General features: G+C 32.0%; 63 protein-coding genes, 2 tRNA genes and 1 pseudogene (1 of these 66 running past the window's edge). 35 read left to right on the top strand and 31 right to left on the bottom strand.

Annotated features, from left to right (window positions below; genetic code table 11):
- From ACP5GV_RS03085 to ACP5GV_RS03065, 5 genes are all read left to right on the top strand, one after another.
- Positions 1 to 510 carry the 3' portion of a hypothetical protein gene (locus ACP5GV_RS03085; RefSeq protein ID WP_292320631.1) on the top strand. Its footprint begins 324 nt before the window's first position, so only the last 510 of its 834 coding nucleotides appear in the window; the start codon falls outside the window, past its left edge; its stop codon occupies positions 508 to 510.
- A gap of 100 nt (positions 511 to 610) precedes the next feature.
- Positions 611 to 790 carry a protein translocase SEC61 complex subunit gamma gene (locus ACP5GV_RS03080; protein ID WP_428089730.1) on the top strand — a complete coding sequence of 60 codons (180 nt, stop codon included), beginning with the start codon at positions 611 to 613 and terminating at the stop codon, positions 788 to 790.
- Positions 791 to 801: 11 nt separating this feature from the next.
- A complete protein-coding gene (locus ACP5GV_RS03075; protein ID WP_292320629.1) occupies positions 802 to 1266 on the top strand; it encodes a transcription elongation factor Spt5 in 465 nt (154 codons plus the stop codon).
- A 119-nt stretch (positions 1267 to 1385) separates the two neighbouring features.
- Positions 1386 to 2009, top strand: coding sequence for an archaeal proteasome endopeptidase complex subunit beta (psmB, locus tag ACP5GV_RS03070; protein WP_292320627.1), 624 nt, complete (start codon positions 1386 to 1388; stop codon positions 2007 to 2009).
- 10 nt (positions 2010 to 2019) lie between these two features.
- On the top strand, positions 2020 to 2748 hold the full coding sequence (locus ACP5GV_RS03065; protein ID WP_428102192.1) for an endonuclease V: 729 nt from the start codon (positions 2020 to 2022) through the stop codon (positions 2746 to 2748).
- A gap of 5 nt (positions 2749 to 2753) precedes the next feature.
- Here the strand turns inward: ACP5GV_RS03065 and ACP5GV_RS03060 are convergent, their stop codons facing one another.
- The 3 genes and pseudogenes from ACP5GV_RS03060 to ACP5GV_RS03050 all read right to left on the bottom strand — a co-directional run.
- Entirely contained in the window at positions 2754 to 3014 is a 261-nt protein-coding gene (locus ACP5GV_RS03060; RefSeq protein ID WP_428102190.1) for a hypothetical protein, read from the bottom strand.
- 146 nt (positions 3015 to 3160) lie between these two features.
- Positions 3161 to 4426 (bottom strand): IMP dehydrogenase, encoded by a 1266-nt coding sequence (locus ACP5GV_RS03055; RefSeq protein WP_428070005.1) that lies wholly within the window; start codon positions 4424 to 4426, stop codon positions 3161 to 3163.
- 204 nt (positions 4427 to 4630) lie between these two features.
- Positions 4631 to 4803, bottom strand: a pseudogene (locus ACP5GV_RS03050) (IS200/IS605 family accessory protein TnpB-related protein); the annotation flags it as partial.
- Between the two features lie 203 nt (positions 4804 to 5006).
- Between ACP5GV_RS03050 and ACP5GV_RS03045 the strand changes: the two are divergent.
- The 4 genes from ACP5GV_RS03045 (at position 5007) to guaA (ending at position 9180) form a co-directional block, all read left to right on the top strand.
- Positions 5007 to 5339 carry a hypothetical protein gene (locus tag ACP5GV_RS03045; protein WP_428089736.1) on the top strand — a complete coding sequence of 111 codons (333 nt, stop codon included), beginning with the start codon at positions 5007 to 5009 and terminating at the stop codon, positions 5337 to 5339.
- Between the two features lie 31 nt (positions 5340 to 5370).
- Entirely contained in the window at positions 5371 to 5718 is a 348-nt protein-coding gene (locus ACP5GV_RS03040; RefSeq protein ID WP_428102187.1) for a hypothetical protein, read from the top strand.
- A gap of 242 nt (positions 5719 to 5960) precedes the next feature.
- Entirely contained in the window at positions 5961 to 7469 is a 1509-nt protein-coding gene (locus ACP5GV_RS03035) for a thermopsin family protease (protein ID WP_428102185.1), read from the top strand.
- Between the two features lie 187 nt (positions 7470 to 7656).
- On the top strand, positions 7657 to 9180 hold the full coding sequence (gene guaA, locus ACP5GV_RS03030) for a glutamine-hydrolyzing GMP synthase (RefSeq protein ID WP_428068382.1): 1524 nt from the start codon (positions 7657 to 7659) through the stop codon (positions 9178 to 9180).
- Here the strand turns inward: guaA and ade are convergent.
- The 3 genes from ade to ACP5GV_RS03015 all read right to left on the bottom strand — a co-directional run bounded on the left by ade (position 9164) and on the right by ACP5GV_RS03015 (position 12803).
- A complete protein-coding gene (gene ade, locus ACP5GV_RS03025) occupies positions 9164 to 10957 on the bottom strand; it encodes an adenine deaminase (protein WP_428068380.1) in 1794 nt (597 codons plus the stop codon). The two genes, guaA and ade, sit on opposite strands and share 17 nt — an antisense overlap.
- A 91-nt stretch (positions 10958 to 11048) precedes the next feature.
- Positions 11049 to 12431: an FAD-dependent oxidoreductase gene (locus ACP5GV_RS03020; protein WP_292320612.1), complete on the bottom strand. Its 1383-nt coding sequence runs from the start codon at positions 12429 to 12431 to the stop codon at positions 11049 to 11051.
- Positions 12432 to 12488: 57 nt separating this feature from the next.
- Positions 12489 to 12803, bottom strand: a complete 315-nt coding sequence (locus ACP5GV_RS03015; protein WP_428102181.1) for a hypothetical protein — start codon at positions 12801 to 12803, stop codon at positions 12489 to 12491.
- Positions 12804 to 12907: 104 nt separating this feature from the next.
- On the opposite strand from ACP5GV_RS03015, the gene ACP5GV_RS03010 reads away from it, so the two are divergent.
- Positions 12908 to 13726 carry a D-aminoacyl-tRNA deacylase gene (locus tag ACP5GV_RS03010; RefSeq protein ID WP_428068376.1) on the top strand — a complete coding sequence of 273 codons (819 nt, stop codon included), beginning with the start codon at positions 12908 to 12910 and terminating at the stop codon, positions 13724 to 13726.
- A 2-nt stretch (positions 13727 to 13728) separates the two neighbouring features.
- On the opposite strand, the gene ACP5GV_RS03005 is transcribed toward ACP5GV_RS03010, so the two are convergent.
- Positions 13729 to 13828 (bottom strand) — tRNA-Gln (locus tag ACP5GV_RS03005).
- Between the two features lie 63 nt (positions 13829 to 13891).
- Positions 13892 to 15913, bottom strand: a complete 2022-nt coding sequence (locus tag ACP5GV_RS03000) for a 3-hydroxyacyl-CoA dehydrogenase/enoyl-CoA hydratase family protein (protein ID WP_428102179.1) — start codon at positions 15911 to 15913, stop codon at positions 13892 to 13894.
- Positions 15914 to 16139: 226 nt separating this feature from the next.
- Here ACP5GV_RS03000 and ACP5GV_RS02995 point away from each other — a divergent pair, with 226 nt between their 5' ends.
- Positions 16140 to 16418 carry a hypothetical protein gene (locus ACP5GV_RS02995; RefSeq protein ID WP_292320606.1) on the top strand — a complete coding sequence of 93 codons (279 nt, stop codon included), beginning with the start codon at positions 16140 to 16142 and terminating at the stop codon, positions 16416 to 16418.
- Positions 16419 to 16518: 100 nt separating this feature from the next.
- On the opposite strand, the gene ACP5GV_RS02990 is transcribed toward ACP5GV_RS02995, so the two are convergent.
- Both ACP5GV_RS02990 and ACP5GV_RS02985 read right to left on the bottom strand, forming a co-directional pair.
- Positions 16519 to 16701 (bottom strand): chromatin protein Cren7, encoded by a 183-nt coding sequence (locus ACP5GV_RS02990; RefSeq protein WP_292320604.1) that lies wholly within the window; start codon positions 16699 to 16701, stop codon positions 16519 to 16521.
- Positions 16702 to 16915: 214 nt separating this feature from the next.
- Positions 16916 to 17027: transfer RNA gene (locus tag ACP5GV_RS02985), tRNA-Lys, on the bottom strand.
- Positions 17028 to 17339: 312 nt separating this feature from the next.
- Here ACP5GV_RS02985 and ACP5GV_RS02980 point away from each other — a divergent pair.
- From ACP5GV_RS02980 to ACP5GV_RS02960, 5 genes are all read left to right on the top strand, one after another.
- On the top strand, positions 17340 to 18395 hold the full coding sequence (locus ACP5GV_RS02980; protein WP_428068373.1) for a hydroxymethylglutaryl-CoA synthase: 1056 nt from the start codon (positions 17340 to 17342) through the stop codon (positions 18393 to 18395).
- 10 nt (positions 18396 to 18405) lie between these two features.
- On the top strand, positions 18406 to 19548 hold the full coding sequence (locus tag ACP5GV_RS02975; protein ID WP_428102176.1) for a thiolase family protein: 1143 nt from the start codon (positions 18406 to 18408) through the stop codon (positions 19546 to 19548).
- 3 nt (positions 19549 to 19551) lie between these two features.
- The gene (locus ACP5GV_RS02970) at positions 19552 to 19965 is read left to right on the top strand and encodes a Zn-ribbon domain-containing OB-fold protein (RefSeq protein ID WP_292320598.1); all 414 of its coding nucleotides are present in this window, start codon (positions 19552 to 19554) and stop codon (positions 19963 to 19965) included.
- A complete protein-coding gene (locus ACP5GV_RS02965) occupies positions 19966 to 21195 on the top strand; it encodes a hydroxymethylglutaryl-CoA reductase (protein WP_428068370.1) in 1230 nt (409 codons plus the stop codon).
- A gap of 119 nt (positions 21196 to 21314) precedes the next feature.
- Positions 21315 to 21839: an NUDIX hydrolase gene (locus ACP5GV_RS02960; protein WP_428102173.1), complete on the top strand. Its 525-nt coding sequence runs from the start codon at positions 21315 to 21317 to the stop codon at positions 21837 to 21839.
- Here the strand turns inward: ACP5GV_RS02960 and ACP5GV_RS02955 are convergent, their stop codons facing one another.
- Positions 21840 to 22358, bottom strand: coding sequence for a hypothetical protein (locus tag ACP5GV_RS02955; RefSeq protein ID WP_428102171.1), 519 nt, complete (start codon positions 22356 to 22358; stop codon positions 21840 to 21842).
- 94 nt (positions 22359 to 22452) lie between these two features.
- Between ACP5GV_RS02955 and ACP5GV_RS02950 the strand changes: the two genes are divergently transcribed.
- On the top strand, positions 22453 to 22815 hold the full coding sequence (locus tag ACP5GV_RS02950; protein WP_428068365.1) for a hypothetical protein: 363 nt from the start codon (positions 22453 to 22455) through the stop codon (positions 22813 to 22815).
- Positions 22816 to 22821: 6 nt separating this feature from the next.
- On the opposite strand, the gene ACP5GV_RS02945 is transcribed toward ACP5GV_RS02950, so the two are convergent.
- Together ACP5GV_RS02945 and ACP5GV_RS02940 are read right to left on the bottom strand one after the other, a co-directional pair.
- Positions 22822 to 24054 (bottom strand): acyl-CoA dehydrogenase family protein, encoded by a 1233-nt coding sequence (locus tag ACP5GV_RS02945; protein WP_292320589.1) that lies wholly within the window; start codon positions 24052 to 24054, stop codon positions 22822 to 22824.
- A gap of 43 nt (positions 24055 to 24097) precedes the next feature.
- On the bottom strand, positions 24098 to 24496 hold the full coding sequence (locus ACP5GV_RS02940) for a DUF120 domain-containing protein (protein WP_428102169.1): 399 nt from the start codon (positions 24494 to 24496) through the stop codon (positions 24098 to 24100).
- Positions 24497 to 24565: 69 nt separating this feature from the next.
- On the opposite strand from ACP5GV_RS02940, the gene ACP5GV_RS02935 reads away from it, so the two are divergent.
- Complete coding sequence (locus tag ACP5GV_RS02935) at positions 24566 to 25750, top strand: hypothetical protein (RefSeq protein ID WP_428068361.1); 1185 nt, start codon at positions 24566 to 24568, stop codon at positions 25748 to 25750.
- A gap of 4 nt (positions 25751 to 25754) precedes the next feature.
- Here the strand turns inward: ACP5GV_RS02935 and ACP5GV_RS02930 are convergent, their stop codons facing one another.
- Entirely contained in the window at positions 25755 to 27143 is a 1389-nt protein-coding gene (locus tag ACP5GV_RS02930; protein WP_428102166.1) for an MmgE/PrpD family protein, read from the bottom strand.
- A gap of 78 nt (positions 27144 to 27221) precedes the next feature.
- On the opposite strand from ACP5GV_RS02930, the gene ACP5GV_RS02925 reads away from it, so the two are divergent.
- A complete protein-coding gene (locus ACP5GV_RS02925) occupies positions 27222 to 28232 on the top strand; it encodes a hypothetical protein (protein ID WP_428068360.1) in 1011 nt (336 codons plus the stop codon).
- On the opposite strand, the gene ACP5GV_RS02920 is transcribed toward ACP5GV_RS02925, so the two are convergent.
- The 3 genes from ACP5GV_RS02920 to ACP5GV_RS02910 are packed head-to-tail and all read right to left on the bottom strand — an operon-like array spanning position 28222 to position 30209.
- A complete protein-coding gene (locus ACP5GV_RS02920) occupies positions 28222 to 28788 on the bottom strand; it encodes a tRNA-wybutosine modification methyltransferase TYW3 (RefSeq protein WP_428102163.1) in 567 nt (188 codons plus the stop codon). The genes ACP5GV_RS02925 and ACP5GV_RS02920 overlap by 11 nt on opposite strands.
- A complete protein-coding gene (locus ACP5GV_RS02915) occupies positions 28766 to 29584 on the bottom strand; it encodes a class I SAM-dependent methyltransferase (RefSeq protein ID WP_428068415.1) in 819 nt (272 codons plus the stop codon). The genes ACP5GV_RS02920 and ACP5GV_RS02915 overlap by 23 nt, the downstream gene beginning before the upstream one ends.
- Before the next feature lie 19 nt (positions 29585 to 29603).
- Positions 29604 to 30209, bottom strand: coding sequence for an alpha/beta fold hydrolase (locus ACP5GV_RS02910; RefSeq protein ID WP_428102161.1), 606 nt, complete (start codon positions 30207 to 30209; stop codon positions 29604 to 29606).
- A 245-nt stretch (positions 30210 to 30454) separates the two neighbouring features.
- Between ACP5GV_RS02910 and ACP5GV_RS02905 the strand changes: the two genes are divergently transcribed.
- The 4 genes from ACP5GV_RS02905 to ACP5GV_RS02890 are packed head-to-tail and all read left to right on the top strand — an operon-like array spanning position 30455 to position 33483.
- Positions 30455 to 31027: an RPB7/RPC8 family DNA-directed RNA polymerase subunit gene (locus ACP5GV_RS02905; protein ID WP_428068356.1), complete on the top strand. Its 573-nt coding sequence runs from the start codon at positions 30455 to 30457 to the stop codon at positions 31025 to 31027.
- Between the two features lie 36 nt (positions 31028 to 31063).
- Positions 31064 to 31399, top strand: a complete 336-nt coding sequence (gene metG / locus ACP5GV_RS02900) for a methionine--tRNA ligase subunit beta (protein WP_428068354.1) — start codon at positions 31064 to 31066, stop codon at positions 31397 to 31399.
- Between the two features lie 46 nt (positions 31400 to 31445).
- A complete protein-coding gene (locus ACP5GV_RS02895; RefSeq protein WP_428068352.1) occupies positions 31446 to 31904 on the top strand; it encodes a hypothetical protein in 459 nt (152 codons plus the stop codon).
- Positions 31882 to 33483 (top strand): DEAD/DEAH box helicase, encoded by a 1602-nt coding sequence (locus ACP5GV_RS02890; protein ID WP_428068350.1) that lies wholly within the window; start codon positions 31882 to 31884, stop codon positions 33481 to 33483. The genes ACP5GV_RS02895 and ACP5GV_RS02890 overlap by 23 nt, the downstream gene beginning before the upstream one ends.
- A 46-nt stretch (positions 33484 to 33529) precedes the next feature.
- Here the strand turns inward: ACP5GV_RS02890 and sucD are convergent, their stop codons facing one another.
- Positions 33530 to 34411, bottom strand: coding sequence for a succinate--CoA ligase subunit alpha (gene sucD / locus ACP5GV_RS02885; RefSeq protein ID WP_292320568.1), 882 nt, complete (start codon positions 34409 to 34411; stop codon positions 33530 to 33532).
- A 12-nt stretch (positions 34412 to 34423) separates the two neighbouring features.
- Positions 34424 to 35566 carry an ADP-forming succinate--CoA ligase subunit beta gene (sucC, locus tag ACP5GV_RS02880; RefSeq protein WP_428102159.1) on the bottom strand — a complete coding sequence of 381 codons (1143 nt, stop codon included), beginning with the start codon at positions 35564 to 35566 and terminating at the stop codon, positions 34424 to 34426.
- A gap of 150 nt (positions 35567 to 35716) precedes the next feature.
- Between sucC and ACP5GV_RS02875 the strand changes: the two genes are divergently transcribed.
- The 3 genes from ACP5GV_RS02875 to ACP5GV_RS02865 all read left to right on the top strand — a co-directional run bounded on the left by ACP5GV_RS02875 (position 35717) and on the right by ACP5GV_RS02865 (position 37947).
- Positions 35717 to 36019, top strand: a complete 303-nt coding sequence (locus tag ACP5GV_RS02875; protein WP_292320564.1) for a TRAM domain-containing protein — start codon at positions 35717 to 35719, stop codon at positions 36017 to 36019.
- Entirely contained in the window at positions 36016 to 36588 is a 573-nt protein-coding gene (locus ACP5GV_RS02870) for a hypothetical protein (RefSeq protein WP_428068346.1), read from the top strand. The genes ACP5GV_RS02875 and ACP5GV_RS02870 overlap by 4 nt, the downstream gene beginning before the upstream one ends.
- Positions 36589 to 36717: 129 nt before the next feature.
- Positions 36718 to 37947: a redox-regulated ATPase YchF gene (locus ACP5GV_RS02865; RefSeq protein WP_428102157.1), complete on the top strand. Its 1230-nt coding sequence runs from the start codon at positions 36718 to 36720 to the stop codon at positions 37945 to 37947.
- Here ACP5GV_RS02865 and ACP5GV_RS02860 read toward each other — a convergent pair.
- The 5 genes from ACP5GV_RS02860 to ACP5GV_RS02840 form a co-directional block, all read right to left on the bottom strand.
- Positions 37944 to 38399, bottom strand: a complete 456-nt coding sequence (locus ACP5GV_RS02860) for an Rpp14/Pop5 family protein (RefSeq protein ID WP_428068342.1) — start codon at positions 38397 to 38399, stop codon at positions 37944 to 37946. The genes ACP5GV_RS02865 and ACP5GV_RS02860 overlap by 4 nt on opposite strands.
- A gap of 9 nt (positions 38400 to 38408) precedes the next feature.
- Complete coding sequence (locus ACP5GV_RS02855) at positions 38409 to 38666, bottom strand: 30S ribosomal protein S28e (protein ID WP_367117922.1); 258 nt, start codon at positions 38664 to 38666, stop codon at positions 38409 to 38411.
- A gap of 73 nt (positions 38667 to 38739) precedes the next feature.
- Positions 38740 to 39726 carry a methylmalonyl Co-A mutase-associated GTPase MeaB gene (meaB, locus tag ACP5GV_RS02850; RefSeq protein WP_428102154.1) on the bottom strand — a complete coding sequence of 329 codons (987 nt, stop codon included), beginning with the start codon at positions 39724 to 39726 and terminating at the stop codon, positions 38740 to 38742.
- Between the two features lie 12 nt (positions 39727 to 39738).
- Entirely contained in the window at positions 39739 to 40170 is a 432-nt protein-coding gene (locus ACP5GV_RS02845; RefSeq protein ID WP_428068337.1) for a cobalamin B12-binding domain-containing protein, read from the bottom strand.
- Positions 40148 to 41848, bottom strand: coding sequence for an acyl-CoA mutase large subunit family protein (locus tag ACP5GV_RS02840; protein ID WP_428102151.1), 1701 nt, complete (start codon positions 41846 to 41848; stop codon positions 40148 to 40150). Before ACP5GV_RS02840 ends, ACP5GV_RS02845 begins: the two co-directional genes overlap by 23 nt.
- Positions 41849 to 41998: 150 nt before the next feature.
- Here ACP5GV_RS02840 and ACP5GV_RS02835 point away from each other — a divergent pair, with 150 nt between their 5' ends.
- Positions 41999 to 42823, top strand: a complete 825-nt coding sequence (locus ACP5GV_RS02835; RefSeq protein WP_428068333.1) for an ABC transporter substrate-binding protein — start codon at positions 41999 to 42001, stop codon at positions 42821 to 42823.
- A gap of 133 nt (positions 42824 to 42956) precedes the next feature.
- Here the strand turns inward: ACP5GV_RS02835 and ACP5GV_RS02830 are convergent, their stop codons facing one another.
- Positions 42957 to 44492: a glycosyltransferase gene (locus ACP5GV_RS02830; protein WP_428102149.1), complete on the bottom strand. Its 1536-nt coding sequence runs from the start codon at positions 44490 to 44492 to the stop codon at positions 42957 to 42959.
- A gap of 164 nt (positions 44493 to 44656) precedes the next feature.
- Between ACP5GV_RS02830 and ACP5GV_RS02825 the strand changes: the two genes are divergently transcribed.
- The 5 genes from ACP5GV_RS02825 to ACP5GV_RS02805 all read left to right on the top strand — a co-directional run bounded on the left by ACP5GV_RS02825 (position 44657) and on the right by ACP5GV_RS02805 (position 49735).
- The gene (locus ACP5GV_RS02825) at positions 44657 to 45826 is read left to right on the top strand and encodes a glycosyltransferase family 39 protein (RefSeq protein ID WP_428102147.1); all 1170 of its coding nucleotides are present in this window, start codon (positions 44657 to 44659) and stop codon (positions 45824 to 45826) included.
- Positions 45801 to 46574 carry a carbon-nitrogen hydrolase family protein gene (locus ACP5GV_RS02820; protein ID WP_428102197.1) on the top strand — a complete coding sequence of 258 codons (774 nt, stop codon included), beginning with the start codon at positions 45801 to 45803 and terminating at the stop codon, positions 46572 to 46574. Before ACP5GV_RS02825 ends, ACP5GV_RS02820 begins: the two co-directional genes overlap by 26 nt.
- A 122-nt stretch (positions 46575 to 46696) precedes the next feature.
- A complete protein-coding gene (locus ACP5GV_RS02815; protein WP_428102144.1) occupies positions 46697 to 47557 on the top strand; it encodes a hypothetical protein in 861 nt (286 codons plus the stop codon).
- The gene (locus ACP5GV_RS02810) at positions 47532 to 48446 is read left to right on the top strand and encodes a nucleotidyltransferase domain-containing protein (protein WP_428102142.1); all 915 of its coding nucleotides are present in this window, start codon (positions 47532 to 47534) and stop codon (positions 48444 to 48446) included. Before ACP5GV_RS02815 ends, ACP5GV_RS02810 begins: the two co-directional genes overlap by 26 nt.
- Positions 48447 to 48559: 113 nt before the next feature.
- Positions 48560 to 49735, top strand: coding sequence for a glycosyltransferase (locus tag ACP5GV_RS02805; RefSeq protein WP_428102139.1), 1176 nt, complete (start codon positions 48560 to 48562; stop codon positions 49733 to 49735).
- A gap of 38 nt (positions 49736 to 49773) precedes the next feature.
- On the opposite strand, the gene ACP5GV_RS02800 is transcribed toward ACP5GV_RS02805, so the two are convergent.
- Positions 49774 to 50112: a hypothetical protein gene (locus tag ACP5GV_RS02800; RefSeq protein ID WP_428102137.1), complete on the bottom strand. Its 339-nt coding sequence runs from the start codon at positions 50110 to 50112 to the stop codon at positions 49774 to 49776.
- Between the two features lie 87 nt (positions 50113 to 50199).
- The gene (gene hxlB / locus ACP5GV_RS02795) at positions 50200 to 50781 is read right to left on the bottom strand and encodes a 6-phospho-3-hexuloisomerase (protein ID WP_367117925.1); all 582 of its coding nucleotides are present in this window, start codon (positions 50779 to 50781) and stop codon (positions 50200 to 50202) included.
- A gap of 302 nt (positions 50782 to 51083) precedes the next feature.
- On the opposite strand from hxlB, the gene ACP5GV_RS02790 reads away from it, so the two are divergent.
- Positions 51084 to 51791: an RNA methyltransferase gene (locus tag ACP5GV_RS02790; protein ID WP_292320536.1), complete on the top strand. Its 708-nt coding sequence runs from the start codon at positions 51084 to 51086 to the stop codon at positions 51789 to 51791.
- Between the two features lie 34 nt (positions 51792 to 51825).
- Here the strand turns inward: ACP5GV_RS02790 and ACP5GV_RS02785 are convergent, their stop codons facing one another.
- Positions 51826 to 53637 carry a ribosome biogenesis/translation initiation ATPase RLI gene (locus tag ACP5GV_RS02785; protein WP_428102135.1) on the bottom strand — a complete coding sequence of 604 codons (1812 nt, stop codon included), beginning with the start codon at positions 53635 to 53637 and terminating at the stop codon, positions 51826 to 51828.
- A 66-nt stretch (positions 53638 to 53703) separates the two neighbouring features.
- Positions 53704 to 54390, bottom strand: coding sequence for a metal-dependent hydrolase (locus tag ACP5GV_RS02780; protein ID WP_428068319.1), 687 nt, complete (start codon positions 54388 to 54390; stop codon positions 53704 to 53706).
- 74 nt (positions 54391 to 54464) lie between these two features.
- Here ACP5GV_RS02780 and map point away from each other — a divergent pair, with 74 nt between their 5' ends.
- Positions 54465 to 55379 carry a type II methionyl aminopeptidase gene (map, locus tag ACP5GV_RS02775; protein WP_292320530.1) on the top strand — a complete coding sequence of 305 codons (915 nt, stop codon included), beginning with the start codon at positions 54465 to 54467 and terminating at the stop codon, positions 55377 to 55379.
- Between the two features lie 55 nt (positions 55380 to 55434).
- Here map and ACP5GV_RS02770 read toward each other — a convergent pair whose 3' ends face one another.
- Both ACP5GV_RS02770 and ACP5GV_RS02765 read right to left on the bottom strand, forming a co-directional pair.
- On the bottom strand, positions 55435 to 55740 hold the full coding sequence (locus tag ACP5GV_RS02770) for a hypothetical protein (protein ID WP_428102133.1): 306 nt from the start codon (positions 55738 to 55740) through the stop codon (positions 55435 to 55437).
- Complete coding sequence (locus tag ACP5GV_RS02765) at positions 55737 to 56852, bottom strand: DUF1512 domain-containing protein (protein ID WP_292320528.1); 1116 nt, start codon at positions 56850 to 56852, stop codon at positions 55737 to 55739. The genes ACP5GV_RS02770 and ACP5GV_RS02765 overlap by 4 nt, the downstream gene beginning before the upstream one ends.
- 288 nt (positions 56853 to 57140) lie before the next feature.
- Here ACP5GV_RS02765 and ACP5GV_RS02760 point away from each other — a divergent pair.
- Positions 57141 to 57671, top strand: a 531-nt coding sequence (locus ACP5GV_RS02760; protein ID WP_428102131.1) for an IS607 family transposase, incomplete at its 3' end; no start/stop codon positions are given.

Below are 57671 nucleotides of genomic sequence, written 5' to 3'. Positions count from 1 at the left end.
CAGAATGTAATTAATAACGTAGGACCATATTTATCAAAATTGTTATATAAAGGGAAACCAAGCGATACTGTGGAGTTTGTTGAGGCTTTAGAAGATTTAGGTCTATCAAATTACATAAATTTGTTGGAAAAGGCTAATATTAATAAAGAATACATTGAATATGAAAACATGACCTTAGGAGATATATTTGAGATCTTATCAAAGATAGACGCCGGTTTTATGATAAATATAAAGGACTACAGTAATTTGCTAAAGCTATCTAAATTGATGCTTAACTCTAAAAATGCAGTACAAGCATCTGTAAAATCATATATTTACATAGGAAAAGATTTGTATAAAATAAGCGATTTTTTAGATTTAGACATTAATGATCCAAATATATTAAATAAGCTATTATCTAAAGACAAAGTATTAAAAAGGAATAGAGAAGATTTAAATGCAATATTAGGAGGAGTTTTAATTACTTTATATTTCGCATTAAACTATGAAAATCCGTTAAGGTTGTTTTAAATAATAGTTCTTATTTGTATTTTTCACGTCTAATCAAAATATAAATTCAATATATTAGTATATAAGACCCTGCTCTATTTTATAAAACGGAGGATTAAAGATGGCAGGGCTAGACAAAATAAAAGAATACTTATCATCATGGAAAAGGATATTGCTGCTATCAAGAAAGCCCGACGAAGAAGAGTTTAATTTATTGACAAGGTTGAGTTTATTAGGTTTTGTTATAGTAGGAGCTATAGGATATATAATACATTTGATATATGTATTATTTGTGGCTTAAGGTGATATTATTTGTCTTCTTCAGAAAAGAAAGAATCCAAGATTTATGCAATATCAGTAGTAGGGGGATATGAAGAAAAAATAGCCCTAATTTTCGCAGAAAGAGCGCAAACATTAAAATTAGATGTAAGAAGTATAGTTTATTCCGAAGATTTAAAGGGTACTGTGATAGTTGAAATAGGGGATATAAAAGATCTATTTTATTTAATAAGAGGAATAAAGAATGTAAAAAGAAAAAGGCCTATAGCAATAAATCTTCAAGAAGTTGTTAAGCTCTTAAAGCCATTAACTGTTTTACCATCATTAACTAAAGGTCAGCTAGTAGAAATTATAGGAGGTCCATTTAAAGGGATGAAAGGTCGTGTTGTAGAAATTTATTCAACAAGAGGAGAAGCTGATATAACCTTATTAGAAGGTGACTCAAAGATAGTCGTAACAATACCAACAGAACATATAAAAGTTTCTGAAGAAAAGTAAAATTTTTAATTAATTAAAAATGGTTTTTAACATTAAAAGAAAAAGTTATAGAATGCAGCAAGTATATGCAAAACGCCTTTAAAGGTTTCCGAACAGAAATAAATTGAGGTTGGTAAAAAATGGCAATATCATACGAACAAGGCACTGCTGTAGGGATAAGGGCAAAAGATGGAATTGTTTTAGCAACTGATAAAAGGATGTCTTATGGTAGTTTTATAATGAGCAGAAATGCAAAGAAAGTTTATTTATTTAACAACAAAGCTGGTATAGCTCTAACAGGACTTTATGCTGATGTTAGCGGGTTGATAAGGATAATGAATGCAGAGATAAACTATTATGAGACAACAAACGAAGTTTCTATGAGCTTATATGCCATATCTAAGCTCTTTTCAAACATATTATACTCATATAAAATGCTTCCTTTCCTAATAGAAGCATTAATTGGAGGAATTGATAGAGATGGAAAGCCTAAGATTTATACATTAGATACTCTAGGTTCTATAACAGAAGACAAATATATGGCTGTAGGCAGTGGTGGAACGACAGCGCTTGGTGTATTAGAATCAACTTATAATGAAAATTTATCGGTTGAAGAAGCTGAAAAAATTGCTGTAAATGCATTAAAGACAACTATGGAAAGAGATTCCTCATCTGGAGACGGGATAGATCTGCTTATAATAAAAACAGATGAAAAACCAGTAGAAAAATCATATAAATTAAAAGTGGTTGAAGAAAAACAATAATTTTTATAAAATGAATTCAATGCTTTACAGTGATTGTGAGCAAATTAAAGCTAGCTTTAATAAGGAAATAGCAATTAAGGTTCAAAATATTATAAGCAAAAAAGTCGATTTACGGGATTATGTAGACATAAATGAAATAGAAGGTAAAGTTTTAGTAGGTTTAGACGCTTCGTATCTTAACAATGGTTTAGGTATAGGAGTTGCAGTTGCTATAAAATATCCTCAATATGATATTATAGATTGCGATATAACTATAAGGAAGGTTTGTATTCCTTATATTCCAGGACTTTTAGCTTTTAGAGAGATGTATTTGTTAGTTCCATCATTACTAAACATATTAAAAAAAGTAAAACCCTATGTATTATTTGTAGATGGACATGGATACGCACATCCAAGGTTTGCTGGTATTGCTACTCATATAGGGGTTGTATTTAATACACCTACTATAGGTGTAGCTAAGAAAAGGCTTGTAGGAGAAGAGACAATAAAGAATGGTGATATTTACCTAAAAATAGGAGAAAAACTTGTTTCGAAAATTTTACTAATTAAAAATAAGAAAATTTATATAAGTCCAGGTAATAAGATATCTTTGGAAACAAGTTTTAATATAGCAAAAATAATGTCAGGGAACTCTAAACTACCAATACCTATTTACATAGCAGATAAGATCTCAAAAATAGCAAAGAATCATATTGATCCCAATCTGGATTGTAAAAAATTTATTGATAAAATAAAATAAAAAATTTATTTTGTTAAAGATACTCTTTGTTTTTCCAATAATTTTCTTGCTCCATTAGTGTGTGATTCTATGATTGTATTAGTCCCATCATCCCTTATTATTAAGGTTTCATCTATTATTCTCCTCCCGCATACTGGGCATTTGTAATATCTCGTTATTTTTATTGATTTCCCATTACTGTTTGATTCTTTTTCTGTTTCAGATAGATAATCCATAGGAACTTTACATCTAGGGCACAGTATTTCCAATTTACTTTCTCTTATCATTTTTTCCACCTTTGGCAATATTTAATAGGTTATATACTCTTATCAGATATTAGCTATTTTCTTTTTCTCCGCTTTCTAATTTACGTCCAGCCCTTATAAAATATAAAGGATTTGCTAATATAGAGAAAAACTAATATACAGCCCGCTTAAGTTTCTATATCATGAATTCCTACTTCTTTAGCACCAAGGCTTGTTATTTTTGCAAGTCCAGCATTCCATGCCTCAACAATATTTTTTGCGCCAGCATAGCCTAAAGAGGCTTGGAGTCCCAAGGCCATTTCACTTAGTGCATTGACTACGCTTCCACAATATTCTATAATTCCTTCAACACCTTCTTCTATTGCTTTGCTTGGCTTAGAATATCTATCCTCCGCGTATCTTTTTTCCATGGCTCCTCTACTTGCCATGCCACGGTATTGTTTATATAGCTTATCGCCAATCCTTATTTTAATTCCAGGTGATTCTTCTGTGCATGCCAAATATCTGCCAACCATTACGCTGCTTGCACCAGCTATGATAGCCTTAGCGGCATCTCCGGCATTTTTAATGCCCCCATCAGCAATTATTGGAATTTTTCCGAACAAACCTAATTCCTCTAAGGCCTTTCTCGCGTTAATAGTTGCTGTTAAAGTTGGCACTGATGCTCCTGTAACTTCTCCAGTTAAACAAATGCTACCGCTTGATATTCCCATTCTAAGGCCCGATACGTTTTCAACTTTTGATAAAGTATCTTTAACCCCAACCGAAGTTCCCAAGTTTCCTGCAACTATTTCAGCGCTAACGTTTTTTGAGATCTTTGCTAAGCTGTTTAAAGCGTTTTCATTATGCAAATGAGCTACATCTACTACCAGCACATCAGCTCCTGCTTTATCCAGTATCTTTGCTCTTTCTAAGTCAAAAGGAGAAATACCTGCTCCAACTCTAAGCTTATGGTTTTCATCTAATGTTGGAGAAACGTTTATCATTGACAATAGCTTAGCTAAATAATCTATTTTCTTTGATTGGAGAGAATAATTTGCTCCTATCTTTAATATAATACCTTCAATGCCGTTATTACTTACTATAGCAAAAGAATCTTCACTTCTGGATAAAATATTTTCTATTTTAGAGTCTGGATCTACTTTTGGTATTTCTTCCCATATATCAGGCTTTTGTTCCTTTACTTTTGATACTTGAATTGCTTGTTCTTCTCTTGGCATATTTCTATGTATTATTCCAATAGCACCTAGCCTTGCTAGTGTTGTTGCCATTTTCCAATCCGTTACAGTATCCATTGGGCTAGAAATTACAGGAATCGTTAAAGCAATATTTTTTGTAATTTTTCCTAAAATATTTACCTTTGAAGGTTCAATTGGTGATCTTCCTGGAACTATTACTACATCATTAAACGTTATGAATTCTTCTATGTTCATGTTTACTCCCCTTATTAATTTGGTTTAAAAAATGATAAAAAGCATTTAATATGTATATTGTTGTTTATTAATCGCATAATCTTTTGCTAAATAGCAATTTAATAAAATAGATCAATTTTTCACGTTTTCCTTTTTAATGATCTAGAAGTTTTTAAATTTTAAAAATAATTAATATAATATGTATATTTGGTTTTTAAGATGTGTTTACCCATGGCGTAACTTTTTTTATTTTTAATTACTTCTAATTCCACCACGGGCACCCCTCTTAAGGGATCATACACAGTCACCCTTAGGTCATTGGGGCTAGTCGAGGGAAACACCACTACCCTCCCATCTGGTTTTTCGCTCCCACCCTCGTGAGCAGCGCCCGTCATCAGTTAATAGATCATTAATAGAAAGTACTTTGTAATACTATATAAACGTTACTTAAATCAAAACGATATTTAGAAGTGATTAAAAAATAATCAATAGTTACGTAAATATGTTACAGTCTATCTGCTTAGATTTCTATGTTATATATTTTTCATGAACAATATTTATTATCGTTACCTATTACATTCCATGACGGTGTTAATATTAAATGCATGGCAATTCTGTTGCAAAAATTCCTAAGTGTTTAAGAGAAAGCATAGATAATTCAAAACAAAGAAAAGTTGTTTATGATAAAGGAATTAAAAAACAAATAATAACATTTGATAATCCTAATTATGTCTCAGCTTCCTGCAGGTGTGGTAGTGGTATATATTGTTGCTATTGTAATAGCAAAAGTGTATGTGTTGCAGCCTGTCAGTCAGATCCTAACACATGGGAAGAATTCGAATGTGCAGCAGCTACGGGACAATTAGGATATTGCCCATGCGCTACTGACAGTGATTGCACTACCTGTTGTTGCAATTATTGCCCTGTATGTTAGTAACAGACATAATTAAATTTGGTGATTCTGGATGAGAATCTCTATTAGAATTGCTATTATAATTGGAGTCGTTTTATTAATAATATCTATCTTTGTTGCTTACTACGAGTTTAATAAACCCATTAAAGAAGTAAACGTAACTGGTGTAGTCAAACTATGTAATAATCCATTTGAAATAATATTTTATAACAATAACAGTACATATAGTGCACAGGTTAAAAATTATACATTTAAATTAATTTTACCTAACAATAAGTATTATAATATATCAGTTATTTGCAGAACAGCTACTTTAACAGTTACTTTTAACGATTTTAACAATCCGGTTCACATAGTATCTAATAAGAAAACGTATTTTTTAAATTTGACAAAACCGTAATAGTTTAAATTATAAATATCATAAAATATAGGGAATTATTTTATCTTAAGGAAATGCATGCATATTTCTTCTAGAATTAAGTAAAGTTTTTTATAAATTAAAGATAGATTATTAAATGAAAGCCTCAATAAAATTGATATTCATAAATTTATAAGATAGATTCTTATTTTATTGTTAAACTTTATTGTTAAATGATTAAACCTTTTAACCATTTTATAACTAACAATTTTAAGGGGAATACCTTGTATAATAAAGGCAAAATTATTTTTTTCATAGGGTTATGTCTTATAGTTTTAATTTCATTACCTATTATAGCACCTATTATAGCTAAAAATAACAAGCATAAAAATCAAATAACTAGTATAGTTCTTGATGCAAAAATAATAAATCAACAATACAAATTTAACGGAAGCGTTGGAATAAATGATAATGGATCTGTTCTAATAGGTAATAGTATAATAGATTATGTTTATTCTACAAAAGCACTTTTAGGTTATTTTGCATTTTATGGAGGGAAATTTTATTCTGGTCCTCCAGCAAATCTTGCAGGGTTCAGCTTACAGCTAAATTCTAACTTTAATGTTACAAAAAACATGATATTATGGGCTCAAAATGTTTTTATTATTAAGTATAAGAATAATAACTACTATATTAATGTAGAAGATAATTTATGGAATAGCACAACAATGCTGTCCTCTTTAAATCAGAGTCTTGTTTCTGGTAATGGAGGTTTTTCTGAATCTAATAACAGAGTTTTATATTATAATTATGCATTAACTAACTTTAATATAATTAATTATATTACGAAAGCTCCATTTTATTTATATGCTAAAATGGTAATAAATCAAACTAATAGTGATTATCCTCAAGTTTATATGTATTACAATTTTCGAAATTCTACTTATAATTCAGGCTGGGTTTTGTATGATATAATTACAATCCATGTTAAGTCTAGCAATCCTCAATTTCTAACAGGAATCCAAAGTTCAATAAATTCTTACTATCAGTACAACCCTTTTATTACTCAATGGATAGTAGGTGGATTGAGTTCAGGATCTCAATTAATTGTTTATAAATGGAATGCATTAATGAATCTTTACTATATGTATAACAATAGTTTTTATAGTGTGCCTGATGCGTTAAGTTTACAGCCATCTATTTTTACCGGTGGTATAACAGAAGAAAACGTTAACCAAAATCGTGGAATTAAAGAATATTATAAAAATGGTATTGTTTATCAATTTCAGGGGATAAATAAACAGAAATTTTTATGGGAACCACACCTATATTACGCGTTTCATGGCAATAACTTAACTATTTATCTTACACCTTCTCAAGGAGAATGGAAAATAACTGTTATTGGCAACAATTATTATAACGAGACCTTTGGAAGGCATGCTCCGATTTCATTCATACTAAAGCCTGGTGAATATAGGTTAATCGCTACTCTATATGCTGGTTCTAAACCAATTAGAACTTTTACTTATACGTTGCTTCCTTCAGGTTACATGAACTTCGGTAAAATCATAAATTCTTGTACAAACATAACGTCTCCAGGCTATTATGAACTCATAACAAATCTTTATGGAACCCAAAACACTACATACTATTGTTTAGGTATTTTTACTAAAAATGTTACAATTAATGGAAATTTGTTATTAATGAAAAATAATGAATTTGATATAGGTTTTAATGCCGGAATTTATGTAAATGCAACAAGGGCAAAAATTATTGGTCAAACACTCTATTGATAAACATTATAAATCATGGCCGTCTATGTTTATTGCTACATATTCAATAAATATTATTTTTATTTTAAAAATGTAATTAGTTTTTATTAAGTTCCCTATTAGACCTTACTTTGGTTTTATTGATAGAGAAAATTATATATTGTCTGAAAAATTTTAATTTAGATAAGCTCAGAAGAGATGGTTTCAAATGGATTATATAGCAATAGTTGACTTAGGGTCACAATATACTCATTTAATTCATAAGAGATTAACATATATGAGTGTAAATTCCATCTTAACTCCTGAATTCGATCAAAACGTTTATAACGCTAAAGCTGTTATAGTTTCTGGAAGTCCTCTAAGCGCTTTAAGAGATGATATAAAAGAAATAGAAGAAAATGTTTATAATATAATAAATATGGGAAAACCATTATTGGGCATTTGTTTCGGTCACCAATTGCTTTCATTAATGTTTGGTGGAAAAATCATTAATAATCCTGAATATGGCAGAACAAAAATATATTTAAAGAAAAGAAATGAGTTGCTTTATAATCTTGAAAATATAGAAGAAGTTTGGATGAGTCACGGAGATTGTGTTAATGAAGCAGGCGATGCAGAGGTAAATGCTGTATCTGAAAGAGGTTGCATTTCTGCAATTAAAATACCAAACGTGAATGTATTTGGTGTTCAATTCCACCCAGAGGTTAGTCATACAAGAAAAGGAGAATTAATTTTGAAAAACTTTGCTCGATTATCAGGATTTGCTATTAATGAAATTTCTATAAATGAAAAAGTATCAAATTACTATGCTAACGAATTATATGATATAAAATCTATGTATAAAGGTGGAAAGGTTGTTTCTGCTGTAAGTGGAGGTATAGATTCTACAGTCGCAACCTATATTGTTATGAAGGCCATAGGTTCTAAAAATGTTATTTCTGTTTTAATAGATCATGGATTGTTTAGAGAAAATGAAGTTGATGAGGCAATCAAAAATTTAAATAAGATCGGAATAAATCCGATTTATATAAATGCTTCAAATGATTTTATAACAAGGCTTGAAGGAGTAGAGAGCTGTGAAGAAAGGAGGAAAATAATAGGAGAATTATTTGCAGAAAAACTTAACAAAATAATAACAGAAGAAGCAGCATCTTATCTAATACAAGGTACTACCTATCCAGATGTAATAGAAAGTGGGAAAACTAAACACTCACAAAAAATTAAATCGCATCATAATGTAGGCGGCATCCCTAAGTGGTTTGATGTTCAACTAATAGAACCCCTAAAGGGATTATATAAGGATGAGATTAGAGAATTGGGAAGCATATTAGGGATTCCTAAAGAAATACTTAGTAGACATCCATTTCCAGGTCCAGGATTGGCTGTGAGAATTATAGGTAAGTTCACAAACGAAAAGTTAGACTTGTTAAGAAAAGCTGACAAGATAGTATCTGATGAATTAAAGTCAAGAGGAATATACAATAGCTTATGGCAATCAGTTGTGTCTATATCGGAATCTTGGGTCGGGGTAAAAGGAGATGAAAGGGAAGAAGGATATATAATTAATGTAAGGCTTGTAACAAGTAACGATGGCATGACAGCCGATTATTATTTACCTAATAATGATGTCGTTGATGATATATCTCATAGAATAACAAATGAAGTTAAAAAAATTACAGCAGTTTCCTTCATAACATCAACAAAGCCTCCAGCTACTATTGAGCCCTGCTAATTGGATCAATTATTTTTCCTTTCATAACATCAACAAGACCTTTATCTGTTATTCTTAATTCAGGTATAACGGGTAATGATATAAGGCCTAATGTCATGAAAATGCTATTAAGTGAACCCCCTGCTACGCTTAAAGATTCTTCTAGTTGTTTTACTTCTCTATAAACCTCTCCATAACTTGAGTTATTTATTAATCCCGCAATAGGAAGCTTAACAATTGAAATGAGTTTTCCTTTATCAACATATGCAATACCGCCATTAGATTCTATAACGTATTTCGATGCTGTTATCATATCTTTTACATCGTAGCCTGCTATAATTAAATTATGCGTATCATGGGCTATTGTTTGAGCTATTGCTCCTCTCTCAATTCCTAAATTTTTAACAAAACCTTTCCCTATATTGCCTGATGCATGATGTCTATCTATGACTGCTATGTGCATTATGTTTCTATCTTCATCAGAATCTATAAACCCTTTTTTAACTGGTAGTTCTTCAACTGTTTTTTCAGTTAAAGCGCTTCCTGGAATAGCTTTTATTATATTCGCGTTTACTTCTTTTAAATTATCATTTATCTTAATTAAAAGGTCTTCTTCGCTAAATTTGTTTAAATTAATTGTATTGCTTGCATATTTTGGATAAATGAAGTTATCATCAATATTTTTAACTATTTTACCATATCTATATACAACTTCTCCTTCAATGATTGTAGTGTTTATATTTATTTTATTTAAATTTTCGGAGAAAACTAAATCAGCGTATCTACCAGGAGCTATTATACCTATTTTATCATCAATTCGAAGGTGCTCTGCAGGATTTATCGTAACCATCTGAATTGCTTTAATAGGATCTATCCCTAATTCTATGGCTTTGTTTATCAAATAATCTAAATGTCCATATTCTACCAGATCAACAACATTTATATCGTCTGCAACAAGAATAAGCCTTCTGCTATCAATTTTATAGCTAGTTATAAGTTTTGAAAGTTCACTCAAATTTTTCCAGGCACTGCCTTCTCTCATAAATATGTACATACCTTTTCTTACTTTCTCTAAGGCCTCTTCTAATATAGAAGATTCATGATCGCTGCTAATGCCTGCTATAAGATAGCTATCTAATTTTTCTTTATTAAGAAGTGGGGCATGTCCTTCGATGACCTTGTTGTTATTTTTTGCTATTTCTATCCTTTCTAGCATTTCTCTTTCTCCTTGTAAAACGCTTTCAAAGTCCATTACTTCTCCTAATCCGATAATTTTTTCTGATTTCATCAATTCTCTTATATCATTATTATTAATTATTTTTGCTCCACTATCTAAACCCTTATTAATATCTATAGCGGGTACGCAACTTGGAACCTCAAAATAAATTCTTGGGAGAGCATGTTTGCTTTCTTCAATAAACAGATTAACTCCTTCATTTCCCAAAACGTTACCTATTTCATGAGGATCAGCAATTACAGTTGTTACTCCATGCATAACCTCAAGTTTTCCAAATTCTCTAACATTTAATAAGCTAGATTCTATGTGTATATGGCTTTCTATAAATCCAGGCATTACATAATTATTTTTTGCGTCTATAATTTTTGTTCTATAACCTATATAATTGTTTATGTCCTCTTCCTTGTTTAGAATCCTTGTTATTATTCCTTTGTACGTTGTTATTGATGCATTTTCAATTATTTCACTAGTTGTCACGCTAATTAAATTAGCATTAGTAATGATAGTATCTGCTTTAATAATACCTTGGGCAGCCATCATTAGTTCTTTTATATTAGGCAATATTTATCATCCTCTAATTATTATTTACTATTAAAGAATCTTGCAGGGTAAATATACTTTTCTATAAAAAAGATTAATTAGAAAACCTTAATTAGATAGGTTTTTCTCCCAAATTTCTCATAAGAAGTCTTGAGGCTATTATTAATGGATCCCAGGCAGGACTCAAGGTAGGTTGATAGCCAATATCGCTATTAAATAGATCCCATATAGTTCCTTTAACTGTTAAAAGAGACGCAACTACATTAATACGCCAGAAAACAGATTCTCCTGGACCAATCGCTTGTGCACCTAATAATTTGCCTGTCTTATCGTCAGAGACTACTTTAAGATACATTTTATTTTCTCCGCCAGGAATATAATGGGCTCTAATTCCAGCGTTTAGAGAGGCTTCAATAACTTTATAACCAAGCTTTTCTGCTTCCGATTTAGATAATCCAGTTCTAGCTGCTACCATATCAAAAGTCTTTAATGCAGAACTACCAACACTTCCTCTAAATATTGCGTCCAAACCTCCTATATTGCTTCCGGCTATATAACCCATCTTATTTGCTATTTGTGCGAATGGTCTCCAAACGAACTTTCCAGTAATTAAGTCTAGATGTTCAGTTACATCTCCAACTGCATAGATATCGGGGTTGCTTGTTAATAGCTTCTCGTTAACAATTATACCTCCACTGCTTCCTAGGTTTAATTTAAGTTGCTTTGCTATATCATTATTAGGCTCTATCCCAACACCTATAATAAACATATCGCCATCAAAAGAACCACTGCTTGTCCTAACTTTAACAGCTTCACCATCATTATTTATTTCAAAAGATTCTACGGGGGAGCTCTTCACTATTTCAATTCCTTTAGATTTCAAATAGTCTTCAACAATACTTGCTAAATCAGGATCTAACATTTTAGGAAGTATTTGGTTAAGAGCTTCTATAACAGTTACTTTTAGACCTAGATTAGTTAAATTTTCTATTAATTCCAATCCAACATAGCCTGATCCTATTATTACAGCCTTTTTGCCTCTTCCTAATTTTAAAGCGTAATTTCTTATAATTTCTCCTGAGTCTAAATGGGTTATGTAAAAAACGTTTTTTGCGTTTTTTATTTCTGGCCATATTTTATCTGCTTTAGATCTTGCTCCAGTTGCTATAACTAATTTATCCCATTCTAATGTTTCTTCTTTTCCTGACTTTAAATCTCTGAATTTTAGAGTCTTATTTCCAGCATCAACTTCTGTAACTTCTTTGTTAAACCTAAGATCTATACCTCTTTTAGTAAATTCTTCTGGTGGGTAAAACAGAAGATCGTCAAGTTCTTTAACTATATTTCCAATGTAATATGGGATACCACATAAAGCAAAGCTTGCATAATTTGTTTTCTCCAAAACGGTTACACTTAGCTTATTGTTTAGTCTTTTAGCTCTAGAAGCTACTGCCATGCCTCCTGCTCCAGCACCAATAATAACTATTTTTTGCACTTAACACTCACCAATTAAATCATAAATTAGAAGAAATTAAAGTTTTGCTATTAATAATTAAGATTTTAGCATAATTCCTCCTCCAGAATCTTTTACTATTTTTGTTAGATCAGAAATGATTCTTACCATACCATTAGAGTCACCTTCTAATTTTATACTTATTGAAGCTTTAGCTATTGTTTGTAAGTTTAAGTTTTCTTCTATATCAATTTTGGCTTTAATGAATAGGTTATCACAAGAGGCAATAGCCCATGCAGGAGAGGCTGTTGTGATACATTTTAGCCCATTAATATAATTTTTTATTGTTTCAAAACCTCTAAGTAATAAGCTTGGGTCCTCATATACAACTTCTAGTTGTGCTGAGGATATCATTTTCTCCCCTATTTTTAAGTTAATTTAAGGAATTATAATTTTCTATTAAATTTACTAAATCAAATTTATTAAATAATTTATGTACAATTCAATGGGAGTTAAATATGTTAAGATACGCAATTGCTTATTCAATAAACGATCCAGTAGGAAAAAACGTTGCTGAAAAGCTTGTAGAAAGAGGAGGCAGCATTAGTTATTGTGGAAAGGCTATATCATGCTATAACATAAACGGCATAATGTTAGGGGGATTTAATGAAGATACAATAAATTTTGATTTCTTAGATGAAACACCAGACGAGAACGCTGATTTTATTATAGTCGTTTCAAAGCATCAATCAACTAGCAACACAAAAACACTTAGCGTGCATCACACAGGCAACGTAAGTGATGCCTTATATGGAGGAAAACCTAAACAGTTATCTTACGTTAATCCAGCTATAACTAAGCAAATATTTAGAAATTATTATAAAAACTCTCTTGAATTAAAAGAGTATGCTTTCACTTTAGAGGCTACCCATCATGGTCCAACATCATTAATCAAACCCCTTTTATTTATAGAAATAGGTAGTACAGAAAAAGAATGGAATGACATAAAGGCAATTAATTCTTTAGCCCAAACAATAATAGATACTATAAGTAATGTGGATATAGATTATGACTGTATACCTTCAATAGGAATAGGATCAACTCATTATCCTAAAAAGTTTACTGAAATGGAATTAAACGATAAATATTGTTTCGGTCACATAATTTCTAAGCATTATGCGGATTATTTAGATTTTGATCTATTGAAACAATGTGTTGAGAAAAGTAACCCTAGGATTAAAGCTGCAATAATTGAAAAGAAAGGAATAAAGTCTGAAATTAGAAAGAGAATAGATTCTATTATAAGAGAACTAGGGTTAGAAATAATATACGTTTAAAATGGTAGCCGGGCGGGGATTCGAACCCCGGTCACGGGGGTTCCTTTGGCTACCTGAAAGCCATCCAAGGCCCCGCATCCTGGGCCGCTAGACGACCCGGCTTCAATATTATTAAGATTAGAAAAAGGATTAAAAATTTATTCACATTAATTCTGGTAATAAAATTTATTTACCTTTGAATGAAGGTTTCTTCTTTTCTAAGAATGCAGTAACTCCTTCAGCAACGTCTTCAGTGCTAAACAATAGACCAAACAGGTTTGCCTCTAAGTTTAATCCAGCCCATATGTTGCTTTCGAGTCCTTGTTCTATGGCAAGCTTTGCAGCCATTAATGCTAATGGTGGCTTTTCTGAAATTTTTAGAGCTAAATCTCTTGCTTCTTGTTCTAATCTTTCAGGAGGAACTACTTTATCAACGAGTTTTAATGCGTATGCATCTTTTGCTGATATGTTGTCTCCAGTGAAAATTAACAGTTTTGATTGGCCTCTACCAACTAACCTAGGAAGCCTTTGCGTTCCACCAGCTCCAGGTATAAATCCTAAGTTTATCTCCGGCTGGCCAAGTAATGCATTTTCTGACGCTATTCTTATATCTCCGCTCATTGATAGCTCAAGGCCTCCGCCCAATGCATATCCATTAATTGCTATGATAATGGGCTTGGCATAAAATTCCATCTTTAATGTTAATTCCTGGAATTTCTTAGAAAATATGGCGGCTTGCATTGGTGTTATACCTGCAAATGCCGTTACGTCAGCACCTGCACTAAAAGCCCTTCCAGCACCTGTTATTATTAAAACTCTTATATCGTCGTTTAATTCCAATTCATCAAGGGCTTCTCCAAGCTCCTTTATCATGTCAGGAGATATGGCATTTAGTCTATTTGGTCTGTTTAAAACTATCCAAGCAATTGGCTTTTCATATTTTATTAATATTGTTTTTTTACTTACCTCTTCTATTTTTTTATATTCATAAAATCCTTTTCCGGTTTTTCTTCCTAGCTCGTTTTTTGATTCCATATCTTTTAGCATTTTTGTAGGTTCAAAATCTTGATCTCCGAGCAGGTCTTTTAGTTGCTTTAATGCTGTATTTATTTTATCTATACCAAAATCATCTGCAAATTCAAATAATCCCTTAGGCCATCCTAAGCCTAACATAACAGCTTTATCTATATCTTCTTTTGTTGCAACATCATTTTCTAATAGCCATGCGCCTTCATTAACAGCTGGGGCCAAAAGTAAAACAGGGTCTACTTTGTTTGCTAGTTCTTTTGGTATTTGAGGTCTAACATAAGCTCCGGGTTTTGGATATTCATAAAATCCTTTTCCGGTTTTCATTCCTAGTTCTTTTGCATTAAACTTTTGTTCGAATAAAGGACAGTGTTTCATCTTAAAGCCTCTTTCTGTCATCGCTTTGTTAACAAAATAGAAGACATCTATGCCACTATAGTCTGCTAGCTCAAAAGCACCCATAGGGAAGTTTAGACTGTATCTTACAGCAGAATCTATTTCTAATGTTGAATAAAAGCCTTTATATGCCAGCCAACAAGCTGTGTTCAAAAATCTTGCTAATATCCTGTTCGCAATGAACCCTGGCACATCTTTCTTAACTATAACAGGCTGCTTTCCAAAATTCTTAGCTATTTGATATGTAACAGAAACTGTTTCATCAGACGTCTTTTCTCCCTTTATTATTTCAACTAAAGGCATTAATGGTGGTGGATTAAAGAAATGCATTCCTACAACAAGCTCAGGTGCAGATGTTGCTGCAGCTATCTCTGTAATAGGAAGACTGCTTGTATTTGTTGCCATTATTGCATCGGCTTTCCTATTTTTATCTATAAATTTAAATAAATTTTGCTTTAGATCTAGCCTTTCTGGAATGGCCTCAATAAACATGTCTGAATCTTTTATCGCATTTTCAAAATCTTTTGTGAAGTTTCCTTGAGAGTCCGTATTAATAACAGGTATAATTCTTGACATAACAGAATCAACGCTTTCTTTTAAGCTACCCTTTTCATGTAATTTTGATAGGCTCCATTTGATTTTTTCTAAACCACTTTTAATAATTTCGCTATTTATATCAGCAATGTAAACTTTATATCCTGCAATAGCTGCTAACTCAGTTATTCCATGACCCATAGTACCTGCTCCTATTACCAAAATTGTCTTTATTTTATCTATAGAGGGCAACTTATTCCACCCACTTATATATATTGTTAAGTGAAAATAAAGATTTATTGGTAAAAGAATATTAATAAATCCTATTTATATGCATTTATATTTTTTGAATTTATTCACTAAATATTAATTATTTTGTTTCAATCACTAAATGCCCACTGTTAAGGAAAAATATTGTTACCATTAATAAATTTATTTAAAGGGTACCTTTTAAACTTTAGAAGTAGGTGATAGAGGTATGAGCGACTATTTGGATCAAGTAAAAGATGCTATAAGGAGTGAGGTAACAAAAAATGGCTTTAAAATAGAGTCGAGAGGCAAAAATTCGTTTGCATTAACTAAGGAAGGTGCTGACTTCATGATTGTTAGGGATTCCGATGAACAGGTAGAAATCTCATATAAAGGTCAAAGATATCAATACGATAAATATTATACAAAGCCTCAACATCTGGCTCAAGTTATAACTAACGTTATGAATGCCGTATTAGGAAAAGGTCCTCAAGCAGCCGAAAAGTAATTTTTAATTTTTATCTATAATATATTAAGTAATTTTAATTTCTTAATTTAAATACACTAAAAATAATTATAAAAAAATTTAATATCTTTTTGCTTTAGATTTACGGGTAGTTTTCAGGTACCTTTGCCCTGAAGAACTTACCTGTTTCAGGGCTCTTGAAAAGCCCTATTTTAACTCCCTTTCTGCTTTTTGGAGCTAGTGTCCAAACCTTTACGGGAGATAACTCAACTTCCTTACCAGACGATGGATCCTTTACCTTAACAGGTGGGAATTTTTCAGGCATACATCTTCACCTCATATTTTCTATGACTGATATTTTAATTCTAAGCTATTAAATGTTATTGGTATAAATGAGAAATTTTTATGGTTAATGATTAAACACCTTTAAACGTATTATTAAAGGATTTCTATAAAATTGGTGGGAACAATATCACTTTGATAGCTGTAATAACGTTTTTCTATAGGATGCAAGAAAATTGTGGAGCCCTTAATGGGTGTGGCGGGCCCGCCGGGATTCGAACCCGGGACTTCCGTCTACGGCAGGCTAGGCTGCTGCCCATGGTCTACGGGTTAAGAGCCCGCCGCTCTACCTGGCTGAGCTACGGGCCCATCCAGCATTTATTTCTAAGAACATCTATCTGCTTAATAACTTTATGCTTTTGTTCTGTTTAAAATGTAATTTATAAAGACAATTAAATCACATTTTTATAAAACATAAGCTTAAATATCGGTAAAAATAATTTAGAGTTTGCAAAGGAAGTTAAAATAATATTGATTAAAGAATGTTGCGAATTTCTTAAAATAGTTCTTTCCGTAAATTAATATAGACGCTAATTCGTCTTTTGTCTATAATTGGTTAGTCATTTGGCGAAGATTTTTATAGGAGTAACATAACCTAAAAACAAATAAGGTGTTGATAATTTGGCAACTCCAAAAGCTGGAATACATGGTTGGGGCGCCTATATACCAATTTATAGGCTCCCATTGTCAGATATTGCAAAAATTTGGGGATGGCATCCAGATCAATATAAAGGATTAGCAGTTGAATCTAAGGCAATTGCAGGTCCTGATGAAGACTCACTAACTATGGGATATGAAGCAGCTTATAATGCTATTAAGAGATCTAAAATAGAGCCTAAAAAAATAAGCGCAATATTTTTTGGTACAGAATCAAAACCATATGCTGTTAAACCTAGCGCAACAATAATTGGAGAGGCATTAGGAATTACGCCTTTCACTATGGCTAGTGATCTCGAATTTGCTTGCAGGGCTGCTAGCGAAGGTATGAGATCATTAATAGGTATGGCAGCGTCAGGACTAATTGATTATGGTTTAGCTATAGGAAGTGATACTGCCCAGGCAAATCCTGGAGACGTATTAGAATTTACTGCTGCAAGTGGGGCTGCAGCGTTTGTTATAGGTAGAACAAGCAATGCATCTGCAATAATTGAAGATTCTGTTACATTTGTTACAGATACACCAGATTTTTGGAGAAGAGCATCACAACCATATCCATTGCATGGTGAAGGATTTACTGGAGAACCTGCATATTTTTACCATATAGAAAATGCTGTTAAAGCATTGTTGGAAAGAAATGGACTAAAACCAAGTGATTTTGATTATGCTATATTTCACCAACCAAATGGAAAATTCCCTGTTAAGGTTGGTCAGGACCTAGGGTTTAATATGGATCAAATGAAAGATGGTTTGGTAACTCCAATGATTGGAAATACTTATAATGCAAGCGCATTAATGGGTTTAGCAAGAGTTTTAGATAAGGCAAAGCCAGGCCAAAAGGTTCTCTTAGCTCCTTTTGGCAGCGGAGCCGGTAGCGATGCATATCTTATTACAGTCACGGATGAAGTTGAAAATAGAAAACCCTTGGCTCCAACAGTTGAAGATTATTTGAATAGAAAGGTTTTGATAGATTATGCTTCATACGCAAAGAGCAGGTCTATAATTCATGTAATTAAATGAGGTGATATAAATGGTAGTTTATGTTGAAGGAGTTGGAATGACTAAGATAGATAGGCATTATGATTATAGCTTAAAAGATTTAGCGGCAAATGCAGCATTTGCTGCAATAGAACAAGCAGGAGGAGTTGATGGTATAGATTACCTTGTATTTTCAAGTAGTCTCTCATCTCTTCAGGATAATCAATTAGATACTGCCAGTTATTTGGCAACATCTTTAGGCTTAAGAGGAATAAGGGCCCTAAACGTTGAAGCTGGAGAAGCAAGTGGTTTAGCAGCTATCTCAGTTGCAAAATCATTATTAGAATCTCATCAAGCTGATAAAGTCTTGGTAATAGGTGCTGAAAAATTAAATGAGTTTGTAAGCTCTAAAGTTTACAAGCAATTACAAATGCTATATGATGGTGATACAAAATCGTTCTATAACATAGGTTTTGCAGGTGATGCTGCTATATTAATGAGACTATATATGGATACATATAATGTAGATAGAGAATTAATGTCTTATTGGCCCGCATTGATGCATTCTAACGCAAAAGAAAATCCATATGCTATGCTAAATTTTGCAATAAAGCCTGATAAGGTAGCAAAATCACAAATATTAGCAGATCCTATTACACTATTAGATTCATATCCATTAGGAGATGGAGCAGCAGCAATCGTTTTATCTAATAAAGATATGTCAAGTTCGCCTTTAGCTAAAATTTCTGCAATAGAGTCATCAACTGGTTACGGTTCTATAGAATTATCTGAAGATCCATTATTATTTGATTCTTTATCAGAGGCCTTTAGAAGGATATCAAATATAGCAGATACATCTAATTTAGATTTTATAGAAATCCATGATTCCTTTACAATAACTGCTATGATTATATTGGAAACGCTTGGATTGGCTAATCGTGGAAAGGCTGCTGAACTAGTTTCTACAGGTTATTTCTCTCCAGGAGGAAAGGGACCTCTAGCAAATCCAAGTGGAGGATTAAAGGCAAGAGGGCATCCATTAGGTGCAACTGGTGTTTATCAAATTGCAGAATCATCATTGCAAGTAGCTAACAAGTTCCCAGGGGTTAAAGCCAATAATGCTAAAAAGGGTTTAGTAGTTTCTCTTAATGGATTAGGTTCTAGTTCTTATGTAGCCTTAGTTGAGGGGGTGTAGGCTATGTCAATGGATTTATCTATATCTAGATTTTGGAGGAAAAAAGAGATAATATATAAATTAAATGGAGCTAAATGTAAGAGCTGTGGCAAGGTTCATTACCCGCCAAAAAATGCATGTCCATATTGTGGAAGCAGGGAACTAGAATTAGTAGAATTACCAAGGAGAGGGAAATTAATATCCTATACAACAATATACGCAATACCGGAAGGGGCGAGACATCAATCGCCTATATACTATGGATTAATAGATTTAGGAGTTACAAAAATAACTGCTGAACTAACAGATATAGTTAACGCTAATTCATTGAAAAAAGATATGGAAGTTGAAGCTACTTTAAGAAAAACACAAGAAGATAGGGATGCAGGTCTAATTTATTACGTACTAAAGTTCAGACCTGTATTGGTGCAAAAGTAAATGAATGTAGACGAGATATTAGAAAAACTTGAAAAAGGAGAAATAAGTATAAGCAGACTAGATCAAGCATTAAAAAGTTCCAATTTAGCAGCTCTAGTTAGGAGACTTTATTTAGAAAGGAAGTATAATGTAAAACTATCTGCCATAGCATCTACTTTACTAGATTTTGAAGATTTAGTTGGACATAATATTGAGAATCCGATTGGTGCAGTTCAGGTACCTATAGGTATTGTAGGTCCTTTAAAGATTAATGGAGATTATGCAAAAGGAGAATTTTTTGTACCTATGGCCACAACCGAAGGAGCTTTAGTTGCAGGAGTTAATAGAGGTGTAAAGACGCTAACATTAAGTGGAGGTGTAAAGACAAAAATTTTATATGATGGAATGGCCCGAGCACCATTAATATGGACTCCTAATGTAGAAGAAGCAAGTAAACTGTCTTTATGGCTAAAATCTAACTTTTCACAATTTAAAGAATTAACAAAACAAGTTACTAGCCATGGAGAACTTAAGGATATGCAAGTTTTTGTTGTAGGCAATATGGTTTGGCCTAGATTTGTTTTTAATACAGCAGATGCCATGGGAATGAATATGGCAACTATAGCTAGCGATAGAATATGCAAATATATAGACGATAGCTATGAAGGGCCTCATAAATGTGTTAGTTTAAGCGGTAATTTGTGTGTCGATAAAAAGCCTAGCTATTTAGATAAGTTGTTAGGGAGAGGTAAGTATGTTATAGCAGAATCGATCATAAAAAAAGAAATCCTTAAGGATGTGATGAGGTTAACTTCTTATGAAATCGATTACATAAATAAGTCAAAGAATTTGTTAGGTAACGCTGTTTCTGGTAGTTTAAGTTATAATGCGCAATTTGCTAATATTATTGCTGCTATATTTCTTGCTACAGGTCAAGATTTAGCCCAAGTAGTAGAAAGTAGCTTAGGTTACGTTTGGACTGAAACAAGAGGAGAGGACTTGTATATTTCAGTTACATTAACTAGCTTGGAAGTAGGGACTGTAGGAGGTGGTACATGGCTTCCTACTCAGAAAGAAGCATTACAATTATTAGGTATAGCAGGAGGCGGAAATCCTCAGGGGTCTAATGCATTAAAGCTAGCAGAAATTATTGCTTCAACTGCTTTAGCAGGAGAACTTAACTTGTTGGCTGCACAGGCAGCGGGAGAATTAGCGTCTGCTCACGAAAAGTTGGGAAGAACTAAAAAGTAAAATTTTATTTTAATTTGTTTTTTATTGTTAACCCCCCGGTTAACAATGGCTTAATTGTTTATAGTTAAAACAAAGTTATTAATAAATAGAAAAATCTAAAATTTCTGGGGGATAATAATATGGTCAGAAACGAAATTTATAATTTTAGAAACAAAATAATAGTAGAATCTGAGGATTTAATTCTTCCTAACAATAGGAAGATGTTTTTATTTAAAGTCAGATTTATACCAATTACTGTTTCAATATTACCAGTCTTTAGCGATGCAAAAGAAGTAGTTTTATTAAAACAATACAGACCTGCTATAGACAAATATATTATTGAAGTTCCAGCTGGAACGGCTGAAAAAGATGAAAACCCTGAAGAAGTAGCTATAAGGGAATTAAAAGAAGAAACTGGTTTAATTGCTGATAATTTAAAATTGATCACAAAAGCATATCTTTCTCCAGGATATTCTACTGAATATATGTATTTCTTTGTTGCAATTGATCCTAAACAGGAAAAGCAAAATCTTGATGAGACAGAAATAATTGAAACTTTTAGAATTAAAGTAGATAAGGCTTTAGAATTAATAAATAATGGTAATATTGAGGATGCTAAGACGATATTAATACTATTATATGCAAGAAATATTGGTATTATTTAATTAACATTTTATTCCAGAGTTTCTTGCACAACTTGATATACCATTAAATGCGTGTCTAATAACTTCATCAATTCTATTCGCTGCATTAATTATAATTGAGCTATTTTCTATTATACTTTTTTCGTCAAGGGGAACTGATATCAAGCTATTTTCTATTTTTACATTTATTTTATCTTGAGTTATCTCTATTTTCGTGTCTTTAATTCCTAACTCTATATAATCTAGTGATAATGCAAATCCAAAAGCATTGCTTCCCATTTTCCATAATTTCGTCTCAACATCATTATCAAGCTTAAATGTATTAGAGCAATCACTTGTGCATAGAACACCTTTATTTGTTTTCGTACAAGAGTTTTTATTTGAGCTTAGACATTCCACATATTTGCTTATTTCATTCATTTTGTTAACTAATGTTAATATATTTACAAGAGAAGTCGAACCTATAGCGCTTAGGCTTCCTTTTCTTGACATAGATTTCGATATTGATTCTAACCTGTTTATTAATTGTGATGCTTGCACCTTTTTTCACCTTTTCCTTATAGTTCTTAAGCAATTGGGTTTTATAAGTACTACTGTTTTTATATTTTTGCTATAATAAGATAAGAGGGTTAATATGTCGAAATGCAGCTGTGAAGAGAAATCAAAGATGGAGCTTATATCATGCTTGGCTCCTCCAGCAGGAGAATATGAAGCTCAAATAGATTTGGGTAGCAATAGAAAACTTATTATAAACTCTGATGGTATATTTCTAAGAACGTATTCTTTAGATGATTTTTTACCTTTTATTCAAACAAGAGATTTAAAAATAAAAGAAAGAGATTTGGATTTGTTTAAAATATCAATGAAAGATATGTTATGCTCTACAATAAATGCTTTACTTGATGCGTCAAACCATAGCTCAATCTATGCAAAAGAAAAAGTAAATAATTGTGCGGAATTAATTGGAGAATTAATAAATTATTGTAAACAAAAATAATGTTGATTAATCTCCCTTAACATATTCTCTTCCAATTAACTCCCTCGCAACTATATAACGCATTATGTTTTGAGAGCCTTCAGCACCTACCAGATAGGAAAGAACTCCCAATAGGTTTCTAAACACATTTGCTTCTTCTGTATAAGCATAACCTCCGTAGGTTTTCATTGTAGTTTCTATCGCTTGAAATGCGGTTTCTATGGCCATAATTTTTGAAGAGGAGGCCCAGTAATTTAGATCTTGTGGTTTAAATCCTGGCTCTTTTTTGATGAATATTTTGTCGGCAAGTTGAGCTGATTTATATATTAATAATCTTGTGGCCTCAATTTTTGATGCTACTTCTGCTATTGGAAAGCTAACCCCTTGGAAAGAGGCTATCGGTTTGTCATCAAACATTCTCCTATCTCTTGCATACTTGACTCCTTGTTCTAATGCCCATTGGGCAGCACCTATATTTGCTGCACTAACTAAAACTCTTGCTATAGAAAATCCTTGCATTGCCAAGTAGTAACCCTTATTTTCTTCTCCTATTAAATGATTCGAATCAGTTATTGCATCACTAAAATGAAGCAAACCCGTAGAAATTGCATGCCTTCCTATAGTGTTTAATATAGAATATTCTAAACCTTGAGTTATTTTACCATTTTTGTTCCCTATAAAGGCAAAGCTGGATAATCCTCTGTGTTTGTCCTCTTGCCTTCCTGTCCTTGCAATTAAGAACCAGCTTCCTAATTCCAATTGTTCTAAAGCTTCTCTAACTCCACTTATGTAAATTTTTTCTCCATTAATTTTATATATATTTCCCTCTCTTTTAGCAGTTGTTTTTTCTCCAGCAACATCGCTTCCTCCGCTTGTTTCTGTAGAAGCTATTCCAAAAAATCCTCTACCTCTTCCTACTAAAGGAAGTATTTCTTGCTTTGCTTCTTCTTTACCATACAAATACAAAATATAAGGCCAGCTATTGTTTAATAAAGTAAAAACAGCTGTTGCAACAGCTGGATCATTGTAGGCAACCTCTTCTACAGCTAGTGCAGCTAATAAGAAGCTTCCCCCTTGACCACCATATTCTTCAGGAACTGCTATACCAAAAAGTCCTTGTTCTCCCATCTTATGAATAACATCTGTTGGTATCTTCTTCTCGCTATCCATCTTTATCCATATAGGATTAAGCTCTTTGGATAGAAATTCGTGAACAGATTCCTTGAACAATTTTTCATCTTGCGATAAATCAAAATCCAAGCTTATTCACCAATAAACTTAAATACAGTTCCGCTTAAAATATTTATTCCAATATTACATTAATATCTATTATAGAACCATCGTCAATATTTAATACATCTCTTAACCTTCTTTCAAATATGATTTCTACTACATCTTTTTTATAAATAGTTATTTCGGGTCTTAAGATATAGGCGTTTAATGAATTAAATAACAAAATGGGATATGCGATTACTCTAGCATATTTAGTATTAGGAATGTTGGGAGGATCAATAATAATGACTTTAGATTTTGACAGACAGTTATTGAACTCTTCAACATCAGATATTAGCCTTGCATTTAATGTTCCAGGAAAAGGGGTAAAGCCTAATGCCTTTTTAATGTTTTTTGAGTAAATGCTAACAAAAAATTCTCCTTCATTTTTTCCGCTGAAAACTTCAGCTTTAAACGTTTTATTGCACAATTTACTCCCCTTTCACTCAATTAAGCTTAAATTAGTAATTAAAAATCTCTTAGAAGGAGGGCTAAAGGTATGAATAAGAAGGCATTGATATTGATTGCTTTGCTATTAGTATCTTCAATGTATATAATAGATATAGCTCAGGGAGCTTCTCTTGTTTACAGCATATCAAATACAAGTGTAAATATACAAAACCAATACTATCAAGTAACCTTTAATTTAACTAAAGGAGCATCAATAGTTAGTTATAATACATTAGTTCCGCAAGCAGTTCAATTAAACAGCTTAGAAGTCCCATCAATGGTGCTGTCTATTAATCAGACTCTGCCGGGAAGTCTATATAATCAACAATGGAAAGCGACTTTAATAAACAAAGGAGCAAACTATGTTAAAATATTATTTACTCCAACAAATTCAGGAAATATATCAATTTATGAGTTTGTTACTGCAAGTACTTATTATCCATATATAAGTTATAACATAATTGTAAATACAACAAGCAACAATTCATATATTAAAGATCTTTATTTAGGTATAGGAGGTATTTATTTAGGAAATAATTGGTCTTTTATTGGGTCAGAATTGGTAAATGGAATACCTAAATATTTTATTGGAAATGCTTCAAATAGCTATACTGGAAACTTTTTAAAAGTATTAATGTTGTCAAGTTCAAACAACAGCTATAAATCAATGGTTGGACTTAACTTTGTTACTCCAACTTATGCAAGCGTACAATTTTTAAAAGGATATCTCAATGGAACGCCAGCAAGTAATGGTGTTGCATATACTATAATTGATATCAAAAATATTAGCTTAGCTAGAGGAAACAGTTATGAAATAAGTTTTAACTTATATGATTCTCAATTTAATCCAGAACTGATAAGTTTAACAGACTCATTAGATATGGTTTCTCAAGTATATAATATAAGTGGTAATATAACAAATCTGATTAACTATAATAAAGTGGTAAGTTCGTATTTAAGTGAAATAACCTCATTAAACCAGAGCGTGAATTCCTTGACTACAAAAGTTGGGGAGTTGCAAGGCTTAGTAAGTTATTGGCAGGTTAGATATAATGAAACAAGTCAATTAGCTGGAAGCTATTCCTATAGATTACATAAAAGCGGTGAAGTTTCTATAGGGCTCTTCATAATAGGTCTTGTAATAGGTGTTGTAGGGGGAGCATATTTCTTAAAGCCTAAACCATCAGAAACCATTCCTGTTAAACAACAGAAGAAAGAAACAAAAAAGAAATAATTTATTACTTTGTTTTTAGAAGGGCTAATGCTTTACTTATATTCATACACTTTTCTATACTCCATACAGTATCTATGAACTGCTTTGCATTTCTTTTATATAATTTCCCTTCAGTTACCTTTAAGAACTTATCTACAACTCCTTCTCTGCTTAATGGGTTCTTAAAGTGACCAGGTGGATACGTGCTGCTTTCTTCTATGGTTCTTCCATCTGATAGCTTTATTGATATTGTGTTTTTAATTCCTGTTGGATATAACTTATCATGTTCTGGATCAACTTCTACTTTCATTTTCTTTAAAACTTGTCTTACATCATCGGCTAGATATCTGTTTTCATAGAAAGTATCAAGCCAAACTTTACCATCAAGGAGGGCAGCAGCAACTATATATGGCAGGCTGTGGTCTGCAGTTTCTCTAGTTTTAGGATCCCATTTTTCTGGATCCTTAGCGATTATGTTATATGAGACTTGGAAAGTCTTAACATTAACTTCTTTTATATCATCAGGCTTTAATGAACCTGTTTTTTCTCTAATTTTTAGAGCAGCATCTACTGCGCTCATTGCATGATATTCAACAGGCCAATATTTTATGCTGGTTTCTAGCAGTTTAAATGGCTCGTTTTCCTCTCCTCCCATTTTTGGTATATCAAACTTATCTCCATTTAATGCTACTTTGAAAAATCCATATTCCCCACTAAATATAGGTGATGGTCCCCTCATACCTCTATACGCTAATATAGCGGCAAATAATCCATTTCTAGATGCATTTGCCGCGGCACATCCTTTCCACATGCTAAGCTCTCCAGCTCTTGTTTGCCTTAAAGCTAAAGAATTTACTGTAGCAAGGTTTATAGCTTGCAGCATTTGATCTCTATCCAATCCAAGTACTTTTCCTGCCCCAACCGATGATGCTATAGCTATATACACAACGTGGTCCCATCCTTTGCTTCTTACACTATATGCATCTGCGAGCCTTGCTGTAACTTCATATGCTGCGACCATACCTTCTAATATTTTTTTGCCATCTGCTTTTGCAATTTCTGCTGCTGCTATAATTGCTGGTAGGTTATCGCTGGGATGTAATGCTTCCTTAGAGAGGTATGTGTCCATGAAATCAAAGAATCTAGAAGCGCAACCATTAGCGAAATCAACATGATCTGCTGGACCTGTTCTATCAGTGCCCCATATTGTGGCAGAAAGCCTTGAACTTGAAGAAGACTCGGCTACCCATCTAGCTATAGTAACAGGCTCTTCATTAAATGCTCCTATAGCGACACCAAAAGTATCTAAAATTCTTTTCTTTGCTTCTTCTATTACATTATTTGGAATATTTTTATATGAAAGGTTAACTGCCCAATTTGCTATTCTTTCTGATAGATCCTTATAGGAAGCCACTTATTCTCACCGCTATTATATGAACCAAATCTCTTATTAATATTTGTCGCTATCAGTTATCTATAATTGGGGAGAAGTTTGCTAACTTACAGTAAGTATCCATTTGCCATATCTTTAGATGATTATAGTAAAATTAACTATGGCTATAGGATTAATATAGAATCTTTACTTGAAAACAGCAAAATAGTTAAATTAGCAAGGAAAAGGTTAGAGGAAGCAATAACAAAAAAAGTCAGTCCTCTAAAGAATGGCGATTCAACAGACGATGAAGTTTATTCATTTTACCTTTCTCTAGCTGCAGTAAAAGCAACAAATTCTATGATCGCTTTGGATATATATGCTAAGGCTGAATCAAATAGAGCTAGCTATTTTATTGAGTCTGATAATGAAGAAAACCTAATAGCTTTAGGTGAATTTATGGGATTAAAAATAGAGAAAGAGCTAATAAAGATGCCTTGGTTAATTAATAATAATGGAAAGATCATATATAGAACTTTACCTTATTATGTTAGAATTAACGATTATTTAAAGATAGCAATTAATGCTCAAGAAAACCAGTTCAGATTAGTAAATTCTTTTTTATTAAATGGGAAAGTTTATTTAGATATGAAAATCCTTAAAGGCCTTCTAGAGGTTGGTGTAGAAGTAAAAATTAAAAACATTTCAAAAGATTTAGAGGTTGGAGAAGAATTCTCATTTTTTTCAAACGAAGTGTTAAGATACTTAAAATTAGCAGAAAACAAGATCCCATTAGGTAAAATTAATTATGATGCTTTCCCACCTTGCATGAAAAGTTTTAAAAATTTAATTGATAAAGGTAAAATAGAAGATGAAAGCCTTTACCAATATATAGCCTTCTTAATATCAATAGGAATCGATGAAGATGAGTTAAGTAATGTAATAGCTAATTCATTAGGTATTTCTCCTAATTTGTCAAGAAAGATTGCTAAAGGTTTCTTAAGCGTAGAAAATATAAGCCCTTATAGGTGCGATATAATGAAGAAGAAAGGTTTATGCCCTCAAGATTGTGGAGGTAAGCATCCAGTTCTTGTTTATAAGAGAAATGTTAAGGAAAATTCTAACAAATAAGATCTTCTTTAACCATTTTTGTTAATTTTCTCAACCTTCTATGCCCTTCATCTAAAGCATCGTTGGCTTTGTTTATTATTTCATTTAATGATTCTTTGCTAAAAACAAAAGTATCATTTATTTTTAATGGCATAGTTATTTGTACAGCGCTCATTAACTCAACAGTAAAAACATTGTCTGAGCTAGATATTATTCCACTGTGTTTAAACCCAGAAATTCTTGCTATGTTTAATATATTTAAAGCACAATCAATTCTTTCTGTTCTTATATGTATTATAGGCCCTGTAACTTTGAGCCATAGATCATTAAATGGCCTTGATATTACATTAGCTATATTATATATAGATATTTTTTCATGAGACTTATAAACAATTCTTGATTTATCTCTTTCCCATGGCCATTTACCTTCTATTATAGTTATTCTACCTAGGCAGCTGCTAGATGTACCAAATTTTTCTCCGTTTAGTTCTAATATGAATTCTTCAGCATGTGGGTCTAAATATCCTATTATTCTTTCTTGTTTTAATATTTCGTCAATTTTTTTCAACATAGACATCTACTACCACCTGGTATAATCTTGGTCCAACAGGCCTGACCTCTTTTGAGTTGATTATTTTATATGTTATATTATATTTTTCTAGTTCTTTTTTTGTTAATTCCTCTGCTTTACTTAGATATTCATCTTTTCTTGCGCTTACGTGTAAATACAAGTGAATATACCCCATTTTATCTATTGATGATATTGCATATTTGACATAATCCAAAGCTTTATCTGGTAAAGGCATTAATACCCTGTCAGAAGAATCTAGTAATTTTTCTTCTATAATTTCCTTTGCATCACCTAGATAAGGAACAACGATATCTTTAACTTTGTTAAGTTCGATATTTTCTATCATATATTTATATGCATCGGGATTTATGTCTATACTGTGAACAACCTTGGGATTTGATTTTTTTGCAATTATAATTGAAAATAAACCTGCACCTGCAAACATGTTTATTATTCTTTCTCCTTCTTTTACAAGATTTGCTATTCTTAGATGTTCATAACTTAGTCTTGGTGTAATGAATACCTTTTTTATATCAACCTTAAACATGCAGTTATGCTCTTTGTATATAGTTTCAGACCTTTTTTCTCCTGCAAGATATTTATAATCGCGTATTTTCAATTCCCCCATTACAGGAGTTGCTGCATGCCAGACACTTTTAACGAATTTATTTTTCTCTAAAATTTCGTTTGCTAATTTTTTGAGCTCTTCTTCATTTACATCATTAAATGGTACTTTAATTATAGCTATATCTCCTATGTATTCTATTTTTGGGTTTTTCCAAATCATTTTTGATCTATGAATTAATATGTTATAAAGCTTATTATATTATTGGTTTTATTTCATTTCTTAGGTAATCCCTTATTATTTCGTTAAACTCTTTCGGTTTTTCTAAATAGCATGCATGTTGTGTTCCTAAATATACTAGCCTCGAGCTTTTTACATTATCTAAAATTAATTGTGCGTTACTTATTGGTGCTATGTCGTCTTTAGTTCCCCATATTAGTAATATTGGCTTCCCTTCCATATTTTTTAGCTTATCCTTATAATTAATTATTCTAACCCCTCCTATGATTACAGCCCCTTTAATTTTTTCAGGATAATTTGCTCCTACTCCAGCAGCTGCGTATCCTCCAGAGCTTGCTCCTATGATTACAGCGTCTCTTAGTCCTATAGAGTTCATAAAATCGTTAATGAATTTATATTCACTGTCTTCATCATATATACCTTTATCTGATTTTCCTTGGCCTGGTGGATCTATTGATATTACTTTAAATCCTTCATTGTATATTGTATCATAAGTTCCTACATCTATCCATGTTTTTGCATTATATCTTATTCCAGGTACAAGCAAAACAGGATATCCATCTCCATCATCATAATAATTTATTTTCAATCCACTTACTCTAACCATTTTTTCTGTATACATACTTATCACAAAAATGAATTGTTGTTTGCAGGAATATTTAATTTTTAATTTAGGTTTGTTTATTATTGCAAGCATTAAATATATTTCTTTTATGTGCTACTTTAATAATTTATAATTTAAGTAACAATAATTTTTATTGTTAATCCCAGGTTAATAATGATTACAATGTTTATAATTTTTTGTTTCTTGCGTAATTTTTATAAATTTATAATTTAAGTAATATACCAACTGATAGGGAGAAAAGTATGTATGTTCAATACACGTTGCACGAATGGGTTGGAGTGCCGCCCGATATAGCCTTTACAGAAAATCTAAAGAAAGCTGTAATAAATACTTTAAGAAATGAGCTTGAAGGTCAAGCAGACCCCGATTTAGGAATAATTATTGCCGTATTAGATGCTGAAATAGAAGGCGATGGAATTCTGTTATCCGAAGATCCAAATGTTTATTTTCCTGTTAAATATACATTAATATCCTATGAACCCATGCAGTTAGAAGTAGCTAAAGGAGTGGTTAGAGACGCAAGAGATTTCGGTCTTTTCGTTAGTTTGGGCCCAATAGATGGTTTTGTTCATAGAAGCCAAATAATGGATGAAGATGTAGAATATATACAGGAAAGAAGAGGGTTTAAGGGAAAAGAGACCGGTAGGCTTATTGAAGCAGGAGACATAGTTAATGTTAGGATAACACAAATAAGCAAAGCATCCAAAAGATCTGGCTTATTTAGAATAGGGTTAACTATGAGGCAACCTTATTTGGGAAAGAAAGAATGGTATAAGGAAACAAAAATAGAGGGAGATAAAGAGCAAAAGCAATAAATTTATTTAATTATAAAATTTTAAGGGGTGTAAATTTTGGGGGAGGCAGTAGATTATAGTGAATTTTCTAAGATAGATTTAAGAGTTGGTAAAATATTAAGCGTAGAATTGGTACCAAATAGTAGGAAACTTCTTAAATTGATGGTTGATCTTGGAACTGAACAGAGACAAATACTAGCAGGCTTACAAAAATGGTACAAGCCTGAAGAGCTTGTTGGTAAGCTAGTTATAGTGGTTGCTAACCTTAAGCCAAAGGTTATGGGAGGTCTAGAAAGCCAGGGTATGATACTCGCTGCTCCATGCGGAGAAGATCAAAAACCTGTTATATTAACACCCTTAGAGCCTGTAAACCCTGGCTCTAAAGTATGCTAGGAAAGATTTATTGGGTTTATTTTAAATACAATATTGGGGCCTAGCAATGAAGAGGGTTTTAAGTGAAGAGGATATAAATGATTTCGAACCCACGCCTGGAGCTGGGCCCTGCATTGAGGAATTTTTTGGTAACAATGATGATATACAAGAAATTAATAGCGTCAGCAAAAACAGAGAAAACGATTATGTAGATGTATTGCTCTATTACAATAAAATTTCATTTTATTTAAGGCTTTTCAATGGGATTGATTGCCTTCATATAATGTATGGTGTTATAGAATCTTGTGAAGAGGGAGAGAAAGATTTTTTGATAAAACTTGCAGATGAGCCGGAGGTGTATAAAATAATAGTTCAAGGAAAATGCGTTAAGCTTATAATTCCCGCTATTCCATTATTAAGAATATATAAAATTATGGAAAAAGCAAAAATAAATTCAAAAGAAATAATAGCTTACAGATTTTCAGAGCAAGGTGAAGAACTTAATGAGTCTACGTTTCAAAGTTAATTCATGGCTAAGCAAAGATGTGTATAAGGAGTTACTAAATTTTTCTGATTTTATAACGAGGAAAGAAGGAATATCTATATTTGAGATAAACGAAGAAAAGATGAAAAATAACAAATATACTCCAATAGATGTTATTGAGAAATTAAAAGAACTCGAAGATGTAATAGATAAGAACGATATAATTAATATAGAAAATTTTTTTAAAGATTCTATAGGAGTTAAATTAGAATATGATGGAAAATTTATTATATTAAAGTCTAAGCTTTTTTTAAAGCCCTATTTAGAAGATTTTCAATTGAGAGGAAAATATAATAGTACCCACAAATATTATCAGTTTGAGCCTTTTTTATATTTTGATTTGAAGGAACATTTAGTTTCTAAAGGATTGATAGTTGACGATAAAACAGGTATATTTATTGATAATAAATTACCTAGGCAATTAAAGTTCAACGGGGAATTGAGAGATTATCAAGAGGAGGCAGTAAAGGCATGGGAATCTAATAAGAATAAAGGGGTAATAGTTTTACCTACAGGCTCTGGGAAAACTATTGTAGCTATAAATGCTATGACAAAGCTAAATGTACCTACCCTTATTGTTGTTTATACAAAAGAACACATAAGGCAATGGGAAGATTCTATAAAGAAGTTCACTGATGCAGGAGGCATGATAGGTTCATTTTATGGTGATGAAAAAACAATTCTTCCAATAACTATTACAACGTATCAAAGCGCTTTTAGAAATATTGATATATTTTCTAAAAAGTTCATGCTATTAATATTTGATGAAGCTCATCATTTACCAGCTGAGAAATTTAAGGCAATAGCTACAAAAATGCCCTCTCCATATAGGATGGGACTTTCTGCAACTGCAGTAAGAGAAGATGGAAAACACGAAGAAATATTTCCTTTAATTGGGGGCATAATTTATCAAAAATCTCCAAGTGAATTATCAGAAGAGGGTTATTTAGCGCCTTTTATTATAAGGAGAATAAGGGTCGAGCTAAATAAAGAAGATATGAATAAATATGATGAGCTAAGAAAGCTATACATTAATTATAGCAAGGGTAGAAGCTTCAATGAGATATTAGAAGCAGCCAGAAGGGGAGAAACGAATGCAATAAGGGCATTGAAAATAAAATCACAAATGCAACAAATCATACAAAAGAGCAGTTCTAAAATAGAAAAAGTTATTGAAATTGCTAAAAATGAACTAAGTAAAGGCTCTAAAATAATAATATTTACTCAGTATAGGGATCAGGCCGAAGAACTTGCTAGTAAATTAAATGCATATTTAATTCATGGAGGCATAGATGAAAAAAACAGAATAGAAACCTTATATAATTTTAAGAGTTCTAAATCAGGTATATTAGTGATCACAACAGTTGGAGATGAAGGTCTTGACATACCTGATGCAAATGTTGGTATATTTGTTTCTGGAACTGGTTCGAGGAGACAGTTCATACAAAGGCTTGGAAGGCTCTTAAGGCCTATACCAGGGAAAAAATCAGTTTTATATGAAATAATTGCAAGCAGGACTAGTGAAGAAGCACAATCTAAAAAAAGGAGAAGCGGAATCTAATTTTTTATTATAACTTAAGAAAACTAGCTTATTAGGGAAGAAAAGATTAGAGAGATTTCATGGCATCGCTAACCAATTTTGGTAGTTCAAAAGGAGTCTTAGCGACTTTTATGCCAACGCTTTCAAGTCTCTCAACTTTGTCTTTATATGTTCCAGAGCCAAGCATTATTATAGCTCCTGCATGCCCCATTCTTTTGCCTTCTGGAGCAGTTCTACCTGCAATAAATGCCACTACAGGCTTAGTGAATCTCTTTTCTTCAACCATCTTGGCAGCTCTTTCTTCTGCGTCTCCTCCAATTTCACCTACTATTATTAATGCTTTGGTTTGAGGGTCTTTTTCATAGTATTCCATAACCTCTGTGAAAGTTAACCCTATGACTGGATCTCCCCCAATTCCAATAACTGTTGATTGTCCAATACCGGCTCTTGATAACGCATAGCTGACTTCATATGTTAGTGTTCCGCTTCTAGAAGCAATACCTACTGGACCTGGAGTAAATACATGAGCTGGCATTATACCAACCTTAGCCTTCCCTGGAGTTATTGCGCCTGGGCAATTAGGTCCAATCACATTAACTCCCTTGGACTTTGCATAATTTATGAATTCAAGAGAATCATGAACAGGAATATGCTCAGTTATAACTACAACTAGTTTTAGGCCTGCATCTACTGATTCATAAACAGCATCTGCTGCGAATTTAGCTGGTACAAATATTATTGAGGAATTTGCTTCTGGATGTTCTTTAACAGCTTCTACTACTGTATCGTAAACTGGTACTCCGTGTACATTCATACCTCCTTTTCCAGGGGTAACACCTGCAACTATTTTTGTTCCATAGTCCAGCATAAGTTTAGTGTGGAATGAACCCTCATTTCCAGTTATTCCTTGTACAATTAATCTTGTATTTTCATTAACTAATATACCCATTTCTTATCACCCTTATTTACTAACTACAACTTTAACAGCTTCTATCGGATCATTAAAAGCTTCTATACCAGCTTTCTTTAATATTTCCCTTCCTTGCTCCTCATTGGTACCAGTTAATCTAATTACTATAGGTTTTTTAACTTTTGACTCGTTTAATGCCATTACTACACCTTTTGCTACCTCATCAGCCCTTGTTATTCCTCCAAACATGTTTATGAATATTTTTTTAGCCTTTGGATAATCAAGCAGGAATTTGACACAGGTCTTTACATGCTCTGCATCTGCTCCTCCACCCATATCCAAGAAGTTTGCAGGTTTCCCGCCATATTCGTAGATCAGATCCATAGTTGTCATTGTAAGACCTGCTCCATTACCTAAAACTCCTATGTCTCCATCAAGTTCAACGAAAGCTAGATCAAGTTCATGAGCTTTAATTTCATATTCAGTATTTTCTCCAAGTCTTTCTTCCTCAGTCTTTGCATAGTTTTCATGTCTAAATAATGAATTATCATCTATTGTTATTCTAAGGTCTAGTGGCAAAACTTTATCGTTTAGATAAGCTAATGGATTACTCTCGGCTAATTCCGCATCATATTCTATAAAGGCTTTGTAGAGAGTCGTCAAGAATTTTTCAAAACTATTTAATGCCTTGCCTGTAACTCCAATACTCTTACCTATGATTCTTGCTTCATAGCTTCTTAATCCTATAACTGTATTAATTGGATATCTCATTATGCTTTCAGGTTTAGTTCTTGCAATTTCTTCTATATCAACTCCTCCATATTTTGATGCTAATACTAAAGGCATTCTTAATGATCTGTCAATAACTATGCCAACGTATAGCTCATTTTCATGAGGTATAGCTTTTTCTATTAAAATGAAAGATGGTTTTATTCCTTTTATAGGAGTTTCAAATAATATTTGAGCAGTTTTTACGGCTTCATCGATTGATTTAACTAATTTAATCCCTCCTGATTTGCCTCTTCCTGCAACTAATACTTGGGCTTTAACAACTAATGGAGGTTCTATATTTGCCTCCTTAATCTTTTTTTCTATATCATCACCTTTTTTTATTAAAACGCTTTGAGGTACCTCAAAACCATAATTTTTTATTATTTCTTTCGCTTCGAACTCAAACAGTTTCAATCCTTTCACCTATTGTATCATGCTTGAAACTTAATTAAATTCTTTTATTAAGGTTTTTATTATATAATAATAGAACATGAAATTTCTATAGAAAAGTAAGAAAAAGAATATATAAGCGATAGACTTAACATTTACATTTGGAAACTATGGGTGTATATGGTGAACAGGAGACGTAAACAATCAGAGAAAGAAGATCTGTATAGAACAGATTTTCACAGACTTAGTTCATATCCTACATACAGGGATACAAACGAAAAAATAATGCTAAACCAAGGAGATTTAATAAAGGTAACTATAGGGAATATGGACGAAAACGGTAGAGGTTTAGCTTTATACAAAAATTACAAGGTTTTTGTTAAAGGTGAAGTGTATCCTGGAGATAAAGTCAATGTAAGAATAGAATCAATCAAAGGAAATACTATAATTGGAACAGTAGAGCAAGTGGAGGAGAGGAATAGTTGAGTAATAATGAGTGCAAGCCAAGCAAAGATTTTATAAGGAATATAGTTAATAATGTTGTTTCTGATTATTCTAGTAAAATATCATCAAATATTATAGAAGAAATTAAAAAGAAAATAGGTTATGCTGAGACGAAGTATAAATTTAGCATCTATGGTGGAGATCCCCAGAAAATAATTAATTATTTACAAAGTGAAGAATGGGGCGATTTAGTTTCTTATACAAGGTCTCTCCACATAGAAGATGTTTTAAAGACAATTTTAGAAAAATTATATAATGAATATAAGGGCAACTGCAGTAATGTTGCCGAATATGCAAAAAAACTTTCAGAATCTTTTAACTTTAGCCAAGAAAAAAAGGAAAACATAAGTTTAGATTCTATTATTAATTCCCTTAAATTATATGGTTATCAACCTGAAGTTATGGAAAATGAGGTTTCATTTAAAGATGGTAATGTAACAGTTAGAATTATAGTAGCAAATGGCTCCCTTTCTTATATCGTTTGCAAGGAAGGTAAAGCCCAAAACTTAGATACAATAATGGCAAGAACTAATAAGATAAAGGAAATATAATCATACTAAGATTTTTTATAATTTACTGCAATGGACTATTTTCTCTTTTGAGCAAAAAAGCAAAATCATCTTTACTAAAAGATGAGATTTAAAATATTTATAAAATAATTTATAAATAGGATGAAAGGTTTGGAGCCAACTGATACGTTAATAGGGGTTGTTGGTAAGACTAATGTCGGGAAATCAACTTTCTTTAGTGCTGCAACAGAAATTGAAGTTCCTATAGAAAATAGACCCTTTGTTACAATAGAACCAAATGTAGGTATTGGATATGCGAGAAGAAAATGCGTACATATAGAGCTAGGTTTACCTAAATGTGATGCATCTAATAGCGTATGTGAGAATGGGGAGAGGCTTATACCAGTAAAAATGATGGACGTGGCTGGTTTAGTTCCTGGAGCTCATCAAGGCAGGGGTTTAGGAAATAAATTTCTTGATGATTTAAGAAGAGCAGATGTTTTTCTATTAATTGTTGATTCAAGTGGTTCAACAAGTCCTGAAGGAGTAGTGACAAGACCTGGAACATATGATCCTGTAGATGAAATAAAATTTGTTGTGGATGAAATTGATGAATGGATATATCAATCTGTAGAAAAAGACTGGGATAAGTTTTTAAAGCAGTATGCTATTGGTGCGATAAAAGATCCGCTGGAAGAATTTTCGCAAAGGTTATCTGGATTTGGAATTTTAAAAGAGCAAATAGAAGTTGCTTTGGATCACTTAAAGATATCTTCTAATGAGCTATTTAAAATAAATAAACAAGACTTAAAAAATCTGTTAAAAGAAATTAGAAGACTTACTAAACCTATGGTAATAGTTGCGAACAAAATTGACATACCTGGTAGTGAAAAAAATCTTGAGAAAATTAAAAATACGTTTAAGGAATATCCTGTAATTCCAGCTAGCGCAGCAGCTGAATTATTGTTAAGAAAGCTAAGAAAAAAGAAGGCTATAGAATATATACCAGGAGATCAAGAATTTAAGATAAACCAGATAGAAATTGATAGTAAAACTAAAAGCGCGTTAGAATTAATTAAACAGAATATTATGGAAAAGTATAAAGGAACAGGGGTAGTACAAGCAATAAACGAGGCCTTATTTAATTCTTTAAAATTGATACCAGTATATCCTGTTGAGGACATAAATAAATATACAGATAAAAAGAATAGGATTTTGCCAGATGTAATATTAATACGCAAAGGCTCTACAGCAAGAGATTTGGCTAGTAAAATTCATAGCGATTTGGCTAAAACTTTTCTTTATGCAATAAATGCTAAGAATAAACAAAGAATAGGTGCAGGTTATTTATTAAATGAAAATGATGTCATAAAAATAGTTGCAACGGCAGGTAAAGGCTAAGAGAGTAACTTTTTTGCTTTGTTAATAGTACCGCTCGTCTTTATTGGTATTATTAATATGTCATTATTATCTATTTTTCTTAATAGAGATAACGAAGACAGAAGATAGTCAACATATATGTGTTTGATTCTTATTATACCTCTATTTGTCACGTTATTAAAATATATTAATTTTAAATAGGAATCCGCAAGATTTGTTGCCCCAAATAACTCTTTATATTTTTCCCTAATGGCATTTTCTAATAAACCAGGGTCTATTTGTTTCGATGTAGCTATTTCAAAAACTAAATATCTTTTTCTTGATTTTTTTATCTTGGACTTTTTTGGTATTATTATAAAGTTTTTTGATAATTTATTAAAATAATTTTTATTTAAAATATATGTGATGAAAGTACTAATAATAGTTGCAATAATAATTGATAATAGAATAATGTATAAAAAGTAAAAATTCATTACTTATTTTTACCTCTTTCTTGTTAATTTTCTCGCCTCTCTTTCCGTTTCTCTCAAAATTATTATATCTCCTATTCTTACTGCGCCCATTACATTTCTTGTTATTATCCTACCTTTATCTTTACCTTCAAGAATTCTAACTCTAACCTGAGTAACTTCTCCAGCTACCCCAGTTCTGCCTATTAATTGTATCACTTCTGCTGGATATCCTAACTCTTCTATTATTTGTGAGTCTTGAGAGGTTTTTTCTTTCTTTTGCTCGCTCAAATCTTTCACCTTATATTAAATTAAATAGAACCCTTAATAAACGTAGCTTTAATTTTTTAAAAATAAAATATATTTATTCTTTTTTGCTTTCTGGTAGGTAATCTATTGATTTTTTAGCTAATCTTAACGCAGTATTAAATATATAGCTTCCTACTTCTGCTGATAATCTAAGCTCATCATCTATTTCCTTTGATGCCTGTTTTAATCCTTCATATAAAAATTGCTCGGCTAGGAGTTCTATCATTGAAATTCTCCTAGAGATAAGTTTGTCTTTTGTTTTACCAATTTCTTTTATATAATTGAAATGATCTTCTAATGCTTGCGTTAGATCCTCTATACCCTTACCCATAACAGCGCTTGTCCTAACTAATTTAGGCGTCCAGCTTGAATCGCTTGATCCTATATCACCTTTCTCTAAAGCAAATGAAAGATATTCGTACGTTTTAGTTGCATCTTCTTTATCATCTTTATTTAATACGTATATGTCTCCTATTTCCATAACTCCTGCTTTCAAGGCTTGTATATCGTCCCCCGCTCCGGGCATTGTTACAACTACTATGGTATTTGCAATATTCATAATATCTACTTCTGATTGTCCAACACCTACAGTTTCTATAATTATTTTATCGTAGCCAAAAGCATCAAAAGCTTCAATCATAGTTAAAGCAGCTAAGCTTAAACCTCCTTTTAGCCCCTTTGATGAAATGCTTCTAATAAAAACACCGGGATCTGTTGCATGCTCTTGCATTCTTAGCCTGTCCCCTAAGAGAGCTCCCCCACTTATTGGACTGCTTGGGTCTATTGCTATAACTGCTACCCTATATCCTCTTTTTCTTAAAGATGTTATTAGTCTTGAAATTAGCGTGCTTTTTCCTGAACCTGGTATACCTGTAATACCTATTACATGTGCTTTTCCTGCCATTTTTGCAAGTTTTTCTAAAAGACCTTCTGGCATTGTGTAAGGGTTCTCTAAATAACTTAGTATTTTTCCAATTGATCTTAAATTACCCTTTGATGCTTTATATAGCAATTCATCTAAATTTATTTCTGAAACTGACAAATAGTTCAACCTCTATTTTTCTGCTTTTCTCTTTTCTTCTGCCAATCTCCTTACAATATCGACGATCCTGTTTAAACTTTCTCCTGGTAAAAAGACTTCCTTAACACCTATTTTCTTTAGTTCATCTACATCTATAATAGGTATAGTTCCTCCAACGACAACGGGTATATCTTCGGCTCCAGCATTTTTAAGTTCTTCCATAAGTTTGTTCATGTGATGTATGTGAGCTCCACTTAAGATGCTTACTCCTATTACATCAACATCTTCCTGTAATGCTGCTGAAACTATTTGTTCTGGGGTTTGCCTTATTCCTGTGTATATAACTTCAAATCCAGCATCTTTTAATGCTCTTGCTATGACTTTAGCCCCTCTATCGTGGCCATCTATTCCTAACTTTGCAACCAATACCTTATATTGATATTTAGTATATTGGAGGCTCAACATATGACCCAAACACCTCTTTTAATGTACTAATTATTTCTCCCAAAGTTGCTTTAGCTTTTGCTGCTTGCAATATATAAGGCATCAGGTTTACATCTTTTTCGGCTGCTTTTCTTAGCTCATTTAAAGATCTTTCCCACAATTCTTTATTCCTTTTGCTTCTTATTTTACTTATTCTGTTCTTTTGCCTTCTCTCTATTTCTGCTTGATCAAACTCAAGCAATGGCACATTTCTAATTTCATCTACTTGGTTATCTTCAAAAATGTTAACGCCTACTATATATTTTTTCTTCTCTTCCACTTGTTTTTGATAATTATAGCTAGCATCAGTTAATTCCCTTTGTGGAAATCCTTTCTTAACAGCTTCTAACATCCCTCCAAGTTTTTCTATTCTGTCTATATAATTCCAGGCTTTTTCCTCAATCTCATCTGTAAGCCATTCTACATAATAGCTTCCAGCTAGGGGGTCTATAGTATCTGCTATGCCTGATTCGTAGGCAATTATTTGTTGAGTTCTTAAAGCTATTTTAGCTGCAAATTCACTTGGTACTCTAAAAGGTTCATCGAAGCTATTTGTGTGCAAGCTTTGAGTCCCTCCTAGAACAGCTGCCATGGCCTCTATCGTAGTTCTAATTATATTATTCCAAGGTTGTTGTGCTGTTAAAGAAACGCCGGCTGTCTGAGTATGAAATCTCATCCACATACTTCTTTCTTTTTTAGCATGGAACCATTCTTTCATAATTTTTGCCCACATTCTTCTAGCAGCTCTAAACTTTGCTATCTCTTCAAAGAAGTTTATATGGGAGTCCCAGAAGAAGCTTATTCTATGGGCAAATTCATCTACATCTAATCCCCTTGAAATTAACTGTCTTACATATTCAATGCCATCCGCTATTGTAAAAGCTAGTTCCTGAACAGCTGTTGAGCCTGCTTCTCTAATATGATATCCGCTTACGCTTATAGGATTCCATTTTGGGAGATTTTTAACACTCCACTCTATTAAATCCATGCTAACCCTTACTGCAGGTTCTGGAGGAAATACATAGCTTTTTTGTGCTATAAATTCTTTTAAAGGATCATTTTGTGTCGTTCCACCAATTTTATCATAGGGAACTCCTTGCATTTCGGCAACTCCAACATAAAAGCTTAACAATACAGGAGCTGGGGGATTAATAGTCATGTTCGTTGTAACTTCTCCCATATTTATTCCATCAAATACTACCCTCATATCTTCAATTGTAGGCACACTCACTCCTACAATACCAACTTCCCCTTCGGCCATTGGATCGTCTGGGTCTATCCCAATCAATGTTGGGTAATCAAATGCCAGGCTAAGACCAGTTTCTCCATGTTCTATTAAAAACTTTAATCTTTTGTTGGTTTCCTCAGGTCCTCCAAAACCACTAAACATTCTCATTGTCCAAAGTCTCGCTCTATACATAGTTGCATGTATTCCTCTTGTAAATGGATAACTTCCCGGAAATCCTAACTTAGAATTATAATCAAAGTCCTCCAAATCTGCAGGCGTGTACAAAATTTTTATTGGTATGTTACTTAGATTAGTAAACTCCTTTTCACGCTCTGGTACTTGTTTTATCCAATTTTGGAGAGTTTCTTTTTCCCATTTCTCTAAAGAGTTTTTAATCTCATTTAGTGACTTTTTATCGTATAAATTACCCATTACTCTCCCCATATTTGAATCGTATTACGAAAGTTTTATAATTATTTATGAACTTAATATATATGTGCATCATAAGAGGGATACAGTATATTTCATTAAGAAAATTAAATAAGGTTCTAAAATCAAAATAAAGCGGGGGGATTTAACTTAATGGTTAAGTTGTATTCAGAAATATTAAGCAAAGAAGTTGAAATATCTGATAAGCCTCAAAGGGTAATTAGCCTCTCTCCAGCTATCACAGAAACTTTATATTTGATAGGAGCTGGCGATAGGGTTGTTGGAGTAAGTTTTTTCTGTAATAAACCTCCTGAAGTAAGTAAAAAACCTAGAGTAGGTGCATATTTAAACGTTAATTACAATTTATTAGAGAAATTAAATCCAGAACTTTTATTGGTAACTACTGGGGCACAAAGGGAAAGGATTGAAGAACTTGAGTCTAAGGGCTATAAAGTTTATCCAATACCTTTGCCGGTAAATATTTATGGGATCCTTGATAATATTATGATTACAGGAATAGTCGTAAACGAGATTGATAACGCAAGAGAACTAGCATATAAGCTTACTGAAAAATTAATAGAAATAAAGAATATACTTAAGGGTGTTAGGATTTATTATGAAATTGATTTAGGAGGCCCTGTTAGTGTAGGTTCTCATAGTTATATTGGGGATGCATTTAAATTTATGGGTATGTCACACGTATTTGAAAATGAAAGAGTTCCATACGTAATAAATCCAGATCCAAATTCTATAATAAAATACAATCCAGATGTAATAATTTATGAACAAAAGTTAGGTGAAAATGCCACAGTCGATAAATTTATACAAAACTTAGAAAAAAGAAATATTAAAGAAATAAATGCGGTTAAAAATAAAAACATAGTAATAATGGAATATGATAGCTTAGCACATTATGGTCCTAGCTTCTTTGATGCCGCAATAAGGCTTGCTAATAGAATAAAGGAATTAAAGTTATAGTTCTATCGTTCATTTTTAATTTTGTATTTCTTTATACCTCTCTTAAAGAAAAAGGTATTGTTTTCATTTTTGCTAAGGATATATATGAACTTGGTTAAAAAAATATAAAATAAATAGAAAAGCTCTACAAAATTTATTCTAAATATAATTTATTTAAAACATTATTTATATCAACGAGCTTATATGTTTTTAAAGCATTTAGCTCCATTTGCTTGTATTCTTCTTTTCCATAAATTTTTATGGCATTTTCTAAATAATTTGAAAATTCTTCAAAATCTTTTTCATCTATTTCTTTTGCTGTTGGATCTGTATAGAAGTTTATTAAATCTCTGATATCTTGACCAAATAGCCATCCATTCTCTCCATGTTTTATTACTTCAAGAGCCCCTCCATCTTTTGCACCAACAACGGGAACTCCGTTTGCTAGTGATTTCATATATGAAGTTCCGCAAGCTTCCCATCCAGAAAATGGTGTAAAAGTTTGTATGTCACTGCCTGATATGAAAGTTTTTGCATTTAAAGCATCATAGTTGTGTACATGAATTACATTGCTATATTTCTTAGATAGTTTTCTGAATTCTTTTAAATAGTTCATTCCTTCTTTATCGTTGGGATGCGCTTTTCCACCTATAACAAATATTGCTTCCTTGCTTAAGCTGCTTTCTTCAATAAATTTTGTTATAAAATATGGTCTTTTATATGATGTAAGTCTCCTCAGCCAAATTACTACTGGTTTATCATATATTTTAATATCAGGCTTATAGTTTTTTAGCAAGAATCCTAATTCTGTTTTAGATTTTATATGTGCTTCCCAAATATCTTCTTTTTCTATCTTTTCAATTTCTTTTGAATTAAGTAAGTTTTTAATATGATCACTAACCCATCTATTAATGTTAACTCCATTTGTTACATGTGTTATCTTATTTTTATATTCATCAAAAACTTTTTTTGTTATTTCTTCATGTTTTGCTGAAACTGTATAAGATAAGACAGAATTTTCTAAACCAATTTTTGTAAGCGTTATAAATTCATCATTAGATTTATATCCAAATTCCTCGGATAATATTGGAGATGGATAAACAGGGTGCCCCCAAGGGCCTGGCGTGTGCGTTGTAAACCTATAATTTTTGAAATCAGGTAAAGCGAGAGTTACTAAAGCTGTATATGCTTCTTGAAGATCTATATTTTTCACTCTTTCAATTCCTATCACATTTTTTATATAATATGCGACTGACTTTGCTAAAAATATGTATTTATAGATTTTCTCTTCATAGCTATTTTCTATATACAACCTATCGCAAAAGCCCCTGAAAAATTCTGGGCACATAGATTCAAAAAATACCACTTTGCTTATTCCTCTCTCATAAATCCATGGTCTAACAAATACATTTTTTGATTTTATTGTTATTTGGAACTCAGCTTCAGGCTTTAATATGGATTCTAGAGGGAATGGTTGTGATTGGGGCATAGGTATAGGATTATCATTTTCATCAAAGCTATAGTCAACATAGCCTTTTTTATATAAGATGGTAAGGACATAGTATTTTAAATTTCTTGATGCGGCGGCATAAAACTTGTCCCCTTCTAATATGCCCAATCCACCTGCATAAGAATATATTTCATCTAGAGCTACTTCGGGCGTTACTGATATAATTACATCGTTTATCAATTATATTTCACCTTTCAACAGGATAAGATATTTCTTAACGGATTAATATTTATTCACTTAAAATGCTTTATGAAAAACTTTTTAGTAAAATTGTTTTTTAATTCATTGCTTTTATCAGAATTAAGATTAAAATTTTAAGAGAACTAAAACTAATAGGGTTTAGGTTGAATTTAAATGAAAATACGATAAAGAAAATATCATTCATAATAGGTTTAATCATAGTTTTAGGTTTCTCATATATGGTAGGCTCTTCAGCATATCATATAGCTTTAACAACAAGTGGCGGCAGTTACAACAATTCCTACATAAGTGATGAAATATACTATGTTGATAGTGCAAGAAGAATTTTAGTCAACGTGTTTGGTTATAAAGGCCAGTTATATCCATATAGCGGTGAAACTCAGTCCAATTATTACAACTTTGAACATCCACCTTTAGCTAAATACATAATTGCTTTATCTATGGTTATATTAGGGGATAAGCCAATAAATTGGAGAATACCAAGTGTGATATTAGCTTCCCTAATCCCTTTAATACTTTACCTAGGTTTATCTATTGGTAATGATATTAAATGGATTTTCTTGAGTGTATTAGCGTCTCTTATTGCTTCATCTGATAAGATATTGATTGTAATGGGATCAGTTGCCTTATTAGATATATATGCTGCTTTCTTTTTAACAATAGCAATAGTGTTTGCATTTAGGAAAAACCTTTTATTATCTGCAGTATTTGTAGGATTAGCTTCCGCATCAAAAGAAACAGGTCTATTCGGAGTATTAGCTCTTATAATTTTATCATTTTCCCTTTATGGCAAGAAATTTTTAGCAATAAAGAAGATTGTAGAAATAATATTGATTGTTATAGTTGTTATTTTAATTTTTTATATACCTTTGTTTTACCATTTCGGAGTACTAAATATAATTCAGCAAACTGTTGGTGGTTATAAATGGGATTTGCAAAGTAGACCTCCAGGACCTCCAACTAGCACACCGAGCGGATGGCTATTTAATGTTAATCCTTTTGTTTTATCATACTCTCCTTTATTAGAGGCAGATACAACTCCTATTATTGAAGTCCCTGCTATGGTTTCTGCTATAAGCATTTTTATTAGTTGCATCCTTTATAAAAGGAATTATTGTTATAGGGCAGGCGTAGTATTTTATATTTCTATATTCTTAGGATTTTGGATTGTTTATTTAGCTGGGAATCACACTCTTTATAGCTTTTATTCTGTAATATTAACACCTGCAGCAGCAATTACATTAGTGGAAGCAATTGATATGATTATGGGTGGGCTTATTGGAAAAAATGAAAATAACGTTAGTTCAGTTTAGAAGAAGACCTTTGGCAGAAGAAAATATGTGGACTGCAATTTCCTTAGCTAAGAATGAAAAATCAGACTTGATTATTTTTAGTGAGAATTGGCTATCCAGTAAAGCCATTAATTTAGATGATTATATCTATTATATAGAAAAAATAGGAAATATCCTAGATTCAAATATACTTGGGGGAATTCAATATGTTAATGAAAACGATTCAATTAAAAGCGTTGGAATATCATATATTAATAGAAAACCGGTAAGGATATGTGAGAAGATAAATCCATCTAAAGCAGTTGGAGAAAGAGAAATATTAGCTAGGGGAAAATATATAGAGCCTATAAAAGTATATGATTGGAAAATAGGTTGCATAGCATGTGTTGATATATTTTATCCTGAGATATCTAGGTTACATGCAATAAATATGGCAGACATAATATATAATCCAGCTAGTATTTCTGGTGAAAGCGTGGTACTTTGGCATTCAGTCCTTCGGACAAGAGCTGCAGAAAACGTGGTATATTCTATTGGAGTAAATAATACTAATACAGTGTATCCAGATCAAAGAATAACGGCTGGCGAAAGCGTAGTTTTTAATCCTCATGGAGATAAGATTTTAGAATTGGGCAGCGAAGATACAGCAATAACTGTTTCATTAGATTATGATTATTTTGATTTTGTTAACAGGCGTTGGGCTTTTAGGGAGGACTTAATAAACAAGTATTCTAATATTTATAAATCATTTTTCAAGGAAAATAATTAAAATAGCTTAACATTTTAAAAACGTTTATAAAGTATGAATAATGAAGCTATATTCTTTAAGGTTACAATAGTCTATAATGGATGAGAGTTAGGTAACACTGTAAAAATAAAGGGAATGTAATAATGTTCGAAGGTTGGCATTTGCTAACTAATAAGAATGGCAAAGAAATAATATGGATAGTTAAAGGTTATGAGCATCCAAAAGAAGGTTTTATATCAATACCATATAGGATATCAGGTAATAGAATTAAATCCGATGAATTTAGCAATTATATACCAAAAGAATACTATAGATATCTTGATTGCGTTGGTAGAGATGTACCTGTTGTAAGAAAAGATGACATTTTGAATTACTATGATCCAAAGGAGATGTATTTTAGCAGAAAAAATTCTTTGCCTGAAAAGATTAACGATCTTATAAAATATCTTAATCCAGAATATGTAGGATTAATTGGTAGTTATGCATTTGGGTTTCAAGTAAAGCATAGCGATGTTGATTTGCTTCTTTATGGTAATAATAGGGAAATTTATGAAAAGCTAATAGAATTAAGGAATAGCGGATTTATATCTAATTGTATTAATAGATATAATAAGGTATCTGATACAATGTCTTATAATAGCTATAAAATTCTATCAGAATTAAGAGTTTTGGATTCATGCTATATGAATATACCTTACACGATTAGGATATTAAGGCAGATTTATAATAAGGAGTGTGTAAGTAATTATAAGACTTTGAATATTTTTAAAGGAGAAATAGAGATATATGATAATAGCGAAAACTATTTGGTACCAAGCATTTATTTAGCATATAGCGAAAACTACGGTAAAATTGAAATTATGACATGGCATACCAGGTATTCTGAATTACCTTTAGGTAAATATATTATAGAAGGAGTCATTCAATTGGATCTAAAAAGAAATAAATTCATTATTGTTCCTGATTTAGGTGGAAGAATTGATCCAATCAAGATATGGGCATGACTCTACTATAATAACGAAAGATTTATTGGTTGCTGTAGAAATTGGAATAAAGTCGCCTGATGGGCTAATACCAGTTATACCTAAATATATTAATTGTGAAAATAGTAAATGGAAAAGGAAAAAAATAAGTTTTTGTAGAATACTTTCAGAATATGGCCCTTATGGCATAAGCAATGCTATAAAAAACTCAAAAATTAAAATGATATATGATCCGGTGTATAAAATAATGATGCCATATGTTAGACAAGAAGATATAATGATTTATAATAATCCTAAAGACTCTTTTATAGAGAACTTTATTAATTCCTATAGATATGTAGAAAGCTTACCCCTATTTGAATTAATTAAAGATCTTGATATAACACAGATAGGCATTACGGGCTCATATTCATTAGGTATGCAGTATGAGGAATCTGATATGGATTTGGTAATTTATGGAGAAAAAAATGTCGAGTTAATTTACAATGAATTCATTAATAATACAAATATTATAGAATGTAAAAACGAATTTGGAGGAGTAATAATTGAAGGCCCATGTACTTCTTGGAGGAGAGGTTCTTATAAGGGTATGGCATATAGCTGGACCGGAGTTCCTAATGAAATAGCATATCACTGTGATCCAATTAAAGACTACAACAATATAACAATACCAGATAAAATAGAAAACTTAAATGTTTATATACCAAAAGGACAAATTGGTGGGCTTTTATATCCTCCATGCGTAAAAGATAGTAACGGGAGGTATATAATATCATTTGAATTTAATGCTGGTTATTTATTATATAATGGAGGTTACATAAATATTTCAGGACTATCTGATGAGAAGACTATAGTTATAGGTACAAGAGAATTTCCAGGAAAAATAAGTGTTGTTAAATCAAAACCATAAGTTATTTATTGTTAACCGGGGAGTTAACAATACGAAAATCAATAATTTTTATATTAGATACCAGGAAGAAAGCTTTTTTATTGAAAAATATAAATTTTTATAAGGTGTAAAGTTTGACTATAGAAAACGTTATTCAAGTAATCAAGGATACTGAAGTTGCAACAAATAACGCCTTTTCAGCTTCGCCTTATTTAAAATATGCTGTAGCAGCTGACTGGACTGCTATTTCAGCATATGCAATAGTTTTAATAATTACGTTAACGCTATATAGTTCAAAAAAGGAAAAAGAAAGAGCCTACAATGTTGCTTTAGTTATTGTTAGTATAGCAAGCAAGAAAGTAAAAAATGTTTTATATAAAAATATATCATATCATAAAAAATTAAAGATTCCTATGTATTTGGTTATAGATGAAGGGGCAGAGCTACAAGAGGACCTTTCTAAAAATAAAGATATAAACCTTGTTATTGTTCCTAAATCATTTAGGCATGATTTATTCGGTAAAGGTCGTGCCCTAAGATATTTTGTTGAAAATTTTGTTAAACCAGATTTTTGGTATGTATTTCTTGACGATGATAATTTAATATTGAACAATACTTTTCTATATGAAATACCATATTATGAGAAGAATGGATACGTTGCGTTTAATCCAGTATTATTGCCTAGAAAAGGAAAATCCTACATGGCCTATATTATGGACTTTGCAAGGTATCTTGATGACATATCATTTTTTAGGTTTTTCACGGGACTTATTAAAAAGCCTTATGTTGGTTTACATGGTGAGCTTTTGGGAGTTAAAGGCTCTTTTTTACTTGAAGTAAATGCTTTTAATAAACCAAGTAAAGTTGAAGATTTTCTTTTCTCTATAGATGTTGTTAAAAATAATGGGAAGACATGGCAAAGTAATACAAAGGTCAGCATTTTGAGCCCGAATTCAATAAAGGATTTAATAAAACAGAGGGCAAGATGGTATTCAGGTATGACAGAAGATTCTAGATACGCTCCGATAACAATGAGAATAATAATAGCTGTTAAAACCTTTTCTAGAACTTTAGGATTAATAGGTTTATGGATATTATTGCCTTTTGTGAATTATTATGTTGTTGCATTAATTTTAATACCAAGCAGCCTAGTTTACTGGCTTGTCTACATTTATGGAGTAAAGAAATCCGGGAAATTTAGGTATATAATAACTTTGCCAATATTTGGTTTGCTTGAGGGTTTTGGCTTAATATATGGACTAACAAGAATTGGAAAGAGAGAATTTATAGTTATTGATAAAACTATTTGACGCAATCAAAATTTTTTTAAACAATAATAAAAATTATGTTATTTTAAAAGTTCTATAGCTTTTTTAAGAGCTTCATTTTTTGAGTTTGTGTCATTGCTTGTACATGCTTCAACAACATACGCTAGAATCTTATATATGTTTATAATTTCATTACCTTGAGCTTTTACTGTAGTATCCATATTTTTAACATTTGCCGATAGAGAATCAACCAATAGCTCTAAAACCGATACTATGTCCTCGACATTTTCATGTTCATGATGATGTTCATGGACGTGCTCATGTTCGTGTTCTTCCTCAACTTCTTCAACTATTTTATCCAAATCTTCTTTCTTCTTTGGTAATTCCATTCTTCTTCTTTCGCTACTCAATTTAAGCACCTATATGTCTTTCAATTAATTTGAATCCAGTGAGGATATTAATTTTTTCCTTAATTAATAAAAAATAAATATTTTTTTTAAAAAATACTAAAATTCAATGTTTGCATGTCTACTGCGCATCTCATCTTCGCTGATGTTGAGTTTAGTCATTAAGCTATAAACAATTCCATCTAAAAATATCATCGTCGTGTCTTCAAACAGAGTTCCTAAAGGAGCTAGAGGTTCATGTAATCCCAATATTTGCCTTGCAAAATAGTCATCCATTTTGCTTATTTTTGATCTTCCCGGTATTTTTACTACCATGTCAGCAATGCTACCAAGAGGGGAATCAGGATAAGTTGTTAACGCAATAACTTTTGACCCTACTTTCTTTGCGGCATCAGCAGCATCAACAATTAATTGTGTTCTTCCTGAACCAGAAATTGCTATAGCAAGATCTCCTTTTGTAATACTTGGTACTATAGTTTCCCCTAAAACATATGAGTTAAAGCCCATATGAAGTAATCTCATAGCAAAAGCCTTGCCAACTAAGCCGCTTCTTCCAGCACCCATAACAAGTACTTTGGATTTCTTATTATATGCCTCAATAAGCATGTTCACAAGGTTATCAATTTCTTTTACATCAATTACTTCAGCTGCTTTTATAACAAAGTTGGCTATCTCTTTCATTGCTAGCAATGCAGCATGGTTTTCATTATTCAAAGAAGTCACCAATTAATTATAGTTAGACAAGATTATAAGTTTTTATTTTATATTTTATAGGTTTTTTAATTCAATATAAACCATGAAAGTTGTTTAAAAATGGTCTCGAATCAATTAAATCAATTTAAAATTAATAATATATTTTATTTTTGATAAAGTCTTTTTAATATAAAATAGAAAAGAGAACTTATTGTTTTTTGGCTAAAAGACAGTAACTATTTGTAATAGAAAAATAAACCAAGACCATAATAACAATTATAGGAGCTAAAATGAAATTGCTAAGGCTAGTAATAGTTGGAATAGAAGGCTCAGTAAATTTAGGATACTTGTTAAGGTTAGCGGAGAACTTTGATGTTGACGAAATTTATTTAGTGTCACCAACAGCAAGTGCTTATGAGGCATCTAAATGGGCAGTAAAAGCATCTAATGAAATATACAATTTAATAATAGTTGATAGCATTGAGAAAGCATTAGAAGGAGTTGATTTGTCTATATGCACATCTGACGAAAGTTCAGCCAAGGATGTTCTTAGGATACCAATCACTCCTAAGAAAGCTTCAGAGCTTGCAGAAAAAGTAAGTAATAGGGTAGCCTTAGTATTAGGTAGAGAGAGTGTAGGTTTAACTAGGGATGAATTAAAAAAATGTGATTTATTATGCACCATACCATCTTCTCATAAATATACAGCGTTAAATGTATCAAATGCCGGTGCAATTATGCTTTATGAGCTTTACTTGATAAAAAATAGGCCTTCAGAAGTAGAGCTTGCTGACAAGAAGACTGTAAATTTGATAGAGGCTTATGCTAGAGCCTTAGTTGGTGATTCATTTGAGCAAAACGAACTAGAAGATATACTAATAGCTCTTAGAAAAGCTGTATCTAAGACGGAAAAAGGAGAGGCTACTAGGATATTAAAATTGATAAGTAGAATATGCTTAAAATATGGGTGTAAAGATAAACTGCAATATAAAGAATAAGATATAATAAGTGATTTATTATAATTGCGTGAGATTACGTAGCATAATATTCTTCTTTTGTTTTTTGCAGTCTATCTAAGTATGAGCCTTCCTTATTTATTCTGGGTCTTCCACTTTCAGCGTCTCTTCTAATAGTTATCTTCAGTTCAGATAAAAGCTCGTTCATTGCTTTCTTTGTTTCCTTAGGTGTATTAGCATGTCCATGCATGCCAGGCTCTCCATTAAATACAATAATTCTATCGCTTATAAAATCTAGGATTATTATATCATGCTCTGCAACAAATGCTGTAACTTTCCTAATTTCCGTTAATCTTCTTATTATTTTTCCTATTGCGAGCCTTTCTTCTACATCTAAGTGGGCTGAAGGCTCGTCTAGCAAATATAGATCTGCGTTTGAACTTAAAGTCGCTGCAATTGCTAGCTTCTGCATTTCACCACCGCTCAATGATCTTGCTTCTCTATCAAACATTCTATTTAGATTTAACTTTTGTATTAATTCTAAATAAAGCCAAGAATTTGGGATTATGGCCTCAGGGTTAGCTAACTTCAAAACATCTTCAACTCTTAAACCTTCTGGAAACATTTCTGGGCCTATGTATTGTGGCTTATAGCTTATTTTTAATTCTCTATAAGCTATAATATTTCCGTTTTCAGGTTTTAATTCTCCCGCTAAGAACTTTATAAAAGTTGTTTTTCCTATAGCATTAGGTCCAACTACTCCTACTACTTCTCCATTTGTTACATATCCTGCTTCAACATCAAGCTTGAAAGAGCCTCTAACAATATTTACATTATCCCATTCTAAATATTTGTAAGTTTTACTATTAGTGTTTGTTATTGATTCAGATGCAAGCTTTCTGAACTGTATTGGATCTTTCCTTATCCTCATATTTTCTGATGGCAAATAACCATCTAGATAGTTGTTTATTCCTACTCTAACTCCATAAGGCTTTGATACTATTCCGTAAACACCTGGATCTCCATATATAACATGTATATAATCACTCAGATAGTCTAAAACAGCAAGATCGTGCTCTACTATCATAAAATATTTGTTTCTCTTGGCTTCATTCATTATTAGTTTAGATATATTTATCCTTTCTTTTACGTCAAGATAGCTGCTAGGTTCGTCAAATATGTAGATGTCTGCATCCTTGCTTAAAGTAGCTGCTATTAAAAGCTTTTGAAGCTCTCCTCCACTTAGATTTCTAACATCTCTATCAAATATTTTATCCAAACCTAGTTGTTTTCCTAATTCTAAAGCTACACCTCTTTCATCAGCCTTCTGTAATAAAGTTTTTACATCACCCTTTATGTGTCTAGGAACTAAATCTATATACTGTATTTTATGGGCAGCTTTGATTTTTTTATTAGCAATTTTTTGAAAATATGTTTGGAGCTCACTTCCTCTAAACCTTCTTATTATTTCATCGTAGCTAACCTCTTTATCAAGCATACCAAGATTAGGTTTTAACTCTCCAGCAAGTATTTTTATTGCAGTTGTTTTACCTGTACCATTTTTTCCTAGTATGCCGACAACTTGTCCAGCTTTAGGTATAGGTAAACCATGCAATTTAAATCCATTAACACCGTATCTATGAACGGACTCTTCTTCTAGCTCTTCTGGCAAATTAACTATAGATATAGCTTCAAATGGACAGACTTTAATGCATAACCCACAGCCAATGCATACATCTTCATATATTACTGGCTTTCCTCTGGAAGATGTGTCAGCCTCTATTGCAACTCCTTTTTTGCTTTTGTTTATTGGACAGACACTAATGCATTCATAGTTACATTTCTTTGGCTTACAGCTATCATCATCGATTACTGCAATTCTAGTCATTTTTTGCACCTAGTCATTTTGCACAATTTAAAAAGAAATGAAAGGTTTTAAAATTATGCAGGTTGTTTAAAACTTGAACTCAAACTTTTCTCCAGGTTTCAATATAACTACATTTGTATTTACTCCCTTAGAAATAACTATTCTCTTAAATTCATTAGGATCTCCATATAATACTGGAAAAGTCCCATAATGCATAGGTATAGCAACTTTTGGTCTTATCATTTCTACAGCTTTTGCCGCTTCGTTATGGTCCATAGTGAAATGGCCTCCTATGGGAAGCAATGCTATATCAGGTTTGTAAATCTCTCCAATAAGCTCCATCTCGGACATTATTCCCGTATCTCCTGCATGATATATAGTACCTTCATTAGTAATAATTACTGCACCTGTTGGAGATCCAAAACCTTCACTGCTATGATTTGCTGGAACTAAAGCAACTTTTATATTATCTACAATCATAGGACCTCCCATATTTCCTCCTATTACCCTATTTTCATCATTTATTTTGCTAGCAATATAATTCGCAAGTTCAAATATCGCAACTACTTTTGATTTAGGATTATTTTTCATGATTTCTATAGTATCACCAATATGATCATCATGACCGTGGGTTAAGACTATTACATCAACATTTTTTATATTTTCGATTTTTGTATTTGAAGCTGGATTGGATATCCATGGGTCTATCAATATTTTCTTTCCTCCTGAATTTATCTCAAAAGCAGAGTGACCATAATAGACTAAGCTACCCAAATCTACTCACCTGTTATTCTGTATAATATGCGAGAATATTAGGTTTAACCTATTATTGGCACTTGGGGGAGATAATGTTTAGTAATGAAGAAATAGAAAAATTAATTAAGGCTGGTGCAATAGGGGCTGAAGCAAGAGAATTAGGGGCTTCATTGATAAAACCTGGTGCGAGCTCAAGAGAAATATGTGACGAAGTTGAAAACTCTATTATGAAGAAAGGTGCAAAGCTTGCTTTTCCATGTAATTTGTCAATCAATGAAATAGCTGCTCATTATACGCCAGGGATAAATGATGATATGAAGATTCCAGATATTGGAGTAATAAAAGTAGATGTAGGAGCTAGTATTGATGGATATCTATCTGATACTGCAACTACTGTTGTTTTGGGATCGCAATTTAAAGAACTTGCATTAACAGTTAATAAGGCATTAGAAAATGTAGTTTCTATAATGGAGCCTAATATAACTATATATGAAATAGGGAGAGCAATAGAGTCTACAATTAGAACTAATGGATTTAAACCTATAAAAAATTTAACAGGTCATACAATTTCACGGTATAATTTACATGCTGGAGAAAGCATACCTAATTATGCAGACAGAAGCACATTTTATAAAAGATTAAGGCCAGGGACTCAAGTAGCTATAGAACCTTTTGGTACTTTTGGAAAGGGATTTGTAGTCGATGGACCTAAGGCATATATTTATTCATTAACCGGAAGGAAGCCAAAATCTATATCTGAAGATGCTCAACAATTATTAAATTATATACAAGAAAAATACAACACGCTTCCATTTGCAGCTAGATGGCTTACATCTGAATTTGAAGCTTCAAAAGTTGAAACTTTATTAAATGAATTAGTAAGGCAAAAAGCCTTAGTCAATTACCCAATACTTATTGAAGCGGGGAAAGGTTTAGTGGCACAATTTGAGCACACTTTCCTAATCCTTGATAATAAAGTTATTGTTACAACGTTATTGAAACAATAGCATTCATGATTGAAAGGCTTAAGTAATAATTTTAAACCCTTCTAATAAAAACTAATTACAGAAATCTGGAACCCTTTTTCTGCTTTTCTTCTTTAATTGCATAAATACCAACTATTTTTCTTATGTTGCCATTGTTATCGCAAGGTCCTTCAATTAATCCTACAAAATCCCCTTGCCTGAAATCCCTAGTTGTTATCATTCCGTTACAATCTTCTACTGTAACAAACTTTGGTCTTTTTTGCATTTCAGCCATTTTTCTTAATTCGTTAGCCTGCCTAAATGTTAATAGAATAACTATTATAAGCGCAACTAACAATAATATGGCTTGATAATAAAAACTAGTATTAAAAATGCCGCTCATTGACCTACACCTGCCGTATTACCAATTCCAGCTATAACTACTGTATCTCCTGGTCTTGATTCTTCTTCTATAATTTGCTTTACTCTTTCAACCGCTTTGTCCGTTCCATCCAATATTTTCTTATCCATAGCCATTATTGCTTCATCCATACCCATTTTAACTATAACCGCTCTTAATGGTATATTGTATTCAGCTGCTATTCTTTCAAACATTATTTTTTCAGGACCTGGGTCCCCAATTGCTGCTCCTACTCCTTCTGCTATAGTACCTGTTTCTTCTCCTTCAAATTTTAATGCAGCATCCACAGTTATTAATAAAGAAACTTTTTCTCCTTTAGCAAGGGATTCCTTAATTACTTTAGCTGTAGCCTCTCCAGGTCTTCCCACTGTAGATCCTGGACCTTTTGCTTTAACAAGCAATATTTTCCTTCCATTATATTCACTTTCTGCCATAACTGTGTCTTCATCTATTTCTCTCCATTCTTTCTTATAATTACTTAATTTAAGTGCAACAATAGGACCTGCACCATCACCTACAGGAACCCCCTCAAGAAAATCGTCTAATGCTTTCCTATATATATTGGCAATTTGCATGATTTGAGGCATCATCAATGATAAATACATTATCATATACCAATTTTTAGTTTTGTCGCTGCTCAACAATATATGCTGAACATATTTATATATTAAAAATAGAGCAGAAGAGATCTCTGCAGCCGTGGAAGCAATACTTCTAGCTACATCATTTGCTTCAGGCATTGAAATTTCAAAGGTTTGTTTGAATTTGGTATCTCTGAGATTTATTATATGCCTTAATCTGTTTATTATATCTGTGGGCTCAATATTAACTGGATCTATAGCAAAAAAGTCAATAAGCCTATCTAATGTTTTGGAAGCATCTTTAGCTTTATTTTTGTTCATAAACTCTAATGTTTTATTTCTTGCACTATTAGCCATATCATTTAAAACTGCTAATTTGTTTTTTATATCTGCCTTCCACCAATAGACTTGTAGGTAATTTCCGAAACCAAATAGATATAATACAAATATTAATACCCAAACTATGTTAATCAGCAAGTAAACCCAATTTTCTACTGCAGCAATTCCTACCACTTAGCTCACCGTACCTTTTGCCCCCCACAATTTTATTTTTATCCAGAGCTTAAAGATTATAACAAATATTAAAAACGTTATAGAGTAAGGAAATCTAAATTTTTACATTGAATAAAGCGGGAACTCTGAAATCTCAAGAGTTATAATAAAGTTTAAATCTTGATTTTAAATATAAACGAAAGAAATTGTTTCTATCCTTAGAAGTTTAATAAAAGCCGTCGTCAACAGTTTCCGATAAACCGTGAAGTTTATATACTTTGTATGTGAATTTAATTATGGTGCTTAATGATGCTGAGGCCTAAGGAAGTATGCCAACGCTTAGGAATATCATACCGCACGTTACAGAGCTATGTTAAGAAAGGGTACATCAAACCAGTAATATTAGAGAGTGGAAAATGGAGGTTTAGGGAAGAAGATGTTGAGAAATTGATGGGTATAGTAAGGAAGAGGAAAGTGATACTATACGCTAGGGTATCATCAAACACACAAAAAGATGACTTAGTAAACCAAGTAAAATACCTTGAGGAGAACGTTAAGGACTATGATCAAGTAATAACAGACGTTGGATCTGGGTTAAACATGAAGAGGAAAGGATTCCTCAAGTTGTTGAGGATGATACTGAATAACGAGGTATTAAAAGTTGTTGTTGCTTACCCAGACAGGCTAGTAAGGTTCAATTTCGAGATAATTGAGGAAGTATGCAAAGCACACAACTGCGAAATAGTCGTTCTAAATAGGGAGGACAAAACACCAGAACAAGAGTTAATAGAGGACTTAATTTCCATATTGGTCTCATTCAGCGGAAAACTCTACGGTATG

This window comes from Caldisphaera sp. (assembly GCF_049974385.1).
Lineage (GTDB): Archaea > Thermoproteota > Thermoprotei_A > Sulfolobales > Acidilobaceae > Caldisphaera.
This window is presented reverse-complemented; position numbering and strand designations above follow the sequence as displayed.

What these genes read in the sequence shown, in the direction of transcription:
- ACP5GV_RS03080 (WP_428089730.1), top strand. Translation starts at nt 611, where the DNA reads ATGGCAGGGCTAGACAAAATAAAAGAATACTTATCATCATGGAAAAGG.
- psmB (WP_292320627.1), top strand. Translation starts at nt 1,386, where the DNA reads ATGGCAATATCATACGAACAAGGCACTGCTGTAGGGATAAGGGCAAAA.
- ACP5GV_RS03065 (WP_428102192.1), top strand. Translation starts at nt 2,020, where the DNA reads ATGAATTCAATGCTTTACAGTGATTGTGAGCAAATTAAAGCTAGCTTT.
- ACP5GV_RS03060 (WP_428102190.1), bottom strand. Translation starts at nt 3,014, where the DNA reads ATGATAAGAGAAAGTAAATTGGAAATACTGTGCCCTAGATGTAAAGTT.
- ACP5GV_RS03055 (WP_428070005.1), bottom strand. Translation starts at nt 4,426, where the DNA reads ATGAACATAGAAGAATTCATAACGTTTAATGATGTAGTAATAGTTCCA.
- ACP5GV_RS03045 (WP_428089736.1), top strand. Translation starts at nt 5,007, where the DNA reads ATGCATGGCAATTCTGTTGCAAAAATTCCTAAGTGTTTAAGAGAAAGC.
- ACP5GV_RS03040 (WP_428102187.1), top strand. Translation starts at nt 5,371, where the DNA reads ATGAGAATCTCTATTAGAATTGCTATTATAATTGGAGTCGTTTTATTA.
- guaA (WP_428068382.1), top strand. Translation starts at nt 7,657, where the DNA reads ATGGATTATATAGCAATAGTTGACTTAGGGTCACAATATACTCATTTA.
- ACP5GV_RS03015 (WP_428102181.1), bottom strand. Translation starts at nt 12,803, where the DNA reads ATGATATCCTCAGCACAACTAGAAGTTGTATATGAGGACCCAAGCTTA.
- ACP5GV_RS03010 (WP_428068376.1), top strand. Translation starts at nt 12,908, where the DNA reads ATGTTAAGATACGCAATTGCTTATTCAATAAACGATCCAGTAGGAAAA.
- ACP5GV_RS02995 (WP_292320606.1), top strand. Translation starts at nt 16,140, where the DNA reads ATGAGCGACTATTTGGATCAAGTAAAAGATGCTATAAGGAGTGAGGTA.
- ACP5GV_RS02990 (WP_292320604.1), bottom strand. Translation starts at nt 16,701, where the DNA reads ATGCCTGAAAAATTCCCACCTGTTAAGGTAAAGGATCCATCGTCTGGT.
- ACP5GV_RS02975 (WP_428102176.1), top strand. Translation starts at nt 18,406, where the DNA reads ATGGTAGTTTATGTTGAAGGAGTTGGAATGACTAAGATAGATAGGCAT.
- ACP5GV_RS02970 (WP_292320598.1), top strand. Translation starts at nt 19,552, where the DNA reads ATGTCAATGGATTTATCTATATCTAGATTTTGGAGGAAAAAAGAGATA.
- ACP5GV_RS02965 (WP_428068370.1), top strand. Translation starts at nt 19,966, where the DNA reads ATGAATGTAGACGAGATATTAGAAAAACTTGAAAAAGGAGAAATAAGT.
- ACP5GV_RS02960 (WP_428102173.1), top strand. Translation starts at nt 21,315, where the DNA reads ATGGTCAGAAACGAAATTTATAATTTTAGAAACAAAATAATAGTAGAA.
- ACP5GV_RS02950 (WP_428068365.1), top strand. Translation starts at nt 22,453, where the DNA reads ATGTCGAAATGCAGCTGTGAAGAGAAATCAAAGATGGAGCTTATATCA.
- ACP5GV_RS02935 (WP_428068361.1), top strand. Translation starts at nt 24,566, where the DNA reads ATGAATAAGAAGGCATTGATATTGATTGCTTTGCTATTAGTATCTTCA.
- ACP5GV_RS02920 (WP_428102163.1), bottom strand. Translation starts at nt 28,788, where the DNA reads ATGTCTATGTTGAAAAAAATTGACGAAATATTAAAACAAGAAAGAATA.
- ACP5GV_RS02910 (WP_428102161.1), bottom strand. Translation starts at nt 30,209, where the DNA reads ATGTATACAGAAAAAATGGTTAGAGTAAGTGGATTGAAAATAAATTAT.
- ACP5GV_RS02905 (WP_428068356.1), top strand. Translation starts at nt 30,455, where the DNA reads ATGTATGTTCAATACACGTTGCACGAATGGGTTGGAGTGCCGCCCGAT.
- ACP5GV_RS02895 (WP_428068352.1), top strand. Translation starts at nt 31,446, where the DNA reads ATGAAGAGGGTTTTAAGTGAAGAGGATATAAATGATTTCGAACCCACG.
- ACP5GV_RS02890 (WP_428068350.1), top strand. Translation starts at nt 31,882, where the DNA reads ATGAGTCTACGTTTCAAAGTTAATTCATGGCTAAGCAAAGATGTGTAT.
- sucD (WP_292320568.1), bottom strand. Translation starts at nt 34,411, where the DNA reads ATGGGTATATTAGTTAATGAAAATACAAGATTAATTGTACAAGGAATA.
- ACP5GV_RS02860 (WP_428068342.1), bottom strand. Translation starts at nt 38,399, where the DNA reads ATGAATTTTTACTTTTTATACATTATTCTATTATCAATTATTATTGCA.
- ACP5GV_RS02845 (WP_428068337.1), bottom strand. Translation starts at nt 40,170, where the DNA reads ATGTTGAGCCTCCAATATACTAAATATCAATATAAGGTATTGGTTGCA.
- ACP5GV_RS02840 (WP_428102151.1), bottom strand. Translation starts at nt 41,848, where the DNA reads ATGGGTAATTTATACGATAAAAAGTCACTAAATGAGATTAAAAACTCT.
- ACP5GV_RS02835 (WP_428068333.1), top strand. Translation starts at nt 41,999, where the DNA reads ATGGTTAAGTTGTATTCAGAAATATTAAGCAAAGAAGTTGAAATATCT.
- ACP5GV_RS02820 (WP_428102197.1), top strand. Translation starts at nt 45,801, where the DNA reads ATGAAAATAACGTTAGTTCAGTTTAGAAGAAGACCTTTGGCAGAAGAA.
- ACP5GV_RS02815 (WP_428102144.1), top strand. Translation starts at nt 46,697, where the DNA reads ATGTTCGAAGGTTGGCATTTGCTAACTAATAAGAATGGCAAAGAAATA.
- hxlB (WP_367117925.1), bottom strand. Translation starts at nt 50,781, where the DNA reads ATGAAAGAGATAGCCAACTTTGTTATAAAAGCAGCTGAAGTAATTGAT.
- ACP5GV_RS02790 (WP_292320536.1), top strand. Translation starts at nt 51,084, where the DNA reads ATGAAATTGCTAAGGCTAGTAATAGTTGGAATAGAAGGCTCAGTAAAT.
- ACP5GV_RS02785 (WP_428102135.1), bottom strand. Translation starts at nt 53,637, where the DNA reads ATGACTAGAATTGCAGTAATCGATGATGATAGCTGTAAGCCAAAGAAA.
- map (WP_292320530.1), top strand. Translation starts at nt 54,465, where the DNA reads ATGTTTAGTAATGAAGAAATAGAAAAATTAATTAAGGCTGGTGCAATA.
- ACP5GV_RS02770 (WP_428102133.1), bottom strand. Translation starts at nt 55,740, where the DNA reads ATGAGCGGCATTTTTAATACTAGTTTTTATTATCAAGCCATATTATTG.